We start from the raw sequence: 54,833 nt of genomic DNA on the forward strand, positions 1-54,833 counted from the left end.
GCCTCCGCCCCACCGACTGACAACCCGTCCCCTCTCCCGCGATCATGCAGTTGTGGTCGCCGATACGTCCCTTTCATGCCCTTGTGTTACTGCCACAACTGCATGATCGCGGGAGAGGGGACGGGTTGTCAGTCGGTGGGGCGGAGGCGGCGGACGGCGGAACGCGCGGTACGGCGGGCGGTACGGGCACCGGCCAGCAGGAGGCGGCCGGCTCGTGCGGTGGGGGTGCCGTGGAGTAGTGAGACGATCCGGCGCAGCCGTTTCAACTCGCCGTCACGCTCGGTCAACGTCCGTTCGTACCAGTCCTGGAGCGCGCGCGCCTCGGACAGCTCGCGGGCCAACCGGTCCCGGTCCAACAGCAGTTCCCGCCACCCCCCGGCAGCCGCACCCGCCACGTGGTCGACCGATGTCCCCGGCTCCCGACCGGACATCGTGGTCAGCATGGCGGCCAGCTCACCGGCCGGCCAGAGGTCGGCGAGCCCGGCGTCGATCAGCCGGGACGCCAGCCGCCGCAGCGCCAGCATCGGCTCGGTGGACTCGGCCAGACCGTGCCAGGTGCCGGCCGGGGTGACGACGACGGCGTCCGCCGGCATCCCCGCCGCCGCACCACGCTGCCAGGTGGTGAGCAGCGCCCGCACCGCCGGCAGGTCTCGGCGCAACGTCGCGGCCACCACCAGATCCTCGACGGTACGCCCCGACGGAACGGTCTCGCCGTCGGCGAACCGCCACCCGCCCGCCGGATCCCGGCCCACCTCCCGGAGCCGACCGTCCCGCACCAGCAGTGTCGCCGGCGGCAACGCCCCGGTCCGGTCGACCCCAAGGTGGGCGCGCGCGGCGGCGGGCTGGTCCGCCAGGGTAGGCGGATCCGGCAGGCGCTCGCCGAGCAGCACCCAGGCCGGCGCTAGCTCGACGGCGATCCCGTTCCGGACGGCGGATCCGGTCAGTCGAGCCGGGTCGGCCAGCAGCGGTGCGGCCGGCACCCGGCCATCGCGTCCGGTGGCCGGGTCACGCGTCCCGCCCCCGCCGTCGCCGTCGCCGTCGCCGTCGCCGTCGCCGTCGACAGCCTGATCGCCGAGGACGGCGTGGAGGAACCCGGTCAGGTCCGGGTCGGCCAGCAGTTCCGTGTTGACCAGAGCGGTCGGCGCTACGGGGGACGGAAAGACCGCCCAGGCGCCGCCGATCCGCAGCCCCGACGCCGTCAGCCGGGCCCGCAGCCGGGCGGGGCCGGCCGGGCGGGTGTGGTCGTACTCGCCGAGTGCCGCCCAGTCGGAGTCGGCGCTCGGCGGCGAGGTCAGCAACCGGTGCAGCCCGAGTGGGTTCTCGGCCCCGAGCAGCAGCCGGCCGCCGGGCCGCAGCACCGACACCAGCAGGTCGAAGGTCTCGCCCCAGGGCAGCTGCGCCCCCTCCACCGAGCCGAGGCGGTCCAGCCCGTCCAGGGCGACCACGGTGTCGTACGGGGGTGTGCCAGCGAGCTTCTCCGGGCCACCGCAGCACACCCGCACCCCGGAGCGCTCGGCGTAACGGTCGGCCAGCGCCTCGGCGTCGGGCAGCCCCCGCACCAGCACGGTCAGGTCGGTCAAGGGCAGCGCGTCGAGCAGTTGAGGGTCGTGTGGCCCCACCACCAGCGTGCGGCCGGACGCGACGGTCAGCAGGGCCGTCAGCCCCGGCCCGCGTACCGGTCCCGGGCCGTGCGCGGCGTCGAGATCCGACCAGCCGAGCATCTCGCCACCGAACAGGTGCACCTCGCTCATCGCGCCACCTCGCTGCGCTCGGCGTCACGACGAGCCACCACCGCGCAGAGCCGGATGACTCGCTCGCTGCGCTCGCTCATCGCGCCACCTCGCTGTGCTGCTCGGCGCCGGACCGGACCGTGGGGGCCTGGTGCCGGTCGGCGGGCTCGGGCCAGCGGAACAGCCGCCGCAGCTCGGCTGGTGGCAGCAGCCGGTCGGCTCCCAGCTCGGCGACGGCCAGGGCACGGGCGCTGTCCGGGTCGACCTGCCGGCCGTGCAGGTCCGCCCACTGGCGGCGGATCCGTGGCTGGCCGCCCCAAATCGGCGCCTCGCCGGCCAGCTGCATCGGATCGCCGTAGACGGCCGGTTCACAGCCGGCCAGGATGCCGTAGAACACCGCGCTGCACAGCCGGTTCGAGGCGACCCGGCGATGCCGGCGCAGCTCGGCCAGTTGCCGGTGGAGGAAACCCGGGTCGAGGTCACGCCACCGGCCGCCCCGGTAGCCGTGGCAGACCACCCGGAAGCCGGCCCGCTCGTAGTGCTGGCGTACCCGGGTGGATCGGTACTCCTGCCAGTAGAGGCAGACCGTCACCGGCCCCGGTTCGACGGCCCGGATCTCCTCGATCAGCCGGTCGTGATCGCCGACGACCTGCTGCCCCTCCCAGCCGTGGAAGGGGTACCAGATGGTGCCCTCCCGCCGTTGCGGGTCGTCCGGTTCCATCGCCAACAGGTACGCCCACGGGGAACCGACCACGTACGTCTGTCGGCGGCCGAGGGACCAGGCCCGCCGCCGGGTCCGCTCCGACCACAGGAACAGCGGTACGCCCGGCACGAACTCGTGGTCGTACGCCATGCCGTCGCCGATGTTCCAGCCGTGCTGGAGGTAGCCGTGGATGCGTGGCGGATCCCGGTCGTCGAGCCCGCAGTAGCGGGCCAGCACGTGGGAGTGCCCGTAGTAATGGTTGGCATGGTGCACGGTGGCGGGCGCCCCTGGTCGTGGTGACGGGTCACGGCGTGACGGGTGGAGGCGGAGCCTAACCGGCCCGTCTGAACACCCGGCCACGCCGAGATGTCCGCCCGGTGTGCCATGCGCGATATAGATGGAGCCCCCGGCCGGGATCGAACCGGCGACATCCCGCTTACAAGGCGGGTGCTCTGGCCAGCTGAGCTACAGGGGCGTTGTGTCGTGGCCAGCATAGCGACCGACGTCCGGTTTTCCTGCTCGGCAGGGGTCCCGAGCATGGGAAACGTCAACATCCCGACGCGTGGACGTCGATTCGTGTCCGCCCGTGCCCGAGTGACCGGAATGCGAATGCTTCGGAAGTACCGCTCGACGGTGGACCTTGGCATTGCGGCGAAAGCCGTTTACCGTGCAGTGACACGGCCGACACGGGCCCGCCCCGCAGCGGCCGTGGCGCCGGTACGGGCATCCGTGCCGGTCGCTCCTTCACTCGGATCGTCCGGCACGTTCCTGCCGGTGAAAGGAAGCGTCCCCCCTCATGGCTACGGTCACCTACGCGAAGGCGTCCCGGATCTACCCGGGCACCGAACGCCCCGCGGTCAACCAGCTCGACCTCCAGATCGGCGACGGCGAGTTCCTCGTCCTCGTCGGCCCCTCCGGTTGTGGTAAGTCCACCAGCCTGCGCATGCTCGCCGGCCTGGAGGACGTCGACGACGGCGCGATCTACATCGACGACCGGGACGTCACCCACCTGCCGCCGAAGGCCCGCGACATCGCGATGGTCTTCCAGAACTACGCCCTCTACCCGCACATGACGGTGTACGAGAACATGGCGTTCGCGCTCAAGCTGCGCAAGACCTCCAAGTCCGAGATCGACCGGCGGGTCAAGGAGGCAGCGGCGCTGCTCCAGCTGGAGGAGTACCTCAGCCGTAAGCCCAAGGCGCTCTCCGGTGGTCAGCGCCAGCGGGTCGCGATGGGCCGGGCCATCGTCCGGGAGCCGCAGGTCTTCCTGATGGACGAGCCGCTGTCGAACCTCGACGCCAAGCTGCGGGTGCAGACCCGTACGCAGATCGCGTCGCTGCAGGCCAAGCTCGGCATCACCACCGTCTACGTCACCCACGACCAGGTCGAGGCCATGACCATGGGCCACCGGGTCGCGGTCATGCTCGACGGCGTGCTCCAGCAGGTCGACACTCCGCGGACGCTCTACGACACCCCGGCCAACGTCTTCGTCGCCGGCTTCATCGGCTCGCCCGCCATGAACATCAAGACCGTGCCGTTCAGCGAGCAGGGCGCTTCGTTCGCCGAGATGTCCGTGCCGCTGACCCGCGAGCAGGTCGAGGCGGCCAACGCCGAGGGTGGCAACGGCAAGGTGACCGTGGGCTTCCGTCCGGAGGACTGCGACATCGTCAGCCCGACCGAGGGTGGCATGCCGGTAGTGGTCGAGCTGGTCGAGGACCTGGGCTCCGACGCCAACGTCTACGGCCACGCCGCGCTCGACGGCGCTTCCGAGCGGTTCGTGGTCCGCACCGACCGCCGGACCATGCCGAAGCTCGGCGACACGATTTTCGTAAAGCCGCGTACCGGCCAGAGCCACGTCTTCCACTCCGCCACCGGGCAGCGCATCTGAGTTGGCAACCGAAAGGGGCGGTCCGCCGATGGCGGGCCGCCCCTTTCGCGTACGCTCTGCGGTTTCTCAGCCCTCGACGGCCCGGCGGCGCGCCACCTCGGCCAGCGTGACCGCGGCGGCGACGCTGGCGTTCAGTGACTCCACCTCGGAGATCATCGGGATGCTGACGGTGAGGTCGCAGGTCTGCCCGACCAGGCGGGACAGCCCCCGCCCCTCCGAGCCGACCACCACGACCAGCGGGCCGACGGCGGCCTCAAGGTCGTACAGGTCCGTCTCCCCGTCGGCGTCCAGACCGACCACCATGAACCCGGCGTCCTGGCAGGCTTTAAGCGACCGGGTCAGGTTGGTCACCTGGGCCACCGGCACCCGGGCCGCCGCGCCCGCGCTGGTCCGCCAGGCGGTCGCGGTGATCCCGGCGGCCCGCCGTTCCGGTACGAAGACACCCTGCGCGCCGAATGCCGCAGCGGAGCGGATCACCGCGCCGAGGTTACGCGGATCGGTGACCCCGTCCAGCGCCACCAGCAGCGGCGCCGGCTGTTCCAGTGCGGCGGCGACCAGATCCTCGAACGGCTCGTACGCGAACGGTGGCACCTGGAGACCGACGCCCTGATGCAGCACGCCCCCGGTCATCCGGTCCAGCTCGGCACGGCTGACCTCAAGGATCGCGATGCCCCGGTCGGCGCCGGTACGGATGATCTCCTTGACCCGGTCGTCGACGTCGATGCCCTGCGCCGTGTAGAGCGCGGTCGCCGGCACCTGGGCACGTAGCGCCTCCAGCACCGGGTTTCGACCGACCAGCAGCTCCGCCGCGTCCTTCGCCGGGTTGGACTTACGTCCCGGCGCGACCCGGGGACCGCCCCGCCCGGCAGGCTGCCTACCTCGCCCCGGACTGGCGGAGGCCGTGCCCCGGCCACCGCCCTTGCCCCAGGTGGTGTCCTTGCTGCCGGGCTTGCCGATCTTCGGGGCACGCCCCTCCTCGGCCGCCGCCCGGCGTTCCTTCTCCTGCTTCCAGGCGGTGCGCTGCGGCAACTTCTCGGTGCCGGAGTACGCCTTGTGCCAGGGCCGCTCGTCGGCCGGCAACGTCCGGCCGCGCCCGGCGAGGGAGTCCCGGTTCTTTCCGCCGGACCCCTTCGGGGCATTGGCCTTGGACGCCACCCGTCGACCACGGCGCTGCGAGTTGCCGGCCATCAGTCCTGCTCTCCAATAGTCCAACGCGGCCCTTGTGGGGTGTCCTCGACCACCACTCCGGCCCGCTTGAGTTGATCCCGCAGCGCGTCGGCGGCGGCCCAGTCCTTGCGGCCCCGGGCCTGCGCGCGCTGTTCCAGTGCCAGGGCGATCAGGGAGTCCACCACACCACGGAGGTCGCTCGCCCGGGCTCCGCCGGTCCAGGCCGGGTCGAGAGGGTCGACTCCGAGGATATCCAGCATCGCGCGGACGCTGGCGAGCGTGGTGCGGACGGTCACATCCTCCCCGTCGGCCAGCGCGTTGTTGCCGTCCCGCAGCACCTCGTGCAGCGCCGCCAGGGCGGCCGAGGTGTTCAGGTCGTCGTCCATCGCGGCGACGAACGCGGCTGGCAAATCGCCCAGCCCACCCGCGCCTACCCGTTCCACGGCGCGGGTCACGAAGCCCTCGATCCGCCGGTACGCGACGGCCGCCTCGCGCAACGCCTCCTCGGAGTAGTCGATCCGGGAACGGTAGTGGGCGGCCACGTAGTAGTAGCGCAGCTCGACCGGGCGCACCCCGAGGGAGGCGACGTAGGCCAGGTCGAGGGCGTTGCCCAGCGACTTGCCCATCTTCGTCCCGCCGATGCCGAGCAGGCCGTGATGCACCCAGTACCGGGCGAAGGGCAGGCCGGCGGCCTGGGACTGGGCCAGCTCGTTCTCGTGGTGCGGGAAGGTCAGGTCGAGACCGCCGCCGTGAATGTCGAACTCCGCGCCCAGATAGCGCCAGCACATCGCCGAGCACTCGATGTGCCAGCCGGGTCGGCCCCGTCCCCACGGCGACGGCCAGTAGGCGTCCGCCGGCTCATCCGGCTTGGCACCCTTCCAGAGTGCGAAGTCGCGCGGGTCACGCTTGCCCCGGTCCGGCGCGTCACCGGCGGACTGCATGTCGTCGGGCGACTGGTTGGACAACGCCCCGTACGCCGGCCACGAGCACACGTCGAAGTACACGTCACCCGAGCCGTCGGTGGCCGGGTAGGCGTGCCCCCGCTCGATCAACTGTGCGATCAGTTCGTGCATCTCGGGGATGTGACCGGTGGCGCGCGGTTCGTAGGTGGGTGGCAGCACGTTCAACGCCCGGTACGCCTCGGCGAGCTTCAACTCGTTGGCGTACGCGATCGACCAGAAGGGGCGCTCCTGTTCCTGCGCCTTGACCAGGATCTTGTCGTCGATGTCGGTCACGTTGCGGATGAAGGTGACCTCGAAACCGGCAACCGTCAGCCAGCGACGCAACACGTCGTAGTTGACGCCGGAGCGAAGATGGCCGATGTGCGGCGGCGCCTGGAGGGTGAGACCACACAGGTAGACCCCCACCTTGCCGGCTTCCCGCGGGACGAAGTCCCGCACCGATCGGGTGGCGGTGTCATACAGGCGTAGCGTCACCGTACAAGGGTAGCCGTCCGCTGTTGCCTGCCCGGTCGGAGCCTGGTAGCACCCGGCCGCTCCGCGCCTGCCGATGACCACCCGCTGGCCGTACGCTGCTGGTCGTGAGCACTTCAGCGACGCCCGGCGCTGCCGTACCGCCGCCGAACGACCCGGCGCCAAACGGCTCAGCACTTGCCGGCGAGCCGACATCCGGCGGGCCGGCTTCAGGTGAGTCAGCGTTGAGCGAGCCGGCGCGTGGTGGCGAGGCGTCGAGCGGGCCGGCGTCGAGCGGGCCGGTGCGGGGTGGCGAGGCGTCGCAGACCCTGGACCGGGGGCTGCGGCTGCTGCACCTGGTGGCGGATGTCCCGGGTGGGTTGACCGTCACCGAGGCCGCGAACCGGTTGGGCATCGGTCGGGCCGCCGTCTACCGGTTGGTCGGTCCCCTGGCCGGGCACGGCATGCTGCGCCGTGACACCGACGGCCGACTGCGCCTCGGCGCCGGGGTGCTGCACCTGGCCCGGCGAGCCCAACCGCTGCTCGCCGAGGGCGCACTGCCCGCCTTGCGCCGACTCGCTGAACAGGCCGGAGCCACTGCCCACCTCACGGTGGTGGAGGGCGGCGAGGGGGTCGCGCTGGCGGTCGTCGAGCCGAGTTGGACGTCGTTTCACGTCGCGTACCGGACCGGGGCCCGACACCCGCTGGAACGCGGGGCCGCCGGGCGGGCCATCCTGGCGGGCCGGTCGGGCGACGCCGGCCCGGTGAGCACCGCCGGTGAGCTGCAATCCGGCGCGTACGGGGTAGCCGCGCCGGTGCTCGGGGTACCCGGCCTGGAGGCGAGCGTCGGGGTGGTGGCACTGGCCCCGCTGGACGCCGAGGCGGTCGGCGCACAGGTACTGGCCGCCGCCACCGCCATCACCACCGCCCTGACCTGACCGCCCGCCCCTTCCGCTGGCCCTACCGCCCGCCCCGTTCCCCTGACCTGACCGGCCCAGCCCTGCCGAACCGCCCGGCAACACCGGCCCTGCCCGACAAGACCGGCCCTGCCCGACAAGACCGGCGCTGCCCGACCCGACTTGCGGCAAGTTGCGCCGAAACCACAGCTCGAAAGCCCAACTTGCCGCAAGTCGCGGCACGGGCCTGGGCAGTCAGGCCGGGCGTGCGCGACCAGCCCAGCACGGGCAGGGCAGCACGGGCAGGGCAGCACGGGCAGGGCAGTACGGGCAGGGCAGCAGCGACGCCTATAGCACAATCGGCGAGGGCTGGGAGGGTTATCCACAGGGGACGGCCGAGGCCCTGCCGGCGGTTGTCCACAGGGGCTGCCGAGGCGACCACACGACGCGCAGGCTCTCGTTCATGCCAGCTCAAGCACACCGACCGAGTGCCCTTGCGTGGCAGGTCTTCCGCGGCTCGGAGGCCGTCCGCCAGAACCTACTCACCACGCACCAGCTTCGCAGTTCCGCCTGGGCTCGACTACGGCGGGACATTTACGCCGATGCCCGGCTCGATCGCGATCACGAATTGGCCTGCCGCGCCGTGGCGTTGCAACTGCCGGTCGCGGCAGCCTTCGCCGGCCCGTCGGCGGCGTACCTGCACGGGGTCGAGCATGCCGCAAGCTTCGCCGACAAGGTTCACGTGCTCGTGCCGGCTCCAACCGGGCTGCGCAGCCAACCTGGCCTGCAAGTGCACACGATGTCGGAGGAACCCTGGCTCCAGGGCATCGGCACGGGCACGCTCCGCCGCACCAACCCGACCCGGGCAGCATGGGAGAGCGCCGTCTGGCTGCAGCCGACCCGCGCGATCGCCATCATCGACACCCTGCTCGGCCGGGGACTCACCACCCGGGCAGCTCTCGCCCAGTTCGCGGCCCTGCACGACCGCCGTCCCGGGATACGCCGGGCGAACTGGCTGTTCGATCTGGCTGAGCCGGCGGCCCAGTCGCCGGCCGAGTCACAGCTGCGCATCCGCCTGGTGCTGGCCGGTCTGCCTCGACCGGTAGTGCAGCATCCGGTGCAGGTGTCCGGCGGCCTGACCCTGCATCCGGACCTCGCCTGGCCCGGCGTCCGGGTGGCGGTGGAATACGACGGGCACTGGCATTCCGACCACGAACAGCTACATCGGGACCGACAGCGACTCAACCGTCTCGTCGGTGCCGGCTGGTTGGTACTGCACGTGACCAGTCGTCGTCTCCACCAGGATTTCCCGGGGGTGGTCCGGGAAATCCGCGCCGCGCTACTTGACCGGGGGTGGCGCCGATGACAGCAGGTGGCCGGGCTGAGGTTCCAGCCCGGCCACCGTGCCCCTGATCAGAGGCGTGCTATCGGCGCGGCTTGACAGTCACCGCCGCGTACGCGTCGACGATGCCGTGCCCGTAGAACCCGTTGAAGTTGCGCGAGCCGGCGCAGTAGGCGTCGAACTCGGCCGGGCGATCTTCATTGGCGTAGCTGAACAGCCGCGGCTCCGGGCAGGCCCGCTCGGCGGCCGTCCGAAGGAGCTGCTTCTCGACCAGGTCCGGCGCCATGCCGTAGCCGTCACGGCCCTGCTTCTTGCCGTAGCGGCTCACGATCAGCGCGGCGACCCCGGAGGCGTGCGGTGCCGCCATCGAGGTGCCCTGCAGGTAGGTGTAGTACCCGCACTCGCCGTTGCGCTTGCAGTCCTTGAACACGAAGGTCTCGGCGCCGGGCACGATGTTGCCGTCCTCGTCGACCGCGCCCTCCTCCTGGAGGACATGCTTCGGGTAGGTGGAGAGGATCATGTTGGCGTCGGTACGGAACGTGTCCGTGCCGAAGCCGTCGCGGAACCAGCCACCGGGAGCGGCGACAGCGGTCTGCTCAGTCCCGTAGTTGGAGAAGTCGGACTTCTTGCCCGACGGGCCGACCGAGGAGACGCTGATGACGTGCGGCCCTTCGGTGGGCAGGTCCCAGCAGCTGTCGTTGTCGATCTCGCGCGGGTAGGGCGCGACGTCGCCGTAGTTGGGGCTGGAGGCGTCGGTGCGCGGGTCGCCCAGGTCCTCGTGGTTGTTGCCAAGGGCGCCCACGAGAGTCACGCCCCGGTTGTGGGCGAAGGTGAGCGCCCGCCGCATTGCCTTGATGGTGGCCCGCTGGGCCGCCTGCGCCTCCGGCGAGTCAGCCGGGTTGGCCGTGCAGTTGTAGAGCCACGGGTCGACGTAGAAGGACATGTTGACCACGTCCAGGCCCGAACGGCCGGCGTGCAACAGGGCGTTGACCACCGGGTTCAGGAAGAAGTAGCCGGAGTCCTGGCCACCCTTGAGCTCGACGAGCGAGACCTTCGGCGCGACCCCGGAGAGGCCGAACCCGTTGGCGGCGGCACCGATGGTGCCGGCGACGTGGGTGCCGTGACCGCCGTCGTCGGTGCCGACCGGGTCCAGGCAGCTCGCCACCTCACACTCCCCGTCGACCTCCGGGATGTCGGGGGCGAAGTTGCGTGACAGTGCCCAGTCGAAGTTGGGAGCGATGTCGGGGTGACCGGCGTCCACGCCGGTGTCGAGGACGCCGACGGTCACCCGGCGATCGCCGGGCTCCACCTTGCGCGCCTTGTCGGCCCGGATCATCTCCAGACCCCAGAGCTTGTCGTCCAGCGGGTCCATCTTCTTGCCCCGCTGCTTACCGGCGCCCTTGGCGGCCGCCGCAGCCAGCAGGTGCTCCTGCTCGACCCGGTCGAGGCGCGGTTTGCGCCCGATCGCCTTCTCCTCAGCCGCACCGATCAGGGCGGCGGCGGAGGTCGCCTTCGTCGCGAAGTCGGCCTGGTCGGTCGTCACCTGGTAGACACCGACCTCGTCGCTGCGGGACACCACGGTCCCGCCCGCCGACCGGATCGCGGCGATCGCCGCGTCGGTGGAGACGCCGTCCTCGGCGACCACGGTGAAGGTCCGCAGGTCCGCCGGCTCGGCGCTGGCGGGAACTCCCAGACCTGTGACCGTGAGTGTCAGCGCCGTCGCGGTCGCGACGGCACCGACGGTGAAGCGCTTGCTCACCACATCGGATCCTCTCGTTGAGGGACGTGGCGTCATCAGACATCAATGCGTGAGGTTTCGCCAGAGCAGCGCCGGATTAACGGCGGAAGATCCGCTTCGCCGGAAAGATCGGCCAGCACGCTGGGCAGTTCGGCCAGGGTCGAGACCACGGCGTCCGGCACCACATCGGCCGGCAACCGCTCGCCTCGGCGGTTCAGCCACACGGCCCGCAGGCCAGCCTGCTGTGCTCCGACCACGTCATGGGCCGGGTTGTCGCCGACATGTACCACTTGAGCCGGATCGACTCCGGCGGCAGCGCATACGGCCGCGTAGAAATCCGGGGCCGGTTTCTTCGGCACTCCGTCGCAATGCGCGTACACCTCGAAGGCGAACTCGCCGACGAGGCCGCAGCGTTCGGCGCGGCTGTTGCCGTTGGTGGCGAGGCCCAGCGTCCATCGTTGACGCAGAGCCGCCAGTGCCGGCAGCGTGTCGACGAACGGCCGGGTCAGCGCGAAGCGGCGGGCGAAGAAGAGCTCGCTGATCTCGTCCAGGTGCGCACCGAGCCCGGCCCGGTCCAGGGACCGGGCGAGGGCGGCACGCCGGATCTCGGCCACCGGCGCGGCGGCCAGGTCACCGAAGACCGCGCCCCAGTCCGATTCCAGGTCCGCGAGCGTGACGCCGGCCGCCACCGGGGTCAGCCGCCGCATCTGCGCCAGCACGGCTTCCAGCCCTGCCGTGACGGCCGGACGCAGATCGACCAGGGTTTCGTCGGCATCGAACACCACCGTGCTCAGCATGCCGTTCAGCATGTCACCGCAGGGCGGGCTCCGTCGCCTTCAGCGGAGCCGGCCGGACGGGGATCCGCAGCTCGTCGAGGCGGACGAGCGCCACACCCGCGACGATCAGCAGTCCGCCGAACAGTTGCACCACCGTCGGCAGCTCTCCCAGGACCAGCCAGGCGATCAGGACCGCGAACATCACCTCGGTCAGCCCGACGAAGGAGGCCATCCGGGAGCCAAGCGCCCGCACCGCGGCGATCCCCACCAGGTAGGCGACCACTGCGGCCACCAGCGTCAGACCGGCGATCGGCACCAGCCAACTGGTCTGCGTGCCGGCGAACTGCACGGTGTCGAAGGTGGCCCGCAACGGCAACGCGCCACTCAGGCCGAGCAGCAACAGCACACCGGCACCGGCGGCCATCCCGCCACTGGCCATGACCGTCGACGGCAGGGCCGGGTCGACCCGGCCGGCGAGCACGAAGTATCCGGCCAGCCCGACCGCCGCACCGAGTCCCCAGAGGACGCCGACCACGTCGAGCCGGCCCGTCCCGGTCACGTCGAGCACGAAGATCAGCCCGACCATGGCCGCCACCGAGCCGGCGACGGTGAGCCGCCGGGGACGCTGGCCCTGCACCAGCCAGGTCCATCCGACGACGAGAATGATGCCGAGGTATTCCAGCAGCAACGCGACGCCGACCGGCAGGTACCGCACGGCGTTGAAGAAGCACGCCTGCGCGACCGCGACCCCGAGCAGCCCGAAGACGCCGATCGAGGCGAGGTTGCGGCGCAACACCGGCCAGCGCCCCCGCAGGACGAGCACGGCGGGCACCATCAGGATCAGAGCGGCGATGCCGACCCGGGCGATGACGACCGCCTCGGCCGACCAGCCGGCGTCGATCAGGGATCGGGCGAAGGTGCCCGAGGTGGCAAAGGTGATCGCGGAGAGCAGCGCGAGCGCGAGACCGGTACCTGCGGCGGGCGGTTGACGCATGGGGCTCTCCTTGGCACGACTGCCCGCCATGGGCAAAATGGGTTACGCCGATGACGCTAGGTGGAGCCACGACAGGAGTCAAGTTGCTTTTCGCCCATGACACTGAGTGTTCTCTGATCGCCGCCGCAGCGCTGGTCAACACCGCCGGATCCAGCGGAGAGGGCCTCCCGGATGTCGCCGCCCTGGACGCCTTCTTCACCAGTCACTCCTACAGCGGCCGGCACGAGCACACCGACACCGAGCTACGAGCGGTACGTGCCCTGCGCCCCCGTCTCCGCCGGATCTGGTACGCCGAGGTGGACGAGATCGTGTCGATCGTCAACGCCCTGCTCCGCGAGCACCGCGCGCTGCCCCAGCTCATCACGCACGACACCGAGCCCTACCATCTGCACGCCGTGCCCCGGGACGCCCCACTCGCCACCCGAATCGCGGTCGAGGCGGCGATGGCCGTCGCAGACGTGGTACGCGGTGGCGAACTGCGCCGGCTGCGCATCTGCGAGCACCCCGACTGCGACAACGTGCTGGTCGACCTCTCCAAGAACCGCTCCCGCCGGTTCTGTGAAGCCGGCTGCGGCAACCGGGCCGCCGTCAGCGCCTACCGCGCCCGCCGGGCCGCGGCCCGCTCCTGAGCGCTGGTGTGCGGCCCGTCCGAAGCGACCGACGCAGGTCAGCGGGCACGGCCGGCCATCAGCCAGCGGGTCACCGCGACCCGGAGCAGCACGTAGCGGCCGTCTGGGCCATCCACCGTGACGTCCCAACCGTCGTACCGGCGGCGAAGCGCCTCGACGACGTCGGGCGGGAAGAGCCGGCGGACGATGCTCGCCTCGCCCTCCGCGACGACCGGCGCATCTCCGTCGGGCAGCGCCAGCGACACCCGGGGGTCAGCGGCGATGTTGCGGACCTTCCGGTTGCGCTCACCGGAGCCGATCCACCACTCACCCTCGGCATAGTGGAACCAGACCGGCGTCAGATGCGGCGAGCCGTCCGGCCGCAGCGTGCAGATCCACACGACCCGCTCCCGCGCCAGCCGCTCCAACACCTCCGCGCCGGGCGAGGTGGTCACGTCCGGCGCGGCGGTGCCGCGACAAAGACCCGCCAGGCGTACGCGTCAAAGCTCAGCACCGGCCCAGCCGGATCCTTACTGTCCCGCACCCCCACCCCGGAACGCCCGACCGCCACCTCGACGCACTCGTTGGCCTGGGAGCTGCGGCTGCTCTTGCGCCAAGGCTCACTGTTCAGGCCCATGATTCGGCCACCTCTCTCGTCAGGTTGACGGATTCCTGCGGAGGCAGCGCCAAGCCCAACGTAGCTTCCCAGACGACATGCAGTCGATCGAGGGCTGCCGCCTCGTGCAACTCGTGCGTCTTGACCTGGCCACCGAGGCAGCCGAGTTCGCTGCCGTCCGGAAGTGTCGCAACCACAAAGCCACCAGCGAGCGCGGGGTATTCCTCGCGGGAGCGCGAGACGACGTGCACAGTGACCCTGGGATGCTCGGTTGCGATGCGGGCAAGGTGCGCTGCCTGCTCAGCCATCACTTTGGGACTCCCGACCTGACGCCGCAGCACGCCCTCGTCAAGGATCGCGATCAGCCGGGGCGGCCTATCGCCATACAAGACCCTCTGAGAGTCCATCCGATCCGTCAGCCGACTCGTCACCTCCTCGGCCGGTAGCAGATCCCCAGACTCGAAGACCGCCCGCGCATAAGCCTCCGTCTGCAGCAGGCCAGGGACGTATACCGGTTCAAACCAACGCAATTTTGTCGCCTGTTCGACGATGGCGCGCCAGCCGCGTTGCCAGACCTGGGCTTTGTCGAGGGCTACCAGGTCGGTGAGCATGCGACCGAAGATGCCGCCGGTGTCGAGGGCCTTGTCGGCCAGGTCCAGGTACTTCGGGGTGGGCGGTTGCTGGCCCAGCTCGACCGCACTGACCATCGACGGTGAGTAGTTGACGGCCTTGGCCAACTCTTCCTGACTCCACCCCCGCCGGACCCGAGCCCGGCGCAGTTCCGCAACCAGGAACGCCGCCGCCGTCAGCTGTCCACCCGCCATCTCCAACCGCCCTCCAGAAACCGGTCGATCGACTCCAGCGCCACGCCATCGGCAACCCGGCCACCGGCAGTGGCTCTCGGACAGCAGGCACAAACACTTCCGAGCGTAGGGGCGTCATCAGCAGACTGTGAAGCGCGACGCTCGCCGCTCATCCCCCGAGCTCGGCGTCGAGGTGGGACCGTCCGCTCCCCCGGCCGGGCGGTCCCACCGCCGGGGCGATTTACGCAAACGACTCAGCTCGACAGGAGGCTGTCCCATGTCCCGAACCGCGCCCCGAACTGCCCGTCGAACCGCCTCCCGAATCGCACCCCGAACCGACCGGCACGGCGGCGGCCGAGGGTGAGGGGCATGGGCGCGTCGCCCCGGACACATCTGCCGTTGCGTCCGCTCTGGCTCTGCCGGGTCTGCGCCGCACCGTGGCCCTGCGCCGCCGCGCGGCTCGATCTCGTTGCTGAGTACGCCGACGACCGGGTCGCGCTCAGCATCTACCTCTGCGCGGTGCTGCACGAGGCGGCCGCCGACCTGTACCGCCTGAACCCGCAGGACGGTCCGGACCCAGCGACGCTCTTCGCCCGCTTTCTCGCCTGGGTGCCCAGGCATCGAATGGCCGATGGCTGATCGACTCCGGTTGCGGCATCTTGCGGCCATCAGCCGCCCGGATACGCCGAGATGCCGCAACCAGAGTCGATCAAGCCAGCCCGACCGGCAGGCGCGGGCGCGGGCGGTGGCTGGGGTCAGGGGTGGGTCATGCGGAGCAGGTCGAGCGCCTCCTCCAACTGGGTCTCCGAGAGTTTGCCGGAGTCGAGATGGCCCCGCGAGATCACCACCTCCTTGATGGAGATCTGCTTCGCCAGCGCCTCCTTGGCGATCGAGGCGGCCTCGTCGTAGCCGAGGTGACGGTTGAGCGGTGTGACGATCGACGGCGAGCCCTCGGCGTACGACAGGCAGACCTCGGCGTCCGCGACCAGGCCGACCACGCACCGGTCGGCGAACAGGCGGCTCGACGCGGCGATCAGCCGGATCGACTCCAGGATGTTGCGACCCATCACCGGCAGCATGACGTTCAGCTCGAAGTCGCCCTGCGAGCCGGCGAAGGCCACGGTCGCGTCGTTGCCTACCACCTGCGCGCAGACCTGCCGGACGGCCTCGCAGACCACCGGGTTGACCTTGCCGGGCATGATCGACGAGCCCGGTTGGAGGTCCGGGATGCGCAGTTCACGTAGGCCGGCGCGCGGACCGGAGCCCATCCAGCGGATGTCGTTGGCGATCTTGTAGAGCCCGACCGCGACGGTACGCAGCTGCCCCGACGTCTCGACCAGGGCGTCCCGGGAACCCTGCGCCTCGAAATGGTTGCGCGCCTCGGTCAACGGCAGCCCGGTCGAGGCGCGCAGCTTCTCGATCACCCGGGCGGCGAAGCCGAGCGGGGTGTTGATGCCGGTGCCGACCGCCGTACCGCCCAGCGGCAGCTCAGCCAGCCGGGGCAACGCGGCCTCCAAGCGTTCGATGCCGTAGCGAACCTGGGCGGCGTACCCGCCGAACTCCTGCCCGAGCGTCACCGGGGTGGCGTCCATCAGGTGCGTACGCCCGGCCTTCACGACGGTCTCGAACTCCGACGCCTTCGCCTCCAGCGCGGCGGCCAGGTGGTTCAGCGCCGGCAGCAGATCCCGTACGACGGCCTCGGTGGCCGCGAGATGGATCGACGAGGGGAAGACGTCGTTGCTGGACTGCGAGGCGTTGACGTCGTCGTTGGGATGAACGCTGCTGCCCAGTTCCCGCCCGGCCAGGGTGGCGATCACCTCGTTGGTGTTCATGTTCGACGAGGTACCGGAGCCGGTCTGGAACACGTCCACCGGGAACTGGTCGTCGTACCCGCCGTCGGCCACGTGCGCCGCGGCTGCGGCGATCGCCGCGGCCACGTTCGCGTCGATCACCCCCAGGTCGCCGTTGACCTCCGCCGCCGCGCCCTTGATCTGGGCCAGCGCCCGGATCTGGGCCGGCTCGATGCCTCGGCCGGAGATCGGGAAGTTCTGCACCGCCCGCTGCGTCTGGGCCCGCCACAGCGCCTCGGCGGGCACCTCCACCTCGCCCATCGAGTCGCGTTCGATCCGGTAGCCGGTCGCCTCTGGAGTCGTCACGCGTACCATCCTGCCCCGCGCCGCGACGACGTGCAGACGATCGCCCGCAGCCGCCGATCCGGGCCGGCCGGGGCACGCCTTCCGACCGAAAGTCTGGAGCCCGCAAGGCAGCGACGCTTTTAAGATCGTCGAGATCTTGCCACTCCGCTCAGGAGGTTTGCACGTTGCATGACAACGGGGGTACCACCGGCGTGCGCACCGCACGTCAGTGGCGCGCACCGCGCCGATTCCTCATCACCGGGGCGGCCGCCCTGCTCACCGCGCCACTCGCCGTGATCGGCACCACCACGCCAGCGGCCGCCGGCGTGATCAGGTTCGAGCGCGCGACGAGCATCAGCTACACGGACGCCAAGCAGCCGGCCGTCGCGTTCCCGGTGAGCACCACCGACAACGTGCCGATCGGCACCTGGAAGTCCGACGAGGTGAAGCACACCTCCCGGGCGTACTTCACCTTCGACCTCACGCCCTATCGGGGCAAGGCGGTGATCAACGCGTACGGGGTGACCGGCGAGTCGTCGGTGACCGACTGCGAGAAGCCTCGCAAGATCGAGATCTGGCGTACGGACACGCCGGCACAGCCACCGACCTGGAACACCGCGCCGCAGGTGCACGAGAACGCCGACGCCGTCTTCGATTCTCCCGCCTGCCCGGCTGGCTACCTCGAACTCGACCTCACCGACATCGTGCGCCAGGCGGTGGCCGACGGGCAGGACAGCCTCACCCTGATGGCCCGGATCGCCGGGAAGAAGGAGAAGGAGAGGCGCTTCAGCCGGTGGCTGAAGCCGCTGGGCATCTCGATCGAGGCGAACGCCGCGCCCGACGTACCCAGCGCGCTGACCGTCGCCGGTCTCGCCTGCGCGGATGGCCGCCGGATCGGCACCACCAGGCCGGTGCTCAGCGCCGAGATCACCGATCCGGACAAGGCCGAGGGATCGTCCGGAGATCAGGTGACCGCGACCTTCGCCTGGTGGCCTGTCGATCGGCCCACCGAGCGCACCGAGTGGACGTCCTACCCCTACTACGCACCGGCCCGCTTCACCCATACCGTGCCGGAGGGTGGGATGGTCAACGGCGGGACGTACGCCTTCTCGGTGCGCGCCGCCGACCAGCACGCCAGTTCCGACTGGTCACCGGAGTGCCGGTTCACCGTCGACACGGTGCGCCCGCCGGCCCCGACGGTGACCTCCACCGACTACCCGTCCGGTTGGAATCCGCCAGGTCACGGCGGCCCAGGCATCCCCGGCACCTTCCACTTCACCGCGCCGGGCGCGGACGACATCGCCGGCTACTACTACGGCGAGAACGGCCTGACGTCCTACGTGGCCGCCGACGAGTCGGGGGCCGCCACCATCAGTCACGCGCCGACCCGCAGCCCCTTCGGCCGGCTGTACGTGCAGGCCGCCGACCGGACCGGCAACCGCTCGACACAGACGACGTACGAGTTCACGGTCCGCGACACGGCACCCCGGATCACCGACGGGAATCCGGACGGCGCGATCGGTGAGCCCCGCGAGCTGACGTTCACGCCCGGCATGGAGGACGTGGTCGAGTACACCTACCGACTCAACGACGACGAGCCGGTCACCGTGCCGGCCGGCGCGGACGGCACGGCCACCGCGACGATCACTCCCCGCAAGTCCGGCTCGAACCGGATCACCGTGACCAGTCGGACCTCCGGCGGGCTGCCCAGCGGCGAGGGGCAGTTGTCCTTCTACCTGTCGACCGAGCCCACCGTCTCGTCGGAGCAGTACCCGATCGGAGGTGCCGAAGGTGCCCTCGTCGGTACCCCCGGCACGTTCGTCTTCCACCCCGGCATGCCCGGCGTGACCGAGTACGTGTGGTCGGTGGCCGGCGGACCGGAGCAGACGGTCGCCGCCGAGGCGGACGGTACAGCGAGCGTGACCTTCACCTCCACCTTCGGCGGATTCCACTGGATGGAGGTCTACAGCCGGACCGCCGACGGCACTCTCTCCGGGACCGCCTCGGTGTACTTCGAAGCGACCTCGTGGGCACCGACGATCGAGTCGACGGACTACCCCGTCTACCAGGAGAGTGGTGGGCCGGGCGTGGCCGGTGAGTTCACCTTCCGACCGGCCCGCGACGGCGTGACCGGCTACGTCTACACCTTCGAGGGCGAGGAGGAGCGGACGGTCACGGCGGGCGCCGACGGGGTCGCCACGATCAACTGGACGCCGCAGTCCTACCCGGCCGACCGTTCCGGCTGGGTCCGGCTGACCGTACGCGCCACGATGGGGTCGATGGTCTCGGACGAGACCGAGCACTCTTTCGTCCTCAACCGGCTGGCCCCGACCGTGACCAGCTCGGACTACCCGCCTACCGGCGGGGGTGGGCCAGGCGTGTCGGGCCAGTTCACGCTGACCGCGCAGATGCCCGGCAGCACCGAGTTCATCTACCGGTACAACGGCGAGGAGCAGACGGTCGCCGCCGGAGCCGACGGCACCGCGACGATCACGCTGACCCCGCAGTACGACGGAAGCCATTACCTGTACGTGTCGAGCAGGACCTCGTCGGGCATCACGTCCGGCGAGGACTACTACTACTTCTACGTCAACTACCCGGGCTGACGTCCGGAACGGCGAGGGGCGCCGGGCGGAAGCCCGGCGCCCCTCGTCAAGTCGGTGTGGTCAGCGCCTACCGATGGTGAGGACCGGCTTGGTGACCTCGGCGAAGAAGTCGTTGCCCTTGTCGTCGACCACGATGAAGGCGGGGAAGTCCTCCACCTCGATCTTCCAGACCGCCTCCATGCCCAGCTCGGCGTACTCCAGGACCTCGACGTGCTTGATGCAGTCCTGGGCGAGTCGGGCTGCGGGGCCGCCGATCGAGCCGAGGTAGAAGCCGCCGTGCTGCTCGCAGGAGCGGGTGACCTGGGCCGACCGGTTTCCCTTGGCGAGCATCACCATCGAACCGCCGGCGGCCTGGAACTTCGCCACGTACGCGTCCATCCGGCCGGCCGTGGTCGGGCCGAACGAGCCGGAGGCGTAGCCCTCCGGGGTCTTCGCCGGGCCGGCGTAGTAGACCGCGTGATCGCGCAGGTACTGCGGCATCGGCTCGCCCGCGTCCAGCCGCTCGGCGATCTTCGCGTGAGCGATGTCCCGGGCCACCACCAGCGGGCCGCTCAACGACAGCCGGGTCTTCACCGGGTACTTGGAAAGCTCGGCGCGGATCTCGTCCATCGGCCGGTTGAGGTCGACGCGTACCACCTCGGTCGCGTCCAGCTGCGCCTCGGTGACATCGGGCAGGAAGCGGGCCGGGTCGGTTTCGAGTCGTTCCAGCCACACGCCCGACGGGGTGATCTTGGCCACTGCCTGCCGATCGGCCGAGCAGGACACCGCGATCGCCACCGGGCAGGACGCGCCGTGCCGGGGCAACCGCACCACGCGGACGTCGTGGCAGAAGTAGCGCCCGCCGAACTGCGCGCCGATGCCGAAGTTGCGGGTCAACTCCAGCACCTCGGCCTCCAGCTCCAGGTCCCGGAAGCCGTGCGCGGTCATCGAGCCGGAGGTGGGCAGGGCGTCGAGGTACTTCGCGGAGGCGTACTTGGCGGTCTTGAGGGCGTACTCGGCGCTGGTGCCGCCGATCACCACCGCCAGGTGGTACGGCGGGCAGGCGGAAGTGCCGATCAGCCGCAGCTTCTCCTCCAGGAACTGCATCATCCGCGTCGGATTCAACAGTGTCTTCGTTTCCTGGTAGAGGTACGACTTGTTGGCCGAGCCGCCGCCCTTGGCCATGAACAGGAACTTGTACGCGTCCGGGTGCCCGTCCGGGTCCTCGGCGTACAGCTCGACCTGCGCGGGCAGGTTGCTGCCGGTGTTGCGCTCCTCCCACATGGTGAGCGGGGCCAGTTGCGAATAGCGCAGGTTCAACCGGGTGTACGCCTGCCACACGCCCCGCGAGATCGCCTCGGCGTCGGTTCCGTCGGTGAGCACGTGCCGGCCGCGCTTGCCCATCACGATCGCGGTGCCGGTGTCCTGGCACATCGGCAGCACCCCGCCGGCAGCGATGTTGGCGTTACGCAGCAGGTCGAGCGCGACGAACCGATCGTTCGGGGAGGCCGCCGGGTCATCGATGATCGACCGCAGCTGGGCGAGGTGCGCGGGGCGCAGGAAGTGCGCGATGTCGTGCATCGCCTCGGCGGTCAGCGCGGTCAGCGCGGCCGGCTCGACCGTCAGGAACCGGCGACCGCCCGGACCGTTGACCACATCGACGCCCTCGTCGGTGACCAGGCGATAGTCCGTCTGGTCCGGACCGGTCGGCAGCAGCGGGGCGTACACGAATTCGGCGGCGCTCACGACGACACTCCGCTTCGCTCCGTGCCGCCGTGAGGCACCACCGCACTGGGCTGAAGATTCGCTCGCTGCCGCTCGCTCACGACGACACTCCGCTTCGCTCCGTGCCGCCGTGAGGCACCACCGCACTGGGCTGAAGATTCGCTCGCTGCCGCTCGCTCATGACGGCAAAGCCTAGGGCAGAAGGTTGGGTCCGTCCCACCCGCCGGGGGGCCCGATCATTTACCGGGGTCAGGGGCGGCGCACAGCTCGTTCTTCGGACCACAACTGTCCTGGGGCTGCGGCGCCGCGCCACTGCCGGCGGGGCCGGGGTCCGCCCCGTCGGCCTCGCCCGGCGTACCACCGGCCGCCGCGCCGAACCGGACGTACCCGATCTCCCGGCCCTCCCCGATCACCATGCCGGCGGGCCCCACGGCGAGGGCGTTCGCCGAGGTACGCAGCACGGCCAGTTCCCGCCCGGTCCGCGGATCGAGCGCGACCAGCCGGTTGGGCTTCTCGTCCGCGACGATCGCCGCGTACGGGGTGAGGGCCGCACCTGCCTTTTTCCCCGCCGGCCGGGTCCACCGGGTCCGCCCGGCACCGAGTTCACGGGCGGAGACGGCACCGCCATCGGCGGCACGCACCAACGCGTACCGGTCGTCGACCGCGAGCACCCGTTCGCCGTCGGCGGTGACCAGCAACAGCCGCCCGTCGTACCCGTCGAGGACCGCCTCCCGGCCGTCGGGCGAAACGCCGAGCACCACGTTCCGGGCACCGTACGGGTCCTCCCGCTGTACGCAACCGGCGCTGTCGGCGGTACGGAGGTTGAGCCCCGACTGCTGCCACGCCTCCTGCCCGGTGGCCGAGTCCCGACCGGAGATGGTGTAGTAGCAGCTGCCGTCCTGAGACCGGGCGGTGATGCGCAGCAGGCGCCCACCGATCACGGCGAGCCGCTCCTCCCGGCCGGGTTCGACGTTCTGTAGCACCCGGCCGGTGGCGGTGTCCACCACGTGCACCCGCCCGTCGACCGGGAAGCCGAGCAGCGGTGGTACGGCCTCCGGGCCGGCCACCTCGCCGTCGATCCGGTTGCTGGTGAGCCGCCGGCTGTCGAGCAGATTCGGGTTGTCCGCGAGCAGGCCGGTGCTGACCCCGGGCAGGAAGGCGGTCCACAGCGGAACGGTGCCGCGCGGATCCCAGGCGCTCAAGGTGCAGTCGGTGGCCTCCACGCAGCGGGCGTCGAGCAGCAGGTTGCGGTACGTCCAGACCGCCACCGCATCATCGTCGCGGCGGCGGGTCACCCCGGTGATGGGGTCGAGTACCTCGTACCCCTTGACCAGCAGCTTGCCCACGACGACGACGGCTTCCTGCCCCGCGCCGGTGACCGCGCTCCAGTCGGCCTTGCGCTCCCAGAGCTGCGTGCCGGCGGCCAGGCTGCGGGCCTCCACCCGGGTGCGCTGCTCGATCACGAGGCTCGCACCGGCGATGGTGACGCTGCGCGGGGTGCCACCGATACGTTGCTGCCAGACCACGTCCGGCTGGGAGATCGGCTGGGGCCGGTTCACCCAGTCCCACATGGTGGGGAACGGGTTCCAGACTCCGGTCGCGGCGAGCACCACCACCGTGATCAGGCCGAGCAGCAGCCAGCTACGTACGCCGAGGCCGCTCCCCTTCGCCACCGGGACACGGTAGCCATCCGTGCTCGCCACCGCCCGCACCACCCCGCGTGTCGCGCCGGAAAGATCGCGTCGGCAGCACCGCGAGCACGGTGGTTGACTCAGCGGTCAGCGGACACCGCAGGAGCCGGCGTGGTCGGCGTGGGCTCCGCCGCAAGCGCAGGTGAACGTCGGTCACCGGGGGTGAGGACCGGCCAGAGAAGCAGCGTCGCGATGATCGAAGCAGCCCCGGCGCCGGCCATCACCACCCCCGGCGCGAGCACCTCGCTCAGCGCGCCGGCCCCTGCGGCGGCCAACCCCTGCGCCGCCATCATGCCGGTGCTGACCAGGCCGAAAGCCTGCCCTCGGCGCACCTCGGGGACCGCGTCGAGGAACCGCCGGGCCAGCCCGAGCTGGTAGGCGAAACCCGCGGTCGCCACCGCGAACAGGGCCGCCGCGGGCAGCAGCACCGGCCGGGCCAGGAACGCCAGCATGGGTACGCCCAGCAGCAGGGCCAGCCACGGCGTCCAGCGTTCCCGCCGGGTGGGCGCGACGAACCGCCCCACCAGCAGGTCGCCGACAAGCATGCCGCCCGCGCCCGCCATCAGCAGGATGCCGGCGTTGGCGCCCGGCCCGAGCCCGGCCGCGTACGGCACCGCCACCCCCTCGGCACCGACCAGCAGTGACCCCGGCAGCCACTGGGCGAGCAGCAGGCCACGGATCCGGCGGTCGGCCAGCAGCTGCCGGTTCACCCGCAGGGTCTCCCGGAACGCGCCGGACCGCGGGCCGGCAACCGCCCGACCGGTGCGGGCGGGACGAGGCGCCAGCCCGAACCGCACCAGCAATGCGGAGAGGCCACAGGTCGCCGCCGTCAGCCAGAGCGCGCCGTACGGACCGACCAGCCCCAACAGCAGACCACCGACGGCGAACCCGGCCACCTGCGTACCCCCGGCGGCCACGGTGAGCAGCGAACGACCCAGCACGTACCGGTCACCGTGCAGCATCTCGGGCAGCAGCGCGGTACGCGACGCGCTGCTCACCGGGCCGAAGAGCGCCACGACGGCGACCAGGCCGAGCATCGCCGCCGGGGAGAGCAGACCCGTGGCGAGCACCGCCACCACGGCCAGCCGCACCAGGTCGTAGCCGACGATCAGGGCGCGGGCCGGCCACCGGTCGGCCAGGGCCAGCAGGAACAGCCCACCCAGCGCGTGCGGCAGGAATCCGGTGACGTACGCGAGTGCGGCCAGCAGACCGGACCCGGTGCGCTCGTAGACGAGCACGGAGAGGGCGAGCATCTTCACCGTCTCGCCGATAATGAAGATCCCATAGCTCGCGAAGATCACCCGGAACTCGGCGACGGCGAAGACGTCCCGGAAGGTGGCCTGCCGGTCGGCCACCTTCGGCGCGTTCATGCTGGTGTTGTCCACGCCGATCAGCCTGGTGGCGCACACCGGACCGCTCTATCCTTTCGCTGGAGAACGAAAGGTCGGGCGATGCGGATCGAGGTCACTCCGGCGGACGTGGCGGCCAGTCGGTACGCCATCTCGCCGCTGGGCGAGGCGGTCTGGGCGCTGCGCGTCCATGCCGGCCAGCACGCCGTGCCGGGGCTGGCCCCCTGGGTGGCCCGCACCCGATCGGTCTTCGAGCAGCTGCGCCGGGACTACCCGGCGGTGGGCGCGCTGATGGCGCTGCTACGCCGGGGCGGCTACAACGCCGACTTCATCCAGCCGCCACCCGACGGCATCGGCCGCACCTTCGCCGACGAGCTGGCCGTGGTCCGGGCCACGCCGCTCGGGCAGGCTCGCGACGAACTGTCCCGCAACCTTGTCGGACTGCGCACCCCACCGGCGTACGCCCGCCGGATCTACGACTCGCCGGACGTCGTCGACCGGCTGGCCGACGCGATCGAGGCGTCCTGGATGGCCCTGGTGCAGCCGGACTGGCCGCGACTGCGGGCGGTGCTGGAACGGGATCTGGTCCATCGCGCGGGCCGCCTGCTCGCGTACGGCTGGGGGGCCGCCGTGGCGGACCTGGACCCGAGGCTGCGCTGGGTCTCCGGCGGCGGGCTCGGCGCGATCGAGGTGGCCGACCGCGATCCCCGCAGCTACTCGCTGGGCGGCCGGGGCCTGCTCTTCATCCCCACGGTGTTCGGCATGATGATCAACTACGTCGAGCCGCCATGGCCGTTCGCGATCGTCTACCGGGCCTCCGGAGTGGCCGAGTTGCTCGGGCCACCCGACCCCGGCCGCCCCGAGGACGCGCTGGACCGGCTGGTCGGGCGGTCCCGCGCGGCGGTGCTGCGGGCGCTCGCCCTGCCCGCCACGACCAGTCAGCTCGTCGTGCAACTCGGGATGAGTCTGGGCGGCGTCGGCGACCACCTGTCCGTGCTGCGCGACGCGGGCCTGATCACCCGGGTCCGCTCCGGCCGGTCCGTCCGGTACCGCCGCACCCCGCTCGGCGACGCCCTCACCGCCGACTGATTTCGCCGCCTTTCCTTCACTGCACCGCCGAGCGCAGCAGCGGAAGGACGCGGTAGGGGATCTGCTCGGCGAGCGCGATGATCGTGGAGGCGCGGGTGATGCCCTCGTACGCCACGATCTGATCGATCACCCGTTGAAGGTCGGTGTTCGAGCGGGCCACGATCCGGCAGAGCAGGTCGCCCGAGCCGGTGATGGTGTGTGCCTCCAACACCTCGGGGATCGCCGCCAGATGACGGGTGACCGGGTCGTGCCCGTGCCGCTGACTGATCTCCAGGGTGACGAAGCTGGTCACCGTGAAGCCGAGCGCGGCCGGGCCGAGATCCGGCCCGAACCCGGCGATGACGCCCCGCCCGACCAGCTTGTCGAGCCGCGCCTGGACGGTCCCCCGGGCGACGTGAAGCCGGCGCGAGCACTCCAGCACACCGATCCGGGGTTCCTCGGCGAGCAGTTCGATGAGTCGCACGTCCAGTTCGTCGAGCTGAGCAATCTGACCAGTGTTCATGCGTCAACACCATACCGTTTGTGCAACCTGACCAGCGTACGCCGTGAGGGTTGCCCAGTGCGCCCGGGCACCGCGATGCTCGGCACACAGCACACGATCCCGTCGGCCCACCAGGCCGGCCGGTACGCGAGGGAGGCCACCATGACCCAGGCGATCGACCGACCCCAGCCGACCGATGAGGTGGACGTCGACGCTCTCGTCGGCGCCGTCGATCACGACACCAGCAAGGACCCGTTCCCGGTCAAGGGCCTCGACTACGTGCATTTCATGGTGGGCAACGCCAAGCAGGCGGCGCACTACTACTCGACGGCGTTCGGCATGACCTGCGTGGCGTACCGGGGGCCGGAGCAGGGCTACCGGGACTACGCCGAGTACGTGCTGACCAGCGGTTCCGCCCGTTTCGTCTTGACCGGCGCGGTACGCCCCGACGCGCCCGGCGCCGAACACGTGACAAAGCACAGCGACGGAGTGATCGACATCGCGCTGGAGGTGCCGGACGTCGATGCGGCCTACTCGCACGCCGTCCAGCAGGGCGCCAACGGCCGGACCGAGCCGACCGACATGACCGACGAGCATGGCACGGTCCGCTTCGCGGTCATCGACGCGTACGGCGACACCCGGCACACGCTCGTCGACCGGTCCCGCTACACCGGTCCGTTCCTGCCCGGCTTCGTCGCCCGGGGCCCGATCGTGGACCGGCAGCCGATGATCGACGTCGGGGTCCAGCCGAAGCGTTTCTTCCAGGCGGTCGACCATGTCGTCGGCAACGTCGAGCTGGGCCGGATGGACGAGTGGGTCGAGTTCTACCGCCGGGTCATGGGCTTCACCAACATGGCCGAGTTCATCGGCGACGACATCGCCACCGACTACTCGGCGCTGATGAGCAAGGTCGTCGCCAACGGCACCCGCAAGGTGAAGTTCCCGCTCAACGAGCCGGCCATCGCCAAGAAGAAGTCGCAGATCGACGAGTACCTGGAGTTCTACCAGGGCCCCGGTGCCCAACACATCGCCGTGGCCACCAACGACATCCTGGCCAGCGTGGACGCGATGCGGGCAGCCGGCGTCGACTTCCTGGAGACCCCGGACTCGTACTACGACGACCCGGAACTGCGCGCCCGCATCGGCGAGGTACGCGTACCGATCGAGGAGCTCAAGTCCCGCAAGATCCTGGTCGACCGGGACGAGGACGGCTACCTGCTGCAGATCTTCACCAAGCCGGTGCAGGACCGTCCGACGGTCTTCTTCGAGCTGATCGAGCGGCACGGCTCGCTCGGCTTCGGCAAGGGCAACTTCAAGGCGCTCTTCGAGGCCATCGAGCGGGAGCAGGAAAAGCGCGGCAACCTGTAACACTGTCGAGCGTGACCCAGCCACCCACGCACCCGACACCGCCGGCCGGCGAGCCCCCGGCCGGCGGTGCCGCGCCACCGGCCGGCCCACCCCAGGTTCCGGCACAGTGGGCGCCGCCCGTCCAGCCGCCGCCCGGACAGCCAGGTCCGCAGGGGTACGCGTCCCAGCCGCCCTGGCCGGTGGGGCCACCACCGCCCGGCTGGGCTGCCGGACCGCCACCGCCGGTGCTGAGTCCGGGCGGGCAGCCGCTGGCCAGCTTCGGTGACCGGCTGCTGGCGTACCTGATCGACACGGCGATCGCGACGGGAGTCCTGATGGTGCTCTTCGTACCGATCTTCCTGGTCTTCTGGTTGCGGACACTCTCCACGCTCAACTGGACCAACCCGGACGGCACACCCGCCGAGCCGGATCTGGCCACGATGTTCACCGATGTGATGTTGCCGATGCTGTTGCTCCAGGCCGGGCTGGTCGTGCTGTCGCTGGGGCTGTACTGGCTCTATCACGTCGAATACCTCAAGCGGACCGGCCAGACTCTGGGCAAAAAGGTGATGGGCCTCCAGGTGGTTCCGTTCGATCCGACCGCCACCCTCGATCGACGGATGGCGGGGAAGCGGTACCTCGCGCAGTTCGTCGGCGGGTCCCTGGTGCCCGGTGGCAGTTACGTCGACGGTCTCTGGCAGTTGTGGGACAAGCCCTGGCAGCAGTGCCTCCACGACAAGTTCGCCGGGACCGTCGTCGTTAAGGTGTCGAGGTGAACGAGCGCAGCGAGGCCGTGACGTGAGCGTGGCACCCGGTTGGTACGTCGACCCCGCCGACCCGGAAACCCGCAGGTACTGGGACGGTGAGGGCTGGATCGGCGCGCCCATCCCGGTGGACGTCACGCCGCCCGAGGGCCCACCCCCGCCCGAGCCCGAGCCGACGCCGGAGCCGACCTCGCCGGCAGCCACCTCGACACCTCCCGCAGCCGACCTGCCGTCCGGCGGCACCCCGCCGGCCACCTGGCCGCAAGGCCCGCCGGCCGGGCAGCCGGGCGGCGGAACGCCACCGGGTTGGCCCGGCGGTCAGGGATCTACGGGCGCGCCGCCGGCCTGGCCGACAGGTGACGCGCCGCAGGGGCCGCCGCCCGGCTGGCCGTACCCGACCTGGCCCGGACGTCCGCCGGCCCCCCGTCCGCACGGGATGCCGTTGGCCTCGTTCGGTGCCCGGCTGAGTGCCCGGTTGATCGACTTCGGCATCGTCCTCCTGCTCAACGCCCTGGTCAACGGCTGGTTCGTCTGGCGCTACCTCCAGGAACTCTCGGCACCACTCGACGAGTTCTGGCGTCGGGTGCAGGACCAGGACCGCACCACCGACCCGTTGCCCGCCGCCGGTGATCAGGCCGGCGCGCTGGTCGTGACGATCCTGCTGATCGCCACCTCGCTCTGGCTGGCGTACGAGGTGCCGTCGATGGCCGCCAGTGGGCAGACCTTCGGCAAGCGGCTGCTGCGGGTCAGGGCGGTGCCGGTCGAGGCGGACGCACCACTGGGCTTCGGCCGGGCCCTGCGCCGCTGGAACACTCTCGGCCTGCCCACGCTGCTCTGGTACTGCTGCGGCCTCGGCCTGCTGCTCCAGCTGATCGACGCGCTCTCACCGCTCTTCGACCATCCGCTCCGGCAGGCGCTGCACGACAAGCGGGCGCAGACCGTGGTGGTTCAGCTTCCGCGTACCTCCGACGACCGTGCCAACCCCCCGGGAGAGACCCCATGACCGACCGACGACACCAGGCGGCGGTGCGGCTGACCCGCGCCGACCTGGACGCGCTACCCAACTACGTGCCCGGACGCAGCCCGGCCGACCTGGCCCGTGAGCTGGGCCTGCCCGAGGCGATCAAGCTGGCCAGCAACGAGGTGCCGTACGGCCCGCTGCCCGGCGTGGTGGAGGCGGTGGCCGAGGCGGTAGCCGGGGTGCATCGCTACCCCGACATGGGCGTGGTCGCGCTCCGCCAGGCGCTCGCCGAGCGGTACGGGGTGGACGCCGACCGGGTGGCGACCGGCTGCGGCTCGGTGGCGCTGGCCGAGCACCTGGTACGCGCCACCTGCCTGCCCGGCGACGAACTCGTCTACTCGTGGCGCTCGTTCGAGGCGTACCCGATCATCGCGGCGACCAGCGGCGCGACAAGCGTGCAGGTGCCCAACGACGCCGGTCACGGGCACGACCTGGCGGCGATGGCCGCGGCGGTGACCGACCGCACCCGGATGATCCTGGTCTGCAACCCCAACAATCCGACCGGCACGGCCGTACGCCGGGCCGAGCTGGACCGCTTCCTCGACGCCGTACCGGACGACGTGCTGGTGGTGATCGACGAGGCGTACCGGGAGTTCGTCACCGACCCGGAGGTGCCGGACGGGCTGGACTACGCCGACCGGCCGAACGTCGCGGTGCTGCGCACCCTCTCCAAGGCGTGGGGGCTGGCCGGTCTGCGGATCGGCTTCCTGGTGGCGCAGCCGCAGGTGGCGGCGGCGGTCCGCAAGGTCGTCACGCCGTTCTCCACAAGCATGGCCGCCCAGGCGGGCGCGTTGGCCGCGCTGGCCCAGGCCGACGAGGTGCGTCGGCGGTGCGCGCTGGTGGTGGCCGAACGCGAACGCGTCGGCGAGGCGTTGACCAAGCTCGTTCCCGGCGTGCCGGCCAGCCAGGCGAACTTCGTCTGGCTGCCGCTTGGCGACCGGGCGGTGGAGTTCGGCAAGGCGTGCGAGTCGCGGGGCGTGATCGTGCGTCCGTTCCCTGGCGACGGGGTACGGGTCACCATAGGCACGCCGGCCGAGAACGATGCCTTCCTGGCGGCGGCCGAGGCCGCCCTGGGCTGAACCACGCCCGACCATCGAACGCTGTACCGAGCCGAGCCCACCGAGGGCGGTACCGGGCCGGTCCGCCATCCCCCAGCGGACCGGCCCGAGTCTGCTACTCCTGCGGCACCGGCTCCCGCTGCTGCGACCGCCGCCGATAGGCGAAGCCGAACAGCAGCGCCAGCACCAGCCCGGACGCGACAAGTCCGCCGGCCAGCACCGCGCTCGACCGGTCGGCGCTGACTGCCGCCGGGACGGTCGTGCCGCCGAAGCTGACCGTGCCGCTGGCGCTGCGCTTGGTCCAGCCGCTGGCCAGGTCGAGCTTCGCCGACCAGGGGCCGTCGGGCAGGCGGGAGTCCAGTGCGATGCGGACGGTGGTGCTGCCGCCCAGGGCCAGCGTCGCGGCCTCGACCCGGACCGGATCGGTGGACAGACCACCCGGCCCGTCGGCGAGCCGGAGTTCGCCGGCCAGGTCGAGCGCCCGCTTGCCGGTGTTGCGTACGTCGGCGGTGACGACCGGCGTGCCGTCGGCCTCCCGCAGGCCGGTCAGCGGCCCGATCTCGAAACCGGACGGCGGCTCCCCACCCGGCCCCACGGAGAGGTAGACCCGGATGCCGGCCCGTCCGACGTTACGGATCTGCTGACCGTCCCCGCTGGAGATCTCGGCCCAGATGACGGCGTACCGCTCGCCGGCTTCGGCGGCGCGCGGCACCCGGATGGTGACCAGCGCCTCCGCCTCCTCGCCGGCGGCCAGCGCCTCCTCGCCGGGCTCCACCCGGATCCAACTGCTCAGCTCGTTCTCGGTCCGGCCCGGCGCGAGCACGAAGCCCTTCTCGTCCACCCCGGCGGCCGCCGCGTAGAGAACCACCTTCCGCTGGATCTCCGAGGAGTTCTTGACCACGATGCGTCGCTTGATCGTGGTGCCGGGCTTGACGTGATCGACAATGTACTTGTGCGCCCGGGAGTCGTCACGGCGGCTCACCGGTGCGTCGAGCAGGCGCACCCCGACCGACACGGCAGGGCCACTGGGGCTCGGCGACGCACTGCCACTCGGTTTGGGCGGCTTGGACCGACCGTCTCGCCGGTCGGCCGCCGGCAGGTCGACGACATCGGGCGAAGCCGGTTCGGCGCGTGCCACCGCCCCGGGCGCCGGCACCGCCCCGGCTGCGGCCGACGCCGGCGCCCCGGCCGCGACCAGGAGGGCCACGGCCAGGGCGAGGGCGCTGACGCGGTCATGACACCGAATGGGTGATCACCCCCGAGTAAGAGCCACCGACCGCACTGGCCCGAATGGTGATCCGGATGTCCGGCGCCCAGGTCGCGGAGTTGTTGCCGGCGCCGGAGGTCTTCGAGAAGGCGACCCGCGACACGTTCAGCGCCACCGCATCGGCCTCGGTGGGCTGTCCGGGCACGAAGGTTCCGGTACCGGTCGTCTCGATGGCACCGCCGGACCAGTACTCGACCAGGTTCGGCAGGATCGTCTCCTCGGGCGAACCACTGCCGGCGGTGAACGAGCTGCTGGTCACCGTGGCCGTCCAGATGGCGTTCAGGGCGGCCCGACTGTCCGTGACGGTGACGTTGCCCAGTTCGCCGGTGATGGTGCTGCCGGCGAACGCCGCACCGAGGTTCACCGACGCCGGGACGGAGATGTCCAGGTTCGCGGTGGCGACCGTGAAGGTCACGATGGTGTCGCCGGACGGGGCGGCGGCGGCGGGTGCCGCCAGGACCACCACGGTGGCCGCGGCGGCGGTCAGGGTAAGAAGTGGCTTCCTCATGCCGATCACGCTAGATCGGACAAAATGGTCACCTACTACTGCTTCAGACAAATCACCCATCAGGCGACAGAGTGGATGATGGTGCCCCGGTAGACGCCCCCGACGATGCCGTTCGGCACGACGATCCGGACGCTCGGGTTCCAGGCGACCCGGTTGTTGCCGTTGCCGGAGGTCTTCCGAAATGCTTCCCGGGTCACGTTGAGCGCCACCGCCTGCGCCTGGGTGGGCTGGCCCGGCACCAACGTACCGCCGCCGGTGCTCTGCACCGCCGGCCCCGACCAGTAGAAGACCGAGGCGTTGGAGATGGTCCGCTGCGGCCCACCCGCGCCGGTGATGAAAACAGTGGCGGAGACGGTGGCCACCCAGATGTTCGGGTTGACCGGGCCACGGACGTCGGTCACCTCGACCCGACCCAGCGACCCGGTTCGTGCCCCGCCGACGAAGGCGGTGCCGAGGTCGACCGCCGCCGGCACGGTGATGTCGACCCCCGGCGTTGCCGCCAACCGGACGGTCCGCCAGACCGGGGCGGCGGCCTCCGCCGGAGCGGCGCCGACGAGAATCATGATCACACCCAGCAGGGCTGCCAAGAGACGCACAGTGGGACTATAAGTAACTTATGTCCGTTTTGTCGAGCACAGGTCGCCGATTGTCAGGTCGCGGCGACGATCAACGATTCGGCGGTGAGGTAGTACCGCTGGTCGTCCGCGTCGGGATCGACCGGCCGGCGCAGCCGCTCCACCACCACGTACCCGTCGGCCGCGTACGCGTCGCCCGGCGCCCACCCCGTGCCGTCGGAGCCGATGTCGAGAACGAAGCTGGACAATCGCGTGCCGGTGGCCGGGTCCACGTTGACGAGCTCGTTCGCCTCGGTCAGCACGTGCACCCGGCCGGGCTGTACAGCGATCACCCGGCCCGGGCCGACCTCGACCCGCCAGCGTTCCGCACCACCGGGGACGGCCCGGCCGACGAGCACTCCCTCGGCCATGCCCACTGCCGTCTCGTCGACGAGTTCGGTACCCGGACCATCCAGGACCGGTGCCTGCACCGGCGCTTCCGCCCCGAGCAACCAGCCCCGGGCCGGCGCGTCCCCGGGCCCGGCGGTCCGCAACGCGGCACAGCCGACGCCGTCCGGCCCACAGCCGAGCAACGTGGCCGTCAGCTCGTCACCGGCATCAGGCGGACGCCACCTGGTCGTCACCACGCCGGTTGCGGTGTCCCGAAACTCGATGACCGCCGGTCCCTCGCAGTCGTCCACGGTCAGCAGCCGGCCACCGGAGGCGCTGCCCACCGGTTCGCGGCAATCGGAACCCACCGCCGCCCGCCACAGCTGCCCGCCATCGGCCAGGTCGACCGCTCGGACTTCACCCTCGCCGGAGCTGACGATCACCTGCCGGCCGTCGACGGTCCGGCTCACCGCGAGGCCGCTCGGCCGCCAGACGACGGCCGTGCCGGTGCGCCGCGCGACCCGCTCCGACGCTGGCTCCGGCCCGTCCGCCCGCCAGGTGACCCGACCGGTACGCGCGTCGATCGCCACGAGTTGCCCGTCCGACCAGCGGCTCACCACCGTCGTCCCACTCGCCACCACCGCGTCCAGACTCGCCGGCCAACGCCGGAAGGACCAGTACGGGGTGTGCCGGCTACGACTGTCGACAGGTTGGTCGGCGTAGACCTGCCGGGCCGCGGCGTACACCCGCAGCCGGCCGTCGACGATCAGCGGGGCGACCGGCAGGCGGCCGGTCACCCCCGGGTCAGGCATGCTCCGCGCCGGGTAGTCGTCCCGGGCCGGGGTGCTCACCTCCGCCGGCGCCAGGACCCGGTACGCGATGACCCCGACCGTCGCGGCGACACCCACCGCCGCCACCGCCGCCACGAACCGCCGCCGACCAGCCGCCCACCCCATGCCGCACCTCCGCACGGCACCCTACCCAGCCGCTCCCGGACCCGCCCTCGCCCCCGAGCCGCCCCGCCAGACCCGCCCACCGAGCCCACCGGTCAAGCCCGCCGAGCCGAACTCGCGCGCTGCGCCCGTCCCGACATGCGGCATGCCGCGCTCTCGCGGTGGGCGTGATGCCGCTGTTTGCCGCAACTCGCGAGAACACCCGCTCGGGTCCGGGCGTGACGGAGGCGGGCGGGCGCTGGGTCAGGCGACTTCGGCGTGGCAGGCGCCAGCTGCGGCGGCCAGGGCGGCGATGTCCTGCCGCAGCACCTTTTCCGCTGCTCGGACCGCCAAACCGCCGAGCAGCAGTGCGAGCGCCCGGCCAGTTGTCGCGGCCGGCTGAGCCCACACCGTCACCGTCACCGAGGCGTGGCGACGCCCGCGACGGTGCACGTCCCGTAGCGTCCAGGTGATCCGGTAGTCGACGCCGTCGCCGGGCGAGCCGAGGACCAGCCGTCGGGGCGGCTCGGCGGCCAACACGACGAACTCCTCGGCCACCGTGCCACCGCCCGGTCGCGTCCGGATCTCCCGCCAACTCGTACCCGGGCCGAACGTTCCCGGGGTCAGCAGTTGCACGGGCCGATCACCGCCCCTCGGCCGGGACAGGTCGGTGAGCACCCGCCACAGATCGACCGCGGATGCCGCGACCAACCCGTTCACCGCAACTGTCGACATGCCACCTCCCGTGGCACCGACGGTACGCGGCGTGATCGTGGTGCGGGGTCCCCGAGCGGAGAATCCCCCGCCGGAGACCCCCGGCGGGCATCAGCCGACGAATCGACCGTCCCGGATCGCGTCGACGAATGCGCTCCAGCCCGGCGGGCTCACCACGAGCACCGGTCCGGCCTGGTCCTTTGAGTCACGGATGCCCACCACACCGTGGACTGCGGCCAGATTGTCGGCCACCTCCACGCAGAGTCCCTGGTCGTTGGAACGGCTGCTGGTACGCCAGACCGCGTCCACGAGATCGTGCATCGTCGTCATCTCCCTCAGTTTCGACGTTCCGCCAGCCGAGACCGGGCCGACCGGAAAAGGGGGGCACCGGCCGGCCCGGCGCGGCGTGGCGACGGAATTCCGAGGCGATCAACGAAGACGGCGACGGTCCTTGATCGCACCCGCTGTGCGATCAAGGTCAGCTGTCGGGTTCAGGTCAGTTCGACGGCAGGACGGTGCCCGTGACCTCGCCCAACATGAGGATGGTGCCGTCCGGCCCGGGTGCGGTGGCGGTGATCGTCACCGTGTCACCGTCGGCCAGGAAGGTGCGTTCCGCCCCGCCCACGGTGACCGGTTCGGTGCCGCCCCAGCTGAGTTCCAGGAACGAGCCGACCTGGTCGCGCCGAGGGCCCGAGACGGTGCCGGAGGCGTACAGGTCGCCGGTACGCAGCGAGGCGCCGTTGACGGTCAGGTGTGCCAACTGCTGGGCCGGGGTCCAGTACATGCCGGCGAAAGGTGGCTCGCTGACCGGCTCTCCGTTCCAGAGCACCCGCAGCCGCAGGTCCAGCCCCAGGTGCGGCTCGTCGCGCAGGTAGTCGGCCACCGGCGGATCCTGCTCCGGACCGGCGACGAACGCGTCGCGCAGCGCGTCGAGCGGCGTGACCCAGGCGGCGACCGACGTGGCGAACGACTTGCCGAGGAACGGCCCGAGCGGTTGGTACTCCCATGCCTGGATGTCCCGCGCCGACCAGTCGTTGACCAGCACCACGCCGAAGACGTGGTCGGCGAAGTCGGCGGCGGCCACCGGGCGGCCGAGCGGGCTCGGTACGCCGACCACGAAGCCGACCTCGGCCTCGATGTCCAGGCGCGTCGACGGGCCGAACGTCGGCCCGTCGGAGCTGGGGCGCTGCCCCTGCGGACGTACCACGGGGGTGCCGGAGACCACCACCGTGCCGGCGCGACCGTGATAGCCGATCGGCAGGTGTTTCCAGTTCGGCAGCAGCGGCGGCTGCCCCGGGCGGAAGATCAGGCCGACGTTCGAGGCGTGGTGTTCCGAGGAGTAGAAGTCGACGTAGTCGGCCACCTCGAAGGGCAACTCCATCCGCACCTCGTCGACGGGCACCAGCAGCGGCTCCACCGCCGCCCGGTGCGTCGGGTCGGTGAGCAGCTCGGTGATCCGGTCCCGCACCGCGGTCCACTGCGGGCGCACCAGCGCCAGGAACGCGTTAAGCGTGGGCCGGCACAGCGCGCCGCCGGCCAGCACCAGGTCCGCGGCCTCCGCGCCGGCCAGGTCCAGGACGAAATCTCCGACGCGTACGCCGATGCGCGGCTCGTCGTCGCTCACCCGGAACACTCCGTACGGCAGGTGGTGCACCCCGTACCCGGAACCCGACGCACCCGGAACCCAGCTCATGCCGGCCCTCCGCCGCACTGACGCTCGCTCATGCCTCAAAGCCTCCGTCCACCAGCCCGAGCCGGATCAAATCGGTAAGGGGTTCCACGATGCTGCACGAGCCGAACCCCACCCACAGCGGGCGCGCCGCATCGGGCCGGCCGTCGACAGCCTGCACCAGCGGGCGCTCGTCGCGCACGGTGAGCAACTCTGCGACAGCACCGACGGTCGCGCCGTCGGCGGCGGCCAGGGTCGCGGCGAGCACGTTGCCGAACCCGTGGTGGGTGAAGCCGGTCTCCGGGTCCACGTGCCGCACCGCGTGGTGCAGCCCGGCGGTCAGCTTGAACGGCAGGTCCCGGTCCCGGCAGGCGCAGATCACCGCGGCCAGCTCGGCCGGGGTCGGGAAGAGTTCGGCGGCCAGTCCGCCGGTACGGAACTTGGCGGCGACCGGCACCCCCCGGGCGCGCGAGTCGGCGAGCGCGTCCAGGGCACCCATCAGCCCGAAGGTTAGCGGGATCTCCGCGTAGACGGGGACGCCGTCCAGCCGCTCGGCGAGCTTCACCAGCTCGGTCAGTCCTGGTTGCGGGTCCTCGCCCCGCCGCGCGACGGGCACCTCGACCTGTCGTGCGGTCACCCCGAGCGGGGGCAGGAACGACAACGCGAACGGCAGCCGGTCGAGACCGGTGTCACCGATCAGCCCGATGGCGAAGCCCTCCTCAGCGTCGACCTGACCGCTCAGCTCACCCGCCGTGATCGCCGAGGCGGGCAGCAGCAGCGGGCCGACCAGGTCGGCGTACCAAGCGGAGCGGTGCCCCCGGTGGGCCTGCACGGCGTCGGGCAGCGGGGCACTGCCCGGCGGGAAGACTGCGGCGTCATCGACCAGGCCGGCGACAAGAGTGGGCAGCTGCGTTGACACGAGACAAGAATGTACGGGACGCTTCATGGATCGGACAACAGCGTCCGAATATCGGACGCGGGCGGACCGGGAGGGCGAGATGCCGTACTACCGCAGCGTCGGCGAGCTGCCACGCAAGCGCCACACCCAGTTCCGGCAGCCGGACGGCAGCCTCTACACCGAGGAGCTGATGGGCCAGGAGGGCTTCTCCTCCGACTCGTCCCTGCTCTACCACCGGTACGCCCCGACCGCGATCGTCGCCGCCGAGGAGTTCACCCCACCGGCCGTCACCCGGGTGCCGAACCTGCCGCTCAAGCCCCGGCACCTGCGTACCCACAAGCTCGACGGGACCGGCGCGGATCCGGTCCTCGGCCGGCGGTACCTGCTCGCCAACGACGACGTGCGGATCGCCTACGTCCTGGCCGACCGCCCCTCGCCGCTGTTCCGCGACGCCACCGGCGACCACTGCCTCTACGTGGAGTCGGGCGCCCTGCGGGTCGAGTCGACGTTCGGCGTCCTCGACGCGGTGGCCGGCGACTACGTGATCATCCCGACCTCGACGGTGCACCGCCTGGTACCCACCGGCGGCACCCCGACCCGGCTGCTCGCCGTCGAGGCGTCCGGGCACATCGGCCCACCCAAGCGCTACCTCTCCGTACGCGGTCAGTTCCTGGAACACTCGCCCTACTGCGAGCGTGACGTCCGGGGGCCGGACGCCCCGCTGCTGGTCGACGGCACCGACGTGGAGGTGCTGGTGCGTCATCGGCGCGGCTGGACGCGACACGTTTTCGCCAACCACCCGTTCGACGTGGTCGGGTGGGACGGCCACCTCTACCCGTGGGCGTTCTCCATCCACGACTTCGAGCCGATCACGGGCCGGATCCACCAGCCGCCACCGGTGCACCAGACCTTCGCCGGCCCGAACTTCGTGATCTGCTCCTTCGTGCCCCGCAAGGTCGACTACCACCCGGATGCCATTCCGGTGCCGTACCACCACCACAACGTCGACTCCGACGAGATGCTCTTCTACACCGGCGGCAACTACGAGGCGCGGCGCGGCTCCGGCATCGAGCAGGGTTCCATCTCGCTGCACCCGTCCGGCTTCACGCACGGGCCGCAGCCGGGCGCGGCTGAACGCGCCATCGGAGTGGACTTCTTCGACGAGCTGGCGGTCATGGTCGACACCTTCCGCCCACTCGACCTCTGCGACGCGGCGGCCGAGTGCGAGGACGACGGGTACGCCTGGACCTGGGCCCGCCGCCCCTAGGGACGGTCAGGCCACCGGCCGGCCGACGATCGCCAACCGGGCGGCGGTGGCGATCGCGATGGCCAGGACCAGCGGCCACGGGGTGCCGAGCAGGGCGTAGAGCAGGATCAGCACAGGTGCCGTCGCGGCGGCGTACACGGCCAGGGCGAGCGGACGGTCGGTACGCCGCAGCACGGGCAGGATGGTTCGGGTCAGCCCGGGCAGCCGGGCCGCCTGTTGCCAGAGCACGATGCCTCCGCCAGCAGCCGCCGCCACCGCCAGCAGCCGGGAGAAACCGGCGCCGGTCGCGGTCGAACAGGCGACCACGATGGCGGCGACCACCGACCACCCGGCGCCCCAGAGCACGAACCGCCGCAGTGCCGCCGGCACCGGCTGGCGTGCGACGACCGGGCCGACGCCGGGCTGTCCCGGCCAGGCTTCGCCACGCCCGCCCGGCACCGAATCTCCGGCGGGCACGGCGCCACCCTGCGCCGGCCAGCTCGGACGCTCCTCCGGACCGTCGGCGGGACGGCTGGCGTCGTCGTGGCCCGCAGCCGGCCGATCCGACTCCTCCTGGGCGGCACTCGGCCGGCCCTGATCGTCGATCTCGTCCGGGCGGGTCGATTCGTCCGGCACCTCATCGGCGTGGCGCGGATCGGTCGGCGGCAGGTTCGCCACCGCCGCCTCTGCCAGTCGCTCCAGCGCAGCGCTCCACCGGCGCTGCTCCAGCCGCAGTACCCCGACGTCGTCGCCGGTCTCCGCGAGTCGCGGGTCCAGCCGCAGCGCCTCCCGGTAGGCGCGCTCCGCCAGGTCGTACATCCGCATGTTGGCCGCGACCAGACCCAGCACCAGGTGGCCCTGCGGCTCCTCGGGGGCCAGTTCCACCCCGCGCCAGGCCGCGTTCAACGCCGGCTGGCCGTTGCGGGAGCCGGCCAGGATCGCCGCCGCGCTGCGCTGGGCGTACGCGTCCGCCGGCCCCAGGGCCAGGATCTCGTCGGCGGTACGCGCGGCCTCGGCGTACCGTTCGAGGTCGCCGAGGGCCAGCCCACGAGCAACGAGCGCGGGCACCTGCCCCGGCGCGGCGGCCACCGCGGCCTGGGCGGCGGCGAGCGCCTCGGCCGGTCGGCCGGCGGCCAGGTGCACCCGGGCCAGCATTGTCGACACCGTGGCGTCGGCCGGGTCGAGGGCCAGTGCGAAGCCCAGCTCGGCCGCGGCCTCGTCGTAGCGGCCCAGCTCGGCCAGGAGCGTGGCACGTTCGAGGTAGCCGTCGGCGGCGGGCGGGTCGGTGGGGACGTCGGCGGACATCGCGGCGAGCCTAGGCGCTCGGCTGCTCGTACACCAGGGCGACCGCGATCCCGGCGAGCCCCTCACCGCGCCCGGTGAAGCCCAGGCCGTCGGTGGTGGCGGCGGAAACGGTGACCGACGCCCCGACGGCCTCCGACAGCACCCGCTGGGCCTCGTCCCGACGTGGGCCGATCTTCGGCCGGAGCCCGACCACCTGCACGGACACGTTCCCGATGGCGAAGCCGGCGGAGCGTACCCGGCGGGCCGTCTCGGTGAGCAGCGCCACCCCGCTGGCCCCGGCCCACTCGGGCTGCCCCACACCGAAGTTGGCACCGAGATCACCGAGACCGGCGGCGGAGAGCAGCGCGTTACAGGCGGCGTGGGCGGCCACGTCCGCATCCGAGTGCCCGGCCAGGCCGTCCTGCTCCGGCCAGTACAGACCGGCCACCCAGCAGGGCCGACCCGCCTCGAAGGCATGCACGTCGGTCCCGATGGCCACCCGAGGAACGATCATGATCCGAGGGTACGCGCTACCGTCCGGTCGCCAGCAGATGCTCGGCCAGCGCCAGGTCGAACGGCCTGGTGATCTTCAGAGCGTGCTCCGAACCGGGCACGCAGTGCACCGGCACGCCCAGTTTCTCCACCAGCCCGGCGTCGTCGGTGAGGGCATCGGCGGCAGCGGCGTGGGCGGCGGCCAGCACCGCCCGGCGGAATCCCTGGGGGGTCTGCACGGCGCGCAACGCAGCCCGGTCGACGGTGCCGAGCACCTTCTCGCCCGCGTCGACCTCCTTGATCGTGTCGACGACCGGCAGCACCGGGATCACCGCGTCATGGCCCGCCCGGACCGCCGCCGCCACCGATTCCACGAGCGCGGGCGGGGTGAGTGCGCGAGCCGCGTCGTGCACCAGGACGATCCCGGGACCGGCGGGTACCGCGGCGAGCGCGGCGGCCACCGAGGCCTGCCGTTCCGCACCACCGGGGACCACGGTCACCGGGGCGATCGGTGCGAGCAGCTCACCCACGGCCGCCACCTCCGCGACCGGTGCGGCCACCACGATGCTGTGCACCGAGGGGGCTTCGGCCAACCGACGAACCGCGTGTACCAGCAGCGGCTCACCGGCCAGCAGCCGAAGTGCCTTCGGTCGACCGGGCCCGAGGCGTACGCCGGCACCGGCCGCAGGCACGAGGACCGCGACGTCACCGCACGGATTGAGCTGCGCGGTCACGTCGCGGTCCTCGACGGTTTGTTCGCTACGAATCGGGTACGACGATGCTGTGCGGACTAGGCCTCCGTCAGCACCTTGTCGAGCAGCGTCTCCGCCTCGTCCTTGGTGCTCTTCTCGGCCAGCGCGACCTCGCCGACCAGAATGTCGCGGGCCTTGGCGAGCATGCGCTTCTCGCCCGCGGACAGCCCCCGCTCCCGCTCGCGACGCCACAGGTCACGGACGACCTCGGCCACCTTCAGCGGGTTACCGGAAGCCAGCTTCTCCAAATTCGCCTTGTAACGCCGCGACCAGTTGGTCGGCTCCTCGGTGTGCGGAGCCCGGAGAACGTCGAAGACCTTGCCGAGGCCCTCTTCGCCAACCACCTCGCGCACACCCACGATCTCGGCGTTCTCGGCCGGTACCCGGACCGTCAGGTCACCCTGCGCGACCCTCAGGACGAGGTACTGCTTGGGCTCGCCCTTGATGACCCGAGTCTCGATTGCCTCGATGAGTGCGGCCCCGTGGTGGGGGTAAACAACGGTCTCGCCGACACTGAAAACCATAGGTTCGAAACCCCTTTCGCTGTGTCTAGGGTAACACGCTCAGGCACCGATGTCTCACCGCTGTCCTGACCGTTGGCGCAGCTCAGGGGCCCTGTGAGAGGTATTTCTTCGGCTTGACAGACCATCCAGACGATGATTCGAACACGTTGAGTAACCTTGGGATGACCCCCGGACACCACTGGAATGGACGTGGAGATCCGGGAGAACAAGCGCCGAGGCCCTGCAACACACCCGCTGGAGATCAAGGGCTACGCACCCGTTCCATGATATCCCGCCGCAGTCCGACGCGGGCAGCGGTAGCGGTACCCGGCCTGGTGCGGGACGCTTGAGGGGTGCCGCGTCCGCACACCCGTGAGGTTCCAGGGGGTTGTAATGGGCAAGGCTGACGCCGATGGTCCCGGGCTGCCTGACCTGCCGCCGGAATGGGGCCGGGTGGTCGTCCCGGACGACATCGCTGCCCTGGCCGACGAGGCGGAACTGATCCGCCGTGAGCTGCGACGGGCAGCGGCGGACCAGCGCCGCTGGCGTCCACCCGCCGCACCGGTGATCGTGCTGATCGTCGCGCTCCTGACCACCCTCGCCGGCCTGGCCGCCGTCACCTGGCCCAGGGCCAGCCGGACCGGGCCGGACGCGGGTACGCCCGACCCGGCACCGGCGCAGCTGACCGGTCGCCCCCTGCCCGCGCTCGACCTGGTCGACGGCGGGCAGTCGCCGGTGCCGCTGCGCGGGCTGCTGCCGGTGGTGGTGCTGCTGGTGGACGGATGTGCCTGCCCGGAGCAGGTGGCCGCGGCGGCAGCGGCGGCACCGGCCGGGGTGACCGTGGTCAGCGTGGCCGCTGCCCGGCCACGGGCAGCGCCGCCGGGGGTGCGCTCGCTCGCCGACCCGGCCGGCGGTCTGCGCGCCTTCCTGCACCTGCCGGCCAGTCAGGACGGCGTGACCGCCCTGCTCGCCGACCGCACCGGCCGGATCACGCTGGTGGTGCCCGAGGTCGCCTCGATCGCCGACCACCACGCCGAACTGTCCCGGCTGGCTGATTGACCCGCCCGGTACGCAGACCACCGGGATCGCTCAGTTCAAGGCGATCAATCGGGCCTCGATCTGGACCGGCTCCGACCCGGCTGGCGAGAACGACAACCGGGCCGCGGCACCGGTGCCGGTGAGCTCCATCATGACCTGCCCGCCGTCGCAGCCCACCGTCATCGGGGCCGCTGACCGGGCGCCGGCGACGGCCACCAGCAACTCGCCCGGACCGGTGCAGCGCAGGCGCAACAGGTGCCGCTCGCCCCGCTCCATCCGGGTCTGCCGGACGATGGCCGCACCGGAACTGAGCCTCGCCGACTCGGTCCAGACCAGCTCGGTCCCGCCCACGTACCAGCCGCTCGGCGCGGCGGAACCCGTGGCCGGGCGCTCCGCCGGCCCGTCGTCCACCCCGACCACCGCGCCGGTGCGCGCGTCGACCAGGACGGAGGAGGCGGCATTCGGAACCTCGGACACCGTGCCACCGGTGACCGGGTTCTCCCGCCAGGACGTGACCGCCGACGACCCGCCCGGCGCGAGGCCCACGCCGGTCTGCGCCTCCGGTGCCGCTACCCGCCACCACCAGCCGCCGAGGGTCAGCGCCACCACCGCGACGGCGGTCAACAGGGCCCCGCGTAGCCGATGGATGGCATCGACGTCCATACCTGAAGGGTAGCTCTGTTGGATGGTCAGGCGCTTCGTTCCAGCAGAGCGGCGTAGAGGGTCAGCCCTGGCCCGAAGGCCAGCATCACCACCCGACGTGGTGCCGGCGCCGACCGGAACAGGCGGTCGAGGATCAACAACACCGTCGGCGAGGAACAGTTGCCGTGCTCGTTGAGCGTCTCCCGGGACGCCGCCAACGCTGCCGGCGCCAGCCCCAACTCACGCTCCACCACGTTGAGGATGCGTGGGCCGCCCGGGTGCACGGCCCAGCCGTCCACTTCCGACCGGCGGGTGCCGTGCCGGGCCAGCACCTCGTCGACCAGACCCCGGACGTGCCTCGACAGCACCTGCGGCACCTTCGGCGACAGTCCCATCCGGAAGCCGGTGTCGGTCACCTCCCAGGTCATGTGATCGGCGGTGGAGGTGTCGGTCACCGAGGCGACCTCGCGTACGGCGTACCCCCGCCCGCCGGGAACGACCGCCGCGGCGACCGCGGCATCGGAGAAGAGCGCGTGGGAGACGATCTGCTGGGTGTCCATCCGGGCCGAGGAGGGTTGCAGGTGCAGGCTGGTCAGCTCGGCGCAGAGCAGCAGCGCAGGACGCCCCCGCGCAGTGACGAAGTCACCCACCGCGCCCAACCCCGGCAGCGCCGCGTAGCAGCCCATGTGACCGACGAACATCCGCTGGGTCGTCGCGGCCATGCCCAGATCCCGGGCGAGCAGAATGTCCAGCCCCGGAGTGGCGTACCCGGTGCACGAGCACACCACGAAGAGGCCGACGTCACGGGCGTCCAGCCCGGCGGCGGTCAACGCCCGGCCGACCGCCTCCTTACCCAGCGGCAACGCCTCGACCTGGTAACGGAGCATCCGTCGCTCGGTCGGCCAGTCGGAGACGTCCTCAAGCAACGGGTTGACCGCTGCCTGCCGCCGGGTCACCCCGGAGTGCGCGAATATCCGCTCGGCCAGCGCGCGGGTGGAGCCGGAGAAGTGCTGGGAGAAGAACTTGTCCCACAGCTCCTGCTGGTCAGCCGAGGGCGGATGGGCCGTGCCAAGGCCCGCGATCACCGGTACGGACACGGTCCCACCTTCCTCTCGCAAGCTCACATCTGACGCTCGCCAGTCCCGCTCCCGGTCGCGACCGCAGGGCCGACAGGCTCATTCCCTCACGCTCACCAACGAGGACTCGATCCGTCACGGTCCGGGTCACCGCCGAGTGTGGCGATGCCGAGCCAGTCGGCACAGACGTCGGAGGTGGCCGGGTGCAGCGACCCGCAACGGGCGTCGCGGTACAGGCGTTCCAGCGGATGGCCCCGTCGGGTGGCGGAGGTGCCCGCCGCCTCCAGCATGGAGGCTGCCACGTCCGCCGCGGTCGTACCGGCCAGCAGCTTCGCCCGCCACACCCACCGGTTGGTCTCCTCGTCGCCCGGCGCGTCGTCCACCCGTCGGGCCGCCTCGGCTACCACCAGTTCCGCCGCCGCCACCGCGGCGTCGGCGCGACCCAGCCGGGCGCGTACCGCCGGCAGCCCGGCGAGGTTCCGGGCGTTCAGGTGTTCCGCGGCCGCGTCGATCGCCGCCCGGGCCACCCCCACGTAGACGGCCGCGTAGCTGGCCACCAGCCAGTGCGGCATGAGCTGAGCCACCACCAGGGCCAGCCCTTCGACCCCGCCGAGCAGCCGGTCGGTCCCGACGGTCACGTCGAGGTGCAGGTCGTGCGAGGCGGTGGCGCGCATGCCGAGGGCGTCCCAGGTCGGCTCGACGGTGAGACCCTCGCCGGCCGGAACCAGGAACTGCGAGACCACCGACGGGTCGGCGGCGCTGCGGGCCGCCACCAGGTAACCGTCGGCGTGACCGGCACCGGAACAGAAGGTCTTGCTGCCCTTGATCCGCCAGCCGCCGTCGACCGGTTCGTAGACCGTGGCGAGCTGGGACAGCCGGGCACCCGCGCCCCGCTCGCTCATGGCGACCGCGTACCACGCACCGTCGGCCGCCGCCCGCAACAGGCGGTCGCGGGCAGCCAGTGCCTCCGCCGGTACGCCGAGCGCCTCGGCCAGTTCCTCGGTGACCGCGCCGAGCGCGCCGGTGACCGAGGCGTGCATGTTGAACACCAGCGCGGTGGCGCCGTTGCCCCGGGCCAGTTCGGTGGCGACGGCCGCGTACGCCGCGAAGGTGGCGCCGCTGCCACCCAACTCGGCGGGAACCATCAGCCCGAACAGTCCCGCCTCGCGCAGGTCGGTGAAGTCGTCGACCGGAAACGAGCCGTCCCGGTCGTGGGCGGCGGCCCGCGCCGCCAGCCGGGGCGCCAGCCGCCGGGCCGCCGCCGCTCCACTGCGCTCGGTCATGGATGGAACCCCCTCTTCGGCCATTGCCATACCCTCACCTGGATCAGCTATCCGTCGCGTACGCCATGGCCCTGGTAGAGCACGGCCCTCGACCCGGTCGGCACGATGCGCGGTGCCTGACCGGCCGGCGTCGCAGCACCCGTCGCCTGCCGGAACAGCCACCGCAGCAACCCCGGTACCGCCGGCCGGACACCACGGACCCGCAGGTCGACGCCGTGTCGGGCGCACTCGGCGACCAGCTCGCGATCGTCCACGAACAACCGAGGATCGTGGATGCCACGCGGCACGGTGGGCAGACGTTCGGCGACTCGAACCGCGACCAGCCGGGCCAGCGCGGTGTCGTTGAGGGTGTCCAGCACCAGCAGGCCGCCCGGCCGCAGCAGGCGGCACGCCTCGGCCACCGCCGCCCGCCAGTCCGGGACGTGCTCCAGCAACTCGCCGGCGGCGACCACGTCGGCGCAGCCGTCGCGGAGCGGTACCGCCGTGGCGTCGCCGTTGACCGCCGTCACTCCGTGCGCCGCCGCCTGCGCCAGTGCCGAGCGGGTGAGGTCCACCCCCACGTGTCGGTAGCCCTTCCCGGCCAGGTGGGGGGCGAGCAGCCCCGCCCCGCAGCCCAGGTCGACCAGGAGCGCACCCGGTCGCGTCGTCGGGGGCACCAGCGCGGCCCGCGCCCGGGCCAGCCAGTGCAGCATGGCGAACACGCCGTCTGGCCGCCACCACTCGTCCGCCAGGTCGTCGTACTGGCGCGGATCGTTGCGGGGCAGCACGCGGCCGGCGTCACGCATGGCAACGAGCGTGGCACGACTCCCCGGTAACGACCAGACTTCCGTTATGTCGTCGACGGTGTTAGGGCTGGTCAGAGCGAGCCATCCGGAGCCGACCGCGGCGGTCACCACAGTGGCTGGTCTGCTCGCCGTCGGTGTCGGGCATCCACCCGGCGGCGTCGTCGCGGTGGTGCTCACCGTGGCCGCCAGCCAGTTCACCGTCGGGTGGACCAACGACCTGCTCGACGTGGACCGGGATGCCGCGGTCGGGCGTACCGACAAGCCGTTGGCCGCCGGCGCGCTGAGCCGGCGTACCGTCGCGGTGGCCGCCGCCGTGGCCGCCACCGCGACCGTGGCACTGGCCCTGACCACCAACCCGACGGCGGCGATCTGCGCCACCGTCGCTCTGGTCTCGGCGTTGCTCTACGACTGGCCGCTGAAGTCCACCCCGATCTCGGTGCTGCCGTACGCGATCTCCTTCGGTGCGCTGCCCGCCTTCGTGGTGCTGGCACTGCCCGACGCTCCGCCGCCCCCGGCCTGGCTGGTGGTCGCGGCGGCGTTGCTCGGTGCGGGGGCCCATTTCGCCAACGTGCTGCCCGACTTCGCCGACGACGCCCGGACCGGGGTCCGTGGGCTGCCGCACCGGCTCGGTGCGACGGGCAGCCGGGCGGCCGCCGTCGGGCTGCTGATCGCGGCGACCGTCACGCTGGTGCTCGGGCCGCCCGGGCCGCCGACGGGCGTGGGCCTCGCGGCCGTCGGCGCCACCGTCGTGATCTTCATCGTGGCCTGGTACGCGGGCCGGGCCGGGGACACCGCCGGAGCCCGGCCGGTGGCCGCCTTCCGGGCGGTGCTCCTGGTCGCCCTGATCGACGTCGCCCTGCTGGTCACGAACGGTCGGCTCGGCTGAGCCTCCCCCCGGCAGGTGGTCGCACCGGGTCGGCGTGCGGGCCACGATCAGCTCCAACTACCCTGGAGCCCGGTCTGCGCGGGCATGGCCAGCGGTTCCGGCGGGTAAGCCGGGTGTGATCGTGACGAGGAGGACCGACGTGAGGCGCTCGATCAGGGGTTCCCGGCGGGCTGCCGTGCTGCTGCCCGGGATCGCGGCGGCAGCCGGGCTGCTGCTGTCCGGATGCGGCGCCGGCCAGATCTCCGAGACGGCCAACAAGGTGCCGTCGGTCCAGGGCGCCAACCTCGCGGCCGGCGACGGCAAGTACGCCGTACGCGGTGCCCTGGTCGCCTATCCCGGTGTCGAGGGCTACCAGGCCGGCGACAACGCCCTGCTCAACGTCGTTCTCTACAACGACTCGGCGGACCCGGTGACGGTGACGGTCACCTCGTCGAACGCCCGCGAGGTGGTGCTCACCTCGGTCGCCGCCGCGACCAGCCCATCACCCACCGCGTCGCCGACCGCGTCCCCGTCACCGGAGCAGTCCCCGGAGGGCTCCCCCTCACCGGACAACTCCGCCTCACCGGACAGCTCGCCCGCACCGGACGAATCTCCGTCGCCCAGCCCGACCGAATCGCCCTCGGCCGGTCCGGCCCGGATCGAGATTCCCCCGCTGAGCTACGTGCAGCTCAACACCGAGGGCGAGCAGGTGCTTCAGCTCGTCGGGCTGAACGAGGCCCTGCTCGCCGGCCAGAACGTCACGCTGACCTTCGACTTCGGCGGCGAGACGGTCACCAGCCCCGCACCGATCGCCGTGCCGCTCACCCCCGCACCCGAGCCGTCGCCGATCATCGAGCGGCACACCGGGTACGAGGGCGAAGGCGGCCACTGAGCCCGACCGACCGGCGTCGCGTACCGCGACCGAACCGGTCCAGGGGAGTTCCGGGGGCGCCCTCGGCGTGGTGCAGCCATGCCGAGGGCGCCCTCGTCGTACCCGGGGGTTAGCGTCGGTCGGGTGAGCATCTCCCGATCGACCCCGTCCCGGGCGGGTACCGGCTCGCGCGGTCGCGCCGCCGCTCGCGAGCCGCGGCCCGCGTACGAGTGCGACGCCTGCGGACACCAGCCACCGAAGTGGGTAGGCCGCTGTCCCGAGTGCGGCGAGTGGGGCTCCGTGGTCGAATGCACGATCACCGGCCCGACCGTCTCCGGTCGGGTGGTGAGTTCCCGGATGCCCGCCGAGCCCGCCCGGCCCATCGCCACCATCAGCGCGGCACCGGCCCGGGCCCGGCCGACCGGGGTCGGCGAGCTGGATCGCGTCCTCGGTGGCGGCCTGGTCCCCGGTGCCGTGGTGCTGCTCGCCGGTGAGCCGGGGGTGGGCAAGTCGACTCTGCTGCTCGACGTCGCCCAGCAGTGGGCCGCCGGAGCGGGCAGCCCGTCGCTGGTGGTCAGCGGTGAGGAGTCGGTCAGCCAGGTGCGGCTGCGGGCGGAGCGCATGGGCACCCTGCACGACCAGCTCTTCCTGGCCGCCGAGAGTGACCTCGCGGCGGTACTCGGCCATCTGGACGCGGTCAAGCCCGGCCTGCTCGTGCTCGACTCGGTACAGACCATCTCCACCACCGGCACCGAGGGCGTACCCGGCGGGGTGACCCAGGTCCGGGCGGTCACCGCCGCCCTGGTCGCGGTGGCCAAGGAACGCGGGGTCGCCACCGTGCTGGTCGGCCACGTCACCAAGGACGGCCAGGTCGCTGGTCCTCGGGTCCTTGAGCATCTGGTCGACGTGGTGCTGCACTTCGAAGGTGACAAGCACTCGTCGCTGCGGATGGTGCGCGGGGTCAAGAACCGGTTCGGCGCCGCCGACGAGGTCGGCTGCTTCGAGATGCACGAGGGCGGCATCAGCAGCCTTGCCGACCCCTCCGGGCTGTTCCTGACCCGTTACTCCGAGCCGGTCCCGGGCACCTGTGTGACGGTGGCGATGGAGGGCCGCCGGGCACTGCTCACCGAGGTACAGGCGCTGATCGGCGCCACCGTGGCCGGGTCGCCCCGGCGTACCGTCTCCGGGCTGGACTCCGCCCGGCTGGCGATGGTGCTGGCGGTGCTCCAGCGCCGGACCGAACGGCTCACCCTGCACGACCGGGAGGTCTTCGCGGCCACCGTGGGCGGCATCCGGGTGGTGGAGCCCGCGGCCGACCTCGCGGTCGCCCTCGCCGTCGCCTCCGGAGGGCTCAACCTGGCGATCGCACCGCACCTGGTGGCGATCGGCGAGGTCGGCCTCACCGGCGAGGTGCGCCGGGTGGGCGCGGTGCCGCGCCGGTTGGCCGAGGCCGCCCGGCTCGGTTTCCGGCTGGCCCTCGTACCTCCCGGTTGCGGGCCCACCAGCACGGGTGCCGGCCCGGAGCAGATGCGCGTGATCGAGGTCACCGACGTGCGTTCGGCGTTGCAGGCCGCCGCGCGGGCGTCGGCGGAGTGAGCCGTCCACCGGTCGGGTCGGGCAGGGCGGGCGGAATCGTGACACATCACAGTAACCGCGAGAGCACCCACCGCACGGCAGTCCGTAGACTGTGCCCGTGCCGATCGACCGCGATACCACCAAGCCAGCCGGCGCGACGCCCCACGCCCGCACCGCTGCCGTGGGCTCGCCCGCCCGACCCATCAGCGTGAGCGTGACCGGGGGCGGCGTCGCCGGCGACCCGCTGCGCGCCAACCTTGCCCTGATGGCGCCGGGCACCGCACTACGCGACGGGCTGGAGCGGATCCTGCGGGGTCGGACGGGCGCGCTGATCGTCCTGGGCTACGACAAGGTGGTCGAAGGGCTCTGCACGGGTGGCTTTCCGCTGGACGTCGAGTTCTCCGCGACCCGGGTCCGGGAGCTGTGCAAGATGGACGGCGCGGTGGTGCTCTCCAGCGACGGCACCCGGATCGTCCGGGCGGCGGTCCACCTGATGCCCGATCCGACGATCCCGACCGAGGAGTCCGGCACCCGGCACCGCACCGCGGAGCGGGTGGCCCGGCAGACCGGCTACCCGGTCATCTCGGTCAGCCAGTCCATGCGCATCATCAGCCTCTACGTCAACGGCCAGCGGCACGTGCTGGACGACTCGGCAGCGATTCTCTCCCGTGCGAACCAGGCGCTGGCCACCTTGGAACGGTACAAACTCCGCCTCGACGAGGTCTCCGGCACCCTGTCCGCCCTGGAGATCGAGGATCTGGTCACCGTACGCGACGCGGTGGCCGTGGTGCAGCGGCTGGAGATGGTCCGGCGGATCGCCGACGAGATCGCCGGCTATGTGGTCGAGCTGGGCACCGACGGGCGGTTGCTCGCCCTTCAGCTGGACGAGTTGATGGCTGGCGTCGACGCCGACCGCACCCTGGTCATTCGGGACTACCTGCCCACCGGCCGCAAGTCCCGGACCCTCGACGAGGCGCTGGTCGAGCTGGACCTGCTCAGCGCCACCGAGCTGATCGATCTGGTCTCGGTCGCCAAGGCGATCGGCTACCCGGCCGCCTCGGACGCGCTGGACGCGGCGGTCAGCCCGCGCGGCTTCCGGCTGCTGGCGAAGGTGCCCCGCCTTCCGGTGGCCGTGGTCGACCGGCTGGTGTTGCACTTCGGCAGCCTGCAACGGCTGCTCGGTGCCACGGTGGAGGACCTGCAAGCGGTCGACGGCGTCGGTGACGCCCGGGCCCGGGGCGTACGCGAGGGACTGTCGCGGCTGGCCGAGGCGTCCATCCTGGAACGCTACGTCTAGGCCGTGCGTCGAAGTCCCCGGTCGAGTCGAGGCTCGGCCGGTGGTTTGGCCGAGCGACCCGAGCGCCGACTACCTGAGGACCAGCTTCGCCGGCTGGCTCCGCTTGGTGCCCACCCGGGCGAAAACCTCGTACGTCCCGGCCGGCACGGCCGGTCCGTTGGCCACGCCGTCGGCGCACCGGCTGCTGTCCCTGCCGTTCCAGTTGACCTGGTAGGAGCGTTCGAAGCCGGGGGTGAAGGACTGCACGTCCGACCCGGCGGCCGTGCCACAGGTGTCCGAGGACCAGACCACCTCGGCACCGGCCTTGATGTACAACTCCTGGGCGGTCGCGCCGACGTCTCGGCTGCACGTCCGGTCGGACCTGTTACGGATCTTCAGGTTCAGGTCGACATGGGCCCCCGAGGCGGCCTGCGTCGGCAGCGCCACGGCGGTCACCGAAAGTTCGGTGTCCGCACAATTGCCTTCGTCCGCGACCGGATCGACCGCTGGCGGGTCGTTGCTGAGGCTCGGCTCGTTCTCCGGGGCGGACGGGTCGGCACCGTCCCCTGGATCAGCGGGGTCGGCACCGGCATCACCGGACGGCGGCGCACCGGTCTGCGGCGTCAGCACCGACCCGGTCGGGTCCGGCGTGCCGGTCGCCACGCCCGAGTCGGGTTGGCCGTCGCCGGTCGCGTCGTTGCCCCCGGTGGGCCCGTTACACGAATAGAACAGGACAATCAGGAAGAGCAGCACCGCACCGAGCACGACGGCGCGACGCCGCCAGTACACGGTGGGAGGCAGAGGGCCGACCGTCAGACGCATGATGCCCCCACCGTAGCGGCGGCGCGTGCGGCGGACGCCAGCGACGCGCCGTGGCTCCTCCGTCCCATCGGATCCGACCCTCCATTCACGACGGTACGCACCGACGACGGTCACTCAGCGCGACCGTCCGGGTCGACTCAGAGGTAGACCTTCCGCTGGTAGATCGCGTGCGCGCCGGCCACCCGGTCCAGAAAGAGCAGGCCAGCGCAATGGTCGATTTCGTGTTGCAGGGCGCGCGCCTCGAAACCGTCGGTAACCAGGCGTACGGTTTCACCGCTGCCGGGCAGCGCCCCTTCCACCACCAGCCGGCTCGCGCGCTTCACGTCGCCGGTCAGGTCCGGCACCGACATGCACCCTTCCCGACCTGCCTTCCACCGGGTGGCCTCGACGACCCGGGCGTTGCAGAGCACGAAGACGCCGTGCCCGGTGACCGTCTTGGGATGCCCGGTGACGTCCACCGCGAAGAGTTGGGCGCTCACCCCGACCTGGGGGGCGGCCAAGCCCACACAGCCGGGCGACACCCGCATGGTGGCGATCAGGTCGGCAGCCAGCCGCACCGTCTCGTCGGCGGTCGGATCGACCTCCCCTCCCGGCCGGCTGAGCACCGGGTCGGGGGCGGAGACCACCGGGACGACCCGGCCAGCGCCGAGTGTCTCGGGAGCCCAGTCACCGAGACCCACGTACGCGTCGGCCTGCGGGCCCGGGTTCGACACGTCCGGTGCGCCGCTCACAGCAGATCCGGTTCGGCGGGCCGGAGGGTCACCTCGACGCCGAGACCGGCGGCTGCCTCCGCCAGCCGGCCGCCGAGCGCGTCGGCGGTACCGAGGGGCAGTTCCACCTCGGCCACCACCACGTAGAGCGTCCCCGCCAAACGGGTGCTCAGGTCGGTGACGTTGCCGCCAGCCTCGGTCAGCACCCGGGTCATCGCGGCCACGATGCCCATCCGGTCGGCGCCGTGCACCGCCATCACGTACGGTTCGCCGGCCGGTGCCGTCTCACCGTCGGGCGTCACCGCGCGTACTGTCGCCAGCAGTTGGCCGTCGGCAGCCAGCGGCGCCAGCGCGGTCTCGACCTCGGCGGCGGCCGGGCCGACACATATCAGGGTCATCGCGAAGTGTCCCCGCAGGCGGGTCATGGTGCTGTCGGTGAGGTTGGCGCCGAGCCGGGCGAGCACCTCGGCGACGTCAGCCACGATGCCGGGCCGGTCCCGGCCGATGACGGTGATCGCAAGCTCGTTCATCCGGGCATTCTGCCCGACCGTCAACCGCCGTCGGCGTCGGCCCGCCGACCGTCCGAACGGCGGGATCGGCCTGCGTGACATCATCGGCGACGCGATGACAGAAACCACATTCGCCGGCCGGGTGAGCCGGTGGTACGAGCAGCACGCGCGGGACCTGCCGTGGCGCCGGCCCGAGACGAGCCCCTGGGCGATCCTGGTCAGCGAGGTCATGCTTCAGCAGACCCCGGTCGTCCGGGTGGTGCCCGCCTGGCAGGCGTGGCTGGAGCGCTGGCCGACGCCGGCCGCCCTGGCCGGATCCAGCCCGGCCGAGGCGATCCGCATGTGGGGACGGCTCGGCTATCCCCGTCGGGCGGTCCGGCTGCACGAGTGCGCGGTGGCCATCGTGGAGCGGCACGGCGGTGCGGTGCCGGACCGGTTGGAGCAACTGCTCGCCCTGCCCGGCGTCGGCACGTACACCGCCCGAGCGGTCGCCGCCTTCGCGTACGGCCAGCGTCACCCGGTGGTCGACACGAACGTACGTCGGGTGGTCTGCCGGGCGGTGGCCGGCGAACCGGACGCCGGCCCGACCACCCGCCCCGCCGATCTGGTCGCCACCGAGGAACTGTTGCCCGCCGAACCGGCCGCGGCGGCCCTGGCCAGCGCCGCCATCATGGAGTTGGGGGCGGTCGTCTGCACCGCCCGGTCGCCTCGCTGCGAGGCGTGCCCGGTCGAGTCGACCTGCGCATGGCGGGCCTCGGGACGCCCCGCTCCAGCCGGTCCGACCCGCCGCCCGCAACGGTACGCGGGCACCGACCGCCAGGTACGCGGACTGCTGCTCGGAGTGCTCCGGGAGGCCACCGGCCCAGTGCCGCACCGACGGCTGGACCAGGTGTGGGCGGACGACGTGCAGCGCGCTCGGGCACTCGCCGGACTGGTCGACGACGGTCTGGTCGAGCCGGTCGGTGAGGCATCGTTCCGGTTGATCGGCGACGGTCCTCCGGCACCGGTGGCCAGCTGAAACACGTTCGAGGGCCGACCCCGATCGGGGCCGGCCCTCGACATCCGGTGGGTGGATCAGGCGGAATAGCCCCGGCTGGCGATCCAGTCGGCCAGCGCGTCGGTGCTGATCCAGTACTCGGCTCGGGCGGCGTCGGCCGAGTCGGCGATCTTCATCTGGTCACCGCCGTCGCGGTAACCGGTCACCGCGATGTAGTGCCCACCGTCGAAGGTGTGGCTGCCCCCGTCGAGGTCGGTCGCGGTGCCCACGACGTTGGCCACCACGCCCCGGCCGCTGTCGACGGCGCGGACGACGTCCTCCCGTAGCCGGTCGGTCTCCGCTCGGTCGGCGGCCTGACCGGGGATCTCCACCGTGCGGTAGACATCCTCGCCGGCCTTCCGGTTGAGAGCCTCGGTGATCAGGAAGGCCGAGTCGGTGCCCTGCTCGGTGGTGCCCATCTCGCGGGCCAGGTCATCCTGGGAAACGTCCTTGTTGAGGATGCTCAGGGTGTTACGGACCGCCGCCGGACCGCAGTAGTAGAAGTTCGGCTGGGCCTCGTAGCGCACCTTCAACTGCCGCTCACCCTTGCCGTGCCCCCGCTCGGTCACGGCGGCCAGCGGGTCGGAACTCGGCGGGGCAGCGGTCGCGCTCACCGGGCCGGCGATCATCCCACCGGCGCAGACGGCACCGGCGGCGGTCAGGGCAGCCTTGCGGATCGAACTAGTCATGATCGTTGCCTTCCGTCTCGGGGGATCGACACGACACCAGGAGATGGGAGGTTGCGAGTACCGCGTCGGATGGAGGCGGCGCGGGCGCGCCTGCTCCGGGTCTGCAACGACCTCGGCGGGCCCGGCATTTCCGGGTCGGGGCCGGCCGGGGCGGCCGTCGCGATTACTCCCGGTACAACGACTCCCAGGAGTGGTCCATGCCCCGGCAAACCGTGACCGCCGTCATGACAAAAGCCTATAAAGCGGACATCTGGTTAGGGTGGGCGGCTTACGCCCTGACCCACCCAAACGGCGGCGGCCGAACGTTACTCGTCCGCGCCCGCCGCAGCCGTCCTGCCGCCGAGGTCGGCCGGCACGGCGTCCGGCACCTCCACCGGGCGGTCGGACCCCTTGAAGACGAGCTTGGACTTGTCGATGTCGTTGGGGTCGCCTTCGCAGTCGACCACGACGATCTGTCCTGGGGTGAGTTCGTTGAACAGGATCCGTTCGGACAGGTTGTCCTCGATGTCGCGTTGGATGGTGCGGCGTA

At 71.7% G+C, this 54,833-nt stretch carries 52 protein-coding genes, 1 tRNA gene and 2 pseudogenes; 18 read left to right on the forward strand and 37 right to left on the reverse strand.

Annotated elements, in window-relative coordinates; translation table 11 throughout:
- Positions 1 to 128: 128 nt before the first annotated feature.
- The 3 genes from KBX50_RS26830 to KBX50_RS26840 form a co-directional block, all read right to left on the reverse strand.
- Positions 129 to 1,751: a hypothetical protein gene (locus KBX50_RS26830; protein ID WP_210940455.1), complete on the reverse strand. Its 1,623-nt coding sequence runs from the start codon at positions 1,749 to 1,751 to the stop codon at positions 129 to 131.
- Between the two features lie 76 nt (positions 1,752 to 1,827).
- Positions 1,828 to 2,706 (reverse strand): hypothetical protein, encoded by an 879-nt coding sequence (locus tag KBX50_RS26835; RefSeq protein WP_307871083.1) that lies wholly within the window; start codon positions 2,704 to 2,706, stop codon positions 1,828 to 1,830.
- Between the two features lie 125 nt (positions 2,707 to 2,831).
- Positions 2,832 to 2,908, reverse strand: a tRNA-Thr gene (locus KBX50_RS26840).
- 321 nt (positions 2,909 to 3,229) lie between these two features.
- Between KBX50_RS26840 and KBX50_RS26845 the strand changes: the two genes are divergently transcribed.
- Positions 3,230 to 4,321, forward strand: a complete 1,092-nt coding sequence (locus tag KBX50_RS26845) for an ABC transporter ATP-binding protein (RefSeq protein WP_210940456.1) — start codon at positions 3,230 to 3,232, stop codon at positions 4,319 to 4,321.
- A 66-nt stretch (positions 4,322 to 4,387) separates the two neighbouring features.
- On the opposite strand, the gene rlmB is transcribed toward KBX50_RS26845, so the two are convergent.
- Together rlmB and cysS are read right to left on the reverse strand one after the other, a co-directional pair.
- A complete protein-coding gene (gene rlmB, locus KBX50_RS26850; protein ID WP_210940457.1) occupies positions 4,388 to 5,509 on the reverse strand; it encodes a 23S rRNA (guanosine(2251)-2'-O)-methyltransferase RlmB in 1,122 nt (373 codons plus the stop codon).
- Positions 5,509 to 6,924 carry a cysteine--tRNA ligase gene (gene cysS / locus KBX50_RS26855; protein ID WP_210940458.1) on the reverse strand — a complete coding sequence of 472 codons (1,416 nt, stop codon included), beginning with the start codon at positions 6,922 to 6,924 and terminating at the stop codon, positions 5,509 to 5,511. Before cysS ends, rlmB begins: the two co-directional genes overlap by 1 nt.
- Positions 6,925 to 7,145: 221 nt before the next feature.
- Here cysS and KBX50_RS26860 point away from each other — a divergent pair, with 221 nt between their 5' ends.
- Together KBX50_RS26860 and KBX50_RS26865 are read left to right on the forward strand one after the other, a co-directional pair.
- Positions 7,146 to 7,838, forward strand: a complete 693-nt coding sequence (locus KBX50_RS26860) for an IclR family transcriptional regulator (protein WP_374224737.1) — start codon at positions 7,146 to 7,148, stop codon at positions 7,836 to 7,838.
- Positions 7,839 to 8,259: 421 nt separating this feature from the next.
- Positions 8,260 to 9,162, forward strand: coding sequence for an endonuclease domain-containing protein (locus KBX50_RS26865; protein ID WP_210940459.1), 903 nt, complete (start codon positions 8,260 to 8,262; stop codon positions 9,160 to 9,162).
- Positions 9,163 to 9,220: 58 nt separating this feature from the next.
- Here KBX50_RS26865 and KBX50_RS26870 read toward each other — a convergent pair whose 3' ends face one another.
- Genes KBX50_RS26870 through KBX50_RS26880 form a run of 3 tightly spaced genes read right to left on the reverse strand, consistent with a single transcriptional unit; the run spans position 9,221 to position 12,646 of the window.
- Positions 9,221 to 10,897 carry a S8 family serine peptidase gene (locus tag KBX50_RS26870; protein ID WP_210940460.1) on the reverse strand — a complete coding sequence of 559 codons (1,677 nt, stop codon included), beginning with the start codon at positions 10,895 to 10,897 and terminating at the stop codon, positions 9,221 to 9,223.
- A 35-nt stretch (positions 10,898 to 10,932) separates the two neighbouring features.
- Positions 10,933 to 11,673, reverse strand: coding sequence for an HAD family hydrolase (locus tag KBX50_RS26875; protein WP_210940461.1), 741 nt, complete (start codon positions 11,671 to 11,673; stop codon positions 10,933 to 10,935).
- A gap of 13 nt (positions 11,674 to 11,686) precedes the next feature.
- Positions 11,687 to 12,646 carry a DMT family transporter gene (locus KBX50_RS26880; protein ID WP_210940462.1) on the reverse strand — a complete coding sequence of 320 codons (960 nt, stop codon included), beginning with the start codon at positions 12,644 to 12,646 and terminating at the stop codon, positions 11,687 to 11,689.
- A gap of 83 nt (positions 12,647 to 12,729) precedes the next feature.
- Here KBX50_RS26880 and KBX50_RS26885 point away from each other — a divergent pair, with 83 nt between their 5' ends.
- Positions 12,730 to 13,275, forward strand: coding sequence for a CGNR zinc finger domain-containing protein (locus KBX50_RS26885; protein WP_210940463.1), 546 nt, complete (start codon positions 12,730 to 12,732; stop codon positions 13,273 to 13,275).
- Positions 13,276 to 13,313: 38 nt separating this feature from the next.
- Here KBX50_RS26885 and KBX50_RS26890 read toward each other — a convergent pair whose 3' ends face one another.
- The 3 genes from KBX50_RS26890 to KBX50_RS26900 are packed head-to-tail and all read right to left on the reverse strand — an operon-like array spanning position 13,314 to position 14,694.
- Positions 13,314 to 13,709 carry a pyridoxamine 5'-phosphate oxidase family protein gene (locus KBX50_RS26890; protein ID WP_210940464.1) on the reverse strand — a complete coding sequence of 132 codons (396 nt, stop codon included), beginning with the start codon at positions 13,707 to 13,709 and terminating at the stop codon, positions 13,314 to 13,316.
- A complete protein-coding gene (locus tag KBX50_RS26895) occupies positions 13,706 to 13,891 on the reverse strand; it encodes a DUF397 domain-containing protein (protein ID WP_210940465.1) in 186 nt (61 codons plus the stop codon). Before KBX50_RS26895 ends, KBX50_RS26890 begins: the two co-directional genes overlap by 4 nt.
- On the reverse strand, positions 13,882 to 14,694 hold the full coding sequence (locus KBX50_RS26900; RefSeq protein ID WP_210940496.1) for a helix-turn-helix transcriptional regulator: 813 nt from the start codon (positions 14,692 to 14,694) through the stop codon (positions 13,882 to 13,884). The genes KBX50_RS26895 and KBX50_RS26900 overlap by 10 nt, the downstream gene beginning before the upstream one ends.
- Positions 14,695 to 15,042: 348 nt before the next feature.
- Here KBX50_RS26900 and KBX50_RS26905 point away from each other — a divergent pair, with 348 nt between their 5' ends.
- The gene (locus KBX50_RS26905; RefSeq protein WP_210940466.1) at positions 15,043 to 15,312 is read left to right on the forward strand and encodes a hypothetical protein; all 270 of its coding nucleotides are present in this window, start codon (positions 15,043 to 15,045) and stop codon (positions 15,310 to 15,312) included.
- Between the two features lie 116 nt (positions 15,313 to 15,428).
- On the opposite strand, the gene KBX50_RS26910 is transcribed toward KBX50_RS26905, so the two are convergent.
- A complete protein-coding gene (locus KBX50_RS26910; protein WP_210940467.1) occupies positions 15,429 to 16,838 on the reverse strand; it encodes a class II fumarate hydratase in 1,410 nt (469 codons plus the stop codon).
- A 182-nt stretch (positions 16,839 to 17,020) separates the two neighbouring features.
- On the opposite strand from KBX50_RS26910, the gene KBX50_RS26915 reads away from it, so the two are divergent.
- Positions 17,021 to 19,414 carry a DNRLRE domain-containing protein gene (locus KBX50_RS26915; RefSeq protein ID WP_210940468.1) on the forward strand — a complete coding sequence of 798 codons (2,394 nt, stop codon included), beginning with the start codon at positions 17,021 to 17,023 and terminating at the stop codon, positions 19,412 to 19,414.
- 60 nt (positions 19,415 to 19,474) lie between these two features.
- On the opposite strand, the gene KBX50_RS26920 is transcribed toward KBX50_RS26915, so the two are convergent.
- From KBX50_RS26920 to KBX50_RS26930, 3 genes are all read right to left on the reverse strand, one after another.
- Positions 19,475 to 21,139, reverse strand: coding sequence for a fumarate hydratase (locus KBX50_RS26920; RefSeq protein WP_210940469.1), 1,665 nt, complete (start codon positions 21,137 to 21,139; stop codon positions 19,475 to 19,477).
- 215 nt (positions 21,140 to 21,354) lie between these two features.
- Positions 21,355 to 22,791, reverse strand: coding sequence for a PQQ-binding-like beta-propeller repeat protein (locus KBX50_RS26925; protein ID WP_210940470.1), 1,437 nt, complete (start codon positions 22,789 to 22,791; stop codon positions 21,355 to 21,357).
- Positions 22,792 to 22,889: 98 nt separating this feature from the next.
- Positions 22,890 to 24,179, reverse strand: coding sequence for an MFS transporter (locus KBX50_RS26930; RefSeq protein WP_210940497.1), 1,290 nt, complete (start codon positions 24,177 to 24,179; stop codon positions 22,890 to 22,892).
- An 81-nt stretch (positions 24,180 to 24,260) separates the two neighbouring features.
- Here KBX50_RS26930 and KBX50_RS26935 point away from each other — a divergent pair, with 81 nt between their 5' ends.
- The gene (locus tag KBX50_RS26935; RefSeq protein ID WP_210940471.1) at positions 24,261 to 25,247 is read left to right on the forward strand and encodes a helix-turn-helix domain-containing protein; all 987 of its coding nucleotides are present in this window, start codon (positions 24,261 to 24,263) and stop codon (positions 25,245 to 25,247) included.
- A 16-nt stretch (positions 25,248 to 25,263) separates the two neighbouring features.
- Here the strand turns inward: KBX50_RS26935 and KBX50_RS26940 are convergent, their stop codons facing one another.
- Entirely contained in the window at positions 25,264 to 25,749 is a 486-nt protein-coding gene (locus tag KBX50_RS26940) for an Lrp/AsnC family transcriptional regulator (protein ID WP_093403292.1), read from the reverse strand.
- A 141-nt stretch (positions 25,750 to 25,890) separates the two neighbouring features.
- Here KBX50_RS26940 and hppD point away from each other — a divergent pair, with 141 nt between their 5' ends.
- Genes hppD through hisC form a run of 4 tightly spaced genes read left to right on the forward strand, consistent with a single transcriptional unit; the run spans position 25,891 to position 29,939 of the window.
- The gene (gene hppD / locus KBX50_RS26945; protein WP_210940472.1) at positions 25,891 to 27,096 is read left to right on the forward strand and encodes a 4-hydroxyphenylpyruvate dioxygenase; all 1,206 of its coding nucleotides are present in this window, start codon (positions 25,891 to 25,893) and stop codon (positions 27,094 to 27,096) included.
- 11 nt (positions 27,097 to 27,107) lie between these two features.
- Complete coding sequence (locus KBX50_RS33030) at positions 27,108 to 27,851, forward strand: RDD family protein (RefSeq protein ID WP_210940473.1); 744 nt, start codon at positions 27,108 to 27,110, stop codon at positions 27,849 to 27,851.
- A gap of 22 nt (positions 27,852 to 27,873) precedes the next feature.
- Positions 27,874 to 28,842, forward strand: a complete 969-nt coding sequence (locus tag KBX50_RS26955; RefSeq protein WP_210940474.1) for an RDD family protein — start codon at positions 27,874 to 27,876, stop codon at positions 28,840 to 28,842.
- Positions 28,839 to 29,939, forward strand: a complete 1,101-nt coding sequence (hisC, locus tag KBX50_RS26960) for a histidinol-phosphate transaminase (protein WP_210940475.1) — start codon at positions 28,839 to 28,841, stop codon at positions 29,937 to 29,939. The genes KBX50_RS26955 and hisC overlap by 4 nt, the downstream gene beginning before the upstream one ends.
- A gap of 94 nt (positions 29,940 to 30,033) precedes the next feature.
- Here hisC and KBX50_RS26965 read toward each other — a convergent pair whose 3' ends face one another.
- From KBX50_RS26965 to KBX50_RS27000, 8 genes are all read right to left on the reverse strand, one after another.
- Entirely contained in the window at positions 30,034 to 30,933 is a 900-nt protein-coding gene (locus KBX50_RS26965) for a hypothetical protein (RefSeq protein WP_210940476.1), read from the reverse strand.
- Between the two features lie 217 nt (positions 30,934 to 31,150).
- Positions 31,151 to 31,693 (reverse strand): hypothetical protein, encoded by a 543-nt coding sequence (locus KBX50_RS26970; RefSeq protein ID WP_210940477.1) that lies wholly within the window; start codon positions 31,691 to 31,693, stop codon positions 31,151 to 31,153.
- 59 nt (positions 31,694 to 31,752) lie between these two features.
- Positions 31,753 to 32,289: a hypothetical protein gene (locus tag KBX50_RS26975; RefSeq protein ID WP_307871084.1), complete on the reverse strand. Its 537-nt coding sequence runs from the start codon at positions 32,287 to 32,289 to the stop codon at positions 31,753 to 31,755.
- A 53-nt stretch (positions 32,290 to 32,342) separates the two neighbouring features.
- Positions 32,343 to 33,593, reverse strand: coding sequence for a PQQ-binding-like beta-propeller repeat protein (locus tag KBX50_RS26980; protein WP_210940478.1), 1,251 nt, complete (start codon positions 33,591 to 33,593; stop codon positions 32,343 to 32,345).
- A 240-nt stretch (positions 33,594 to 33,833) separates the two neighbouring features.
- Positions 33,834 to 34,304 (reverse strand): SRPBCC family protein, encoded by a 471-nt coding sequence (locus KBX50_RS26985; RefSeq protein ID WP_210940479.1) that lies wholly within the window; start codon positions 34,302 to 34,304, stop codon positions 33,834 to 33,836.
- Positions 34,305 to 34,394: 90 nt separating this feature from the next.
- Entirely contained in the window at positions 34,395 to 34,604 is a 210-nt protein-coding gene (locus KBX50_RS26990; protein WP_210940499.1) for a DUF397 domain-containing protein, read from the reverse strand.
- Between the two features lie 175 nt (positions 34,605 to 34,779).
- Positions 34,780 to 35,976 carry a fumarylacetoacetase gene (fahA, locus tag KBX50_RS26995; protein ID WP_210940480.1) on the reverse strand — a complete coding sequence of 399 codons (1,197 nt, stop codon included), beginning with the start codon at positions 35,974 to 35,976 and terminating at the stop codon, positions 34,780 to 34,782.
- 28 nt (positions 35,977 to 36,004) lie between these two features.
- A complete protein-coding gene (locus KBX50_RS27000; protein ID WP_210940481.1) occupies positions 36,005 to 36,871 on the reverse strand; it encodes a hypothetical protein in 867 nt (288 codons plus the stop codon).
- A gap of 79 nt (positions 36,872 to 36,950) precedes the next feature.
- On the opposite strand from KBX50_RS27000, the gene KBX50_RS27005 reads away from it, so the two are divergent.
- A complete protein-coding gene (locus KBX50_RS27005; protein ID WP_210940482.1) occupies positions 36,951 to 38,117 on the forward strand; it encodes a homogentisate 1,2-dioxygenase in 1,167 nt (388 codons plus the stop codon).
- Positions 38,118 to 38,765: 648 nt separating this feature from the next.
- Here the strand turns inward: KBX50_RS27005 and KBX50_RS33870 are convergent.
- From KBX50_RS33870 to KBX50_RS27025, 4 genes and pseudogenes are all read right to left on the reverse strand, one after another.
- Positions 38,766 to 39,401, reverse strand: a pseudogene (locus tag KBX50_RS33870) (tetratricopeptide repeat protein); the annotation flags it as partial.
- A 10-nt stretch (positions 39,402 to 39,411) separates the two neighbouring features.
- Complete coding sequence (gene ispF / locus KBX50_RS27015; protein WP_210940500.1) at positions 39,412 to 39,897, reverse strand: 2-C-methyl-D-erythritol 2,4-cyclodiphosphate synthase; 486 nt, start codon at positions 39,895 to 39,897, stop codon at positions 39,412 to 39,414.
- Between the two features lie 13 nt (positions 39,898 to 39,910).
- The gene (ispD, locus tag KBX50_RS27020; protein WP_210940484.1) at positions 39,911 to 40,606 is read right to left on the reverse strand and encodes a 2-C-methyl-D-erythritol 4-phosphate cytidylyltransferase; all 696 of its coding nucleotides are present in this window, start codon (positions 40,604 to 40,606) and stop codon (positions 39,911 to 39,913) included.
- Positions 40,607 to 40,662: 56 nt separating this feature from the next.
- On the reverse strand, positions 40,663 to 41,148 hold the full coding sequence (locus KBX50_RS27025) for a CarD family transcriptional regulator (protein WP_007073334.1): 486 nt from the start codon (positions 41,146 to 41,148) through the stop codon (positions 40,663 to 40,665).
- Positions 41,149 to 41,520: 372 nt separating this feature from the next.
- Between KBX50_RS27025 and KBX50_RS27030 the strand changes: the two genes are divergently transcribed.
- Positions 41,521 to 42,186, forward strand: a complete 666-nt coding sequence (locus KBX50_RS27030; protein ID WP_210940485.1) for a hypothetical protein — start codon at positions 41,521 to 41,523, stop codon at positions 42,184 to 42,186.
- A 30-nt stretch (positions 42,187 to 42,216) separates the two neighbouring features.
- Here KBX50_RS27030 and KBX50_RS27035 read toward each other — a convergent pair whose 3' ends face one another.
- From KBX50_RS27035 to KBX50_RS27050, 4 genes are all read right to left on the reverse strand, one after another.
- Positions 42,217 to 42,828: a hypothetical protein gene (locus KBX50_RS27035; protein ID WP_210940486.1), complete on the reverse strand. Its 612-nt coding sequence runs from the start codon at positions 42,826 to 42,828 to the stop codon at positions 42,217 to 42,219.
- Between the two features lie 26 nt (positions 42,829 to 42,854).
- A complete protein-coding gene (locus tag KBX50_RS27040) occupies positions 42,855 to 43,904 on the reverse strand; it encodes a type III polyketide synthase (protein WP_210940487.1) in 1,050 nt (349 codons plus the stop codon).
- Positions 43,905 to 43,996: 92 nt separating this feature from the next.
- Positions 43,997 to 45,166, reverse strand: coding sequence for an acyl-CoA dehydrogenase family protein (locus KBX50_RS27045; RefSeq protein WP_210940488.1), 1,170 nt, complete (start codon positions 45,164 to 45,166; stop codon positions 43,997 to 43,999).
- A 47-nt stretch (positions 45,167 to 45,213) separates the two neighbouring features.
- Positions 45,214 to 45,951, reverse strand: a complete 738-nt coding sequence (locus tag KBX50_RS27050; RefSeq protein ID WP_210940489.1) for a methyltransferase domain-containing protein — start codon at positions 45,949 to 45,951, stop codon at positions 45,214 to 45,216.
- 46 nt (positions 45,952 to 45,997) lie between these two features.
- Between KBX50_RS27050 and KBX50_RS27055 the strand changes: the two genes are divergently transcribed.
- The 4 genes from KBX50_RS27055 to disA all read left to right on the forward strand — a co-directional run bounded on the left by KBX50_RS27055 (position 45,998) and on the right by disA (position 50,559).
- A complete protein-coding gene (locus tag KBX50_RS27055) occupies positions 45,998 to 46,837 on the forward strand; it encodes a UbiA family prenyltransferase (RefSeq protein ID WP_210940490.1) in 840 nt (279 codons plus the stop codon).
- Between the two features lie 139 nt (positions 46,838 to 46,976).
- On the forward strand, positions 46,977 to 47,708 hold the full coding sequence (locus KBX50_RS27060; RefSeq protein ID WP_210940491.1) for a hypothetical protein: 732 nt from the start codon (positions 46,977 to 46,979) through the stop codon (positions 47,706 to 47,708).
- Between the two features lie 78 nt (positions 47,709 to 47,786).
- Positions 47,787 to 49,283 (forward strand): DNA repair protein RadA, encoded by a 1,497-nt coding sequence (gene radA / locus KBX50_RS27065; RefSeq protein ID WP_247674511.1) that lies wholly within the window; start codon positions 47,787 to 47,789, stop codon positions 49,281 to 49,283.
- Positions 49,284 to 49,380: 97 nt separating this feature from the next.
- Positions 49,381 to 50,559 carry a DNA integrity scanning diadenylate cyclase DisA gene (gene disA / locus KBX50_RS27070; RefSeq protein ID WP_210940492.1) on the forward strand — a complete coding sequence of 393 codons (1,179 nt, stop codon included), beginning with the start codon at positions 49,381 to 49,383 and terminating at the stop codon, positions 50,557 to 50,559.
- A gap of 69 nt (positions 50,560 to 50,628) precedes the next feature.
- Here disA and KBX50_RS27075 read toward each other — a convergent pair whose 3' ends face one another.
- From KBX50_RS27075 to KBX50_RS27085, 3 genes are all read right to left on the reverse strand, one after another.
- Complete coding sequence (locus tag KBX50_RS27075; protein WP_210940493.1) at positions 50,629 to 51,360, reverse strand: hypothetical protein; 732 nt, start codon at positions 51,358 to 51,360, stop codon at positions 50,629 to 50,631.
- Positions 51,361 to 51,497: 137 nt separating this feature from the next.
- Positions 51,498 to 52,091: a peptide deformylase gene (locus KBX50_RS27080; protein WP_307871085.1), complete on the reverse strand. Its 594-nt coding sequence runs from the start codon at positions 52,089 to 52,091 to the stop codon at positions 51,498 to 51,500.
- A complete protein-coding gene (locus KBX50_RS27085; protein WP_210940494.1) occupies positions 52,088 to 52,600 on the reverse strand; it encodes a glycine cleavage system protein R in 513 nt (170 codons plus the stop codon). The genes KBX50_RS27080 and KBX50_RS27085 overlap by 4 nt, the downstream gene beginning before the upstream one ends.
- Before the next feature lie 94 nt (positions 52,601 to 52,694).
- Here KBX50_RS27085 and KBX50_RS27090 point away from each other — a divergent pair, with 94 nt between their 5' ends.
- Positions 52,695 to 53,597 (forward strand): A/G-specific adenine glycosylase, encoded by a 903-nt coding sequence (locus KBX50_RS27090; RefSeq protein WP_210940503.1) that lies wholly within the window; start codon positions 52,695 to 52,697, stop codon positions 53,595 to 53,597.
- Between the two features lie 56 nt (positions 53,598 to 53,653).
- Here KBX50_RS27090 and KBX50_RS27095 read toward each other — a convergent pair whose 3' ends face one another.
- Entirely contained in the window at positions 53,654 to 54,307 is a 654-nt protein-coding gene (locus KBX50_RS27095) for a C39 family peptidase (RefSeq protein WP_210940504.1), read from the reverse strand.
- 302 nt (positions 54,308 to 54,609) lie between these two features.
- A pseudogene (locus KBX50_RS27100) lies at positions 54,610 to 54,833 on the reverse strand (ATP-dependent Clp protease ATP-binding subunit ClpC); the annotation flags it as partial.

The organism is Micromonospora sp. C51 (assembly GCF_018070435.1).
GTDB lineage: Bacteria > Actinomycetota > Actinomycetes > Mycobacteriales > Micromonosporaceae > Micromonospora > Micromonospora sediminimaris.

What these genes read in the sequence shown, in the direction of transcription:
- KBX50_RS26865 (WP_210940459.1), top strand. Translation starts at nt 8,260, where the DNA reads ATGCCAGCTCAAGCACACCGACCGAGTGCCCTTGCGTGGCAGGTCTTC.
- KBX50_RS26910 (WP_210940467.1), bottom strand. Translation starts at nt 16,838, where the DNA reads ATGGTACGCGTGACGACTCCAGAGGCGACCGGCTACCGGATCGAACGC.
- KBX50_RS26895 (WP_210940465.1), bottom strand. Translation starts at nt 13,891, where the DNA reads ATGGGCCTGAACAGTGAGCCTTGGCGCAAGAGCAGCCGCAGCTCCCAG.
- radA (WP_247674511.1), top strand. Translation starts at nt 47,787, where the DNA reads ATGCCGAGGGCGCCCTCGTCGTACCCGGGGGTTAGCGTCGGTCGGGTG.
- hppD (WP_210940472.1), top strand. Translation starts at nt 25,891, where the DNA reads ATGACCCAGGCGATCGACCGACCCCAGCCGACCGATGAGGTGGACGTC.
- hisC (WP_210940475.1), top strand. Translation starts at nt 28,839, where the DNA reads ATGACCGACCGACGACACCAGGCGGCGGTGCGGCTGACCCGCGCCGAC.
- KBX50_RS27050 (WP_210940489.1), bottom strand. Translation starts at nt 45,951, where the DNA reads ATGCGTGACGCCGGCCGCGTGCTGCCCCGCAACGATCCGCGCCAGTAC.
- KBX50_RS27055 (WP_210940490.1), top strand. Translation starts at nt 45,998, where the DNA reads ATGTCGTCGACGGTGTTAGGGCTGGTCAGAGCGAGCCATCCGGAGCCG.
- KBX50_RS27025 (WP_007073334.1), bottom strand. Translation starts at nt 41,148, where the DNA reads ATGGTTTTCAGTGTCGGCGAGACCGTTGTTTACCCCCACCACGGGGCC.
- KBX50_RS26940 (WP_093403292.1), bottom strand. Translation starts at nt 25,749, where the DNA reads ATGAACACTGGTCAGATTGCTCAGCTCGACGAACTGGACGTGCGACTC.
- fahA (WP_210940480.1), bottom strand. Translation starts at nt 35,976, where the DNA reads ATGAGCTGGGTTCCGGGTGCGTCGGGTTCCGGGTACGGGGTGCACCAC.
- KBX50_RS26830 (WP_210940455.1), bottom strand. Translation starts at nt 1,751, where the DNA reads ATGAGCGAGGTGCACCTGTTCGGTGGCGAGATGCTCGGCTGGTCGGAT.
- KBX50_RS26845 (WP_210940456.1), top strand. Translation starts at nt 3,230, where the DNA reads ATGGCTACGGTCACCTACGCGAAGGCGTCCCGGATCTACCCGGGCACC.
- KBX50_RS26980 (WP_210940478.1), bottom strand. Translation starts at nt 33,593, where the DNA reads ATGGGGTGGGCGGCTGGTCGGCGGCGGTTCGTGGCGGCGGTGGCGGCG.
- KBX50_RS26970 (WP_210940477.1), bottom strand. Translation starts at nt 31,693, where the DNA reads ATGAGGAAGCCACTTCTTACCCTGACCGCCGCCGCGGCCACCGTGGTG.
- KBX50_RS27005 (WP_210940482.1), top strand. Translation starts at nt 36,951, where the DNA reads ATGCCGTACTACCGCAGCGTCGGCGAGCTGCCACGCAAGCGCCACACC.
- KBX50_RS27030 (WP_210940485.1), top strand. Translation starts at nt 41,521, where the DNA reads ATGGGCAAGGCTGACGCCGATGGTCCCGGGCTGCCTGACCTGCCGCCG.
- KBX50_RS26875 (WP_210940461.1), bottom strand. Translation starts at nt 11,673, where the DNA reads ATGCTGAGCACGGTGGTGTTCGATGCCGACGAAACCCTGGTCGATCTG.
- rlmB (WP_210940457.1), bottom strand. Translation starts at nt 5,509, where the DNA reads ATGGCCGGCAACTCGCAGCGCCGTGGTCGACGGGTGGCGTCCAAGGCC.
- KBX50_RS26985 (WP_210940479.1), bottom strand. Translation starts at nt 34,304, where the DNA reads ATGTCGACAGTTGCGGTGAACGGGTTGGTCGCGGCATCCGCGGTCGAT.
- KBX50_RS26905 (WP_210940466.1), top strand. Translation starts at nt 15,043, where the DNA reads ATGGGCGCGTCGCCCCGGACACATCTGCCGTTGCGTCCGCTCTGGCTC.
- KBX50_RS27075 (WP_210940493.1), bottom strand. Translation starts at nt 51,360, where the DNA reads ATGCGTCTGACGGTCGGCCCTCTGCCTCCCACCGTGTACTGGCGGCGT.
- KBX50_RS27035 (WP_210940486.1), bottom strand. Translation starts at nt 42,828, where the DNA reads ATGGACGTCGATGCCATCCATCGGCTACGCGGGGCCCTGTTGACCGCC.
- KBX50_RS27090 (WP_210940503.1), top strand. Translation starts at nt 52,695, where the DNA reads ATGACAGAAACCACATTCGCCGGCCGGGTGAGCCGGTGGTACGAGCAG.
- KBX50_RS26990 (WP_210940499.1), bottom strand. Translation starts at nt 34,604, where the DNA reads ATGCACGATCTCGTGGACGCGGTCTGGCGTACCAGCAGCCGTTCCAAC.
- KBX50_RS27045 (WP_210940488.1), bottom strand. Translation starts at nt 45,166, where the DNA reads ATGACCGAGCGCAGTGGAGCGGCGGCGGCCCGGCGGCTGGCGCCCCGG.
- KBX50_RS26900 (WP_210940496.1), bottom strand. Translation starts at nt 14,694, where the DNA reads ATGGCGGGTGGACAGCTGACGGCGGCGGCGTTCCTGGTTGCGGAACTG.
- KBX50_RS26935 (WP_210940471.1), top strand. Translation starts at nt 24,261, where the DNA reads ATGCGGATCGAGGTCACTCCGGCGGACGTGGCGGCCAGTCGGTACGCC.
- KBX50_RS26930 (WP_210940497.1), bottom strand. Translation starts at nt 24,179, where the DNA reads ATGAACGCGCCGAAGGTGGCCGACCGGCAGGCCACCTTCCGGGACGTC.
- KBX50_RS27085 (WP_210940494.1), bottom strand. Translation starts at nt 52,600, where the DNA reads ATGAACGAGCTTGCGATCACCGTCATCGGCCGGGACCGGCCCGGCATC.
- KBX50_RS26880 (WP_210940462.1), bottom strand. Translation starts at nt 12,646, where the DNA reads ATGCGTCAACCGCCCGCCGCAGGTACCGGTCTCGCGCTCGCGCTGCTC.